The organism is Trichocoleus sp. FACHB-90 (assembly GCF_014695505.1).
Classification (GTDB): Bacteria; Cyanobacteriota; Cyanobacteriia; order Cyanobacteriales; family FACHB-T130; genus Funiculus; species Funiculus sociatus.
In genome coordinates this window covers 1-57,671 of record NZ_JACJOK010000046.1, presented here as the reverse complement: position 1 = coordinate 57,671, position 57,671 = coordinate 1, and the positions used below count along the sequence as shown (strand labels likewise).

Here is a 57,671-nt window from a genome sequence, read left to right as displayed (position 1 = left end):
CACGGGTTGTAAGGTGGTGATGAGAAATGTGCGTTTACCGTAAGCTTTCCCGACTTCACTGGCGCAAGTGTCCGAGAGTTTGGTGCTGAAACTCGCCACGTAACCCAACAGTAGTAGGGGTATCCATTGAGGTTGTGCTAAATAATTAGCCACCAGCACTCCCAAGGCACAGAGTGTCGCCGTAAAAGCCGAACCCCAGACATTTTCTGGCCCCCGTGCGCCAGAACGTTTCTCTGCAATTCCCTCAGCTTCCTTTTGCGCCATACCGATGCGCGTGACACCAGAACCAACGACAAAATAAAACATTACTACTAAATATCCCGGAAAGCCGAGGGTTCCCCAGATGATAACGCCCAGCGCCCAACTATGGAGTAATCCCGCCAGAGTAAGAAGCTTTTTCGGGGCGAAATAGGCGACAATCGCCAAAATTGTATTCAATGCGATCGCTACCAGCCACGGATTGACAGAATTAATCGTAGAGAGCATTAGCATAAATCTCAAAACATTAAACTAATTCAAAATAGTTCCGCTAAGCCAACAGCCATGAACCCAACAATATTTCATCTTGCCTTTCCCATCACCAATGTTGCTCAAGCCAAAGCCTACTACGCTGATGGACTCGGTTGCAAAGTTGGACGGGAAACGCGCGATGCTGTAATTCTAAATTTATCCGGTCATCAACTCGTTGCTCACGTCACCAAAGAACCTCTTACCCCGCAACGAGGTATTTATCCTAGACACTTTGGGCTGATTTTTACTGCTGAGTCTGACTGGGAAGCAATGCTTGAACGGGCGCAACAACGACAGCTACAATTTTATCAAGAGCCTAAGCATCGCTTTCCCGGTCAACTGACAGAGCATCGCACCTTTTTCTTAGAAGATCCGTTTTATAATCTGATGGAGTTTAAATATTACGCTCATGCTGAGGCGATTTTTGGCGTTCGGGAGTACGCTGAAGTTGGCGATTCTGCTTAGGAGACGCTTCGCGATCGCTCTTAAGTGGTTCTGAGAGTGCTTTAGCCACAGCTTTAATTGCCCTAATGTCTGTAATCATCCACGGGTGGCATAATATCGGCAGCTTCACGTCCTTACCTACAGGCATTTGCGAACTTTTCGGAGGCAAAATTATTAAATCGTAAGGTGTCCAGATAGAAGTGAAATTCAGCTGCTCCAGCATCTCGACATCCCGATTCAAATCATATAATAAACCGCTATCAGGTCGCATCTGACAGCAGCCTTCGCCATTGTGAAAGTATCCTGCCCAGGTTCCATTATTGGGTGCTGATATAGTAATAAAGCGCTGCACCCGCTTGATTCCCCCCAGTCGCTGCACGTAGTAGCGGCTGACAATGCCTCCCATGCTGAAGCCTACTAAATCTAGTGGTTGTTCTGGTGCAAAGGTTTTGGCAATGTAATCAGCAACCTGCACAGCCAGAGAGTCAAGACCTGCTTCCCCAGTGTTGGGAAGAAGACTAATATCGTATACAGTCCAGCCTCGCTGTGTCAGGTAGGGAGCCATTTTATGAAATACGGCGGCTGTGTCGTTGATGCCGTGAACCAGTAATACGGGGTTAGGCTTGTGGCTGGAGTTCATTTTGCTCATAGTTTCATTTAATTTCAGCTTAGACTGATGCGATCGCTTCTTTCGACGAGCCTGGGACACCCTGCACACTGGCTGACTTCTTTACCAAAATCTGAGATAAATGTAAAGTATTGCAACCAAACAGCAATCTGCCATCGGTAAGCATCTGGGTAAGTGTACTTGATGAAACAAACAAGGTAAACTTTTATAAAGAAGTATCGATGAATCTTGCGCTTGTCCGCCGTAAAAATTCATAATTCGATCTGGATAACAATTGTAGGGATGCCGCGTAGAGCAAATGTAAAGCAACGCCCTTTTAGAAGGAGCAGTTCTGTGTGGTATTTGTAATAACACTCTTGAATCAAAGTTAGAATTGCTTGTTCCAATTTTTTTGAATACTGAGTCAACGTCATCTAAGCGCCAGGAGTAATCATAAATGTTCGGTTTTATCAAAAAATTGTTCGGTGGAATTGCAGCTTTCTTCGGAGGGCTTTTTACCTCTGAAAAGTCTGAGGACAACAAAGCTATAGCTCCTAAAGCTGGCAAAAAGTCTGGATACTACATGGAGTTTGACGAGTCAAAAGACTCTAACGAACAGAAGAAGGCTGAACCAGTCAAGGCTCAACAATCCCAAGAGAAGAAGCCAGAACCAGCCAAGACTCAACAATCCCAAGAGAAGAAGCCAGAACCCGCAAAAGTAGCAGCGTCTACTGCTAAAAAGGATTCACCAAAGTCAGATAACAAGTCTGAAGAAAAAGCTGAAGCAGCAGCAATAGCTCAAAGACCTAAAGTTGAGCTAGTTCAGACTGCTAAAGGAGTTGAGGCAGTACCTGCTACTACTAACGGCAAGGTTCCATCCTCGAATGACACCACTTTTGCTCCCAAATATTTGAACCCAGTTACCAGTTCTAAGAGCCGTCGCCGTCCAGGCCCCAGCATGAGCAACTTCATGGATATGGCACGTCAAGTGAAAACGCCTAACTCATAAAAAGGCTTTCATTCGATTCCCTCTAAAAAAGGGCAGCAAAAGGCAAAAGATTCTTTCTTTTGCCTTTTTTTATTCTGGTTTTTTGCCTTTTATACCAGATCCGGTTCACTTAACTTTTTTTCCATTATTTTGCACTTCTGAGGAAAACCAGCCCACTGTACAACTGGAAGGCAGGGTCCCAGAGGGTTTCTTCGCGGCGAAACAAGTGAATGTGGGACTTGAGGCGTTTTAGCATTTCGGCGTAATCTAGGGCTGATTGGGCAAAAAGGTTGAAATCAGACCAAACTGGTGTCTGTTGCAGCTGCTGGTTTAAGAAAGTGAGTAAATTATTCCAGTTAGTGCGGTTGGTGGGTTGACTGGACTGGTGTGAGTTGAAGGGAACACCCTTCGGAAACTGGTAGCTGCTATCCGAGAGGCGGAGTATGCTGCGTCTGGCGGGGAGATGCAAGTCGCAAAATTGGGCGTAATCTTGGGTTTTGGTTTTCCATTGCAGCTTGTGGTGGGCATCTTGGTCTACAACTTCTTCAAATATGGGTAACTGACCCTCTACGCGATCGCGCACTTCTGACCAGCTAAAGTTGAGAGAACCAATCTGAGAACGATCGTTTTCACAAACCACGCTAACTTGCGGAGTAACAGAGACAAAATGGCTGACTTTAAAAACGTTAATTTTCTCAATGTCTGCCAAATTTGCCCAAAAACAAGGAATGTTAGCTTGCTGCAATTGCTGGCTGTAATATCGCATTTCTCCTACCAAGCCAGTACGGTACAGCCGCCAGCCGCGACTGGGCAATTGTAGCCGGGCGCTGTAGGCGTCTAGCTGCATAATCCGAGCTAAACTTTGGGCAGCTGATTGTTTTGCCTCCTGACTGAGGGCTTCCAGAACTAAGACACCAGCTTCTGTATCTTCTTTTGAGGCGGTGGCTTGTGCGATCGCTTGTTGTCGTTTTCTTTGGGCGATCGCTTCTAGACGTTGCAATCCTTGCCGTGCTTGCGACATAATCTTCGGATTGGTTGCATCCCTTAGCAGTTGCCGATAAACAGTTTCTGCCGCCTCCAGCTTGCCTGTTTCTTCGTGCAGTCGTCCCACATAAAGCTGCACTGTAGGATTTTGCGGCATTTGTTTCACCAGGTTTTTCAGTAACCAAGCAACTGTTTTATAGTCTTTGCGCTCAAAGGCTTCGGCAACTTGTTCCAGCATGGAAAGAATTAAAAATTAAAAGTTAAAAATTTAAAATTCGGGCAGTTGATAGATAATTTCCATCCTACTTTACCCAACAATTTTTTAATCTTCAAAAGCAGCAGCTACCAGAGATAAGGCGACAAGTGGGGCCGTGACGGCTCTGAGGATGCGACGACCGAGAGAAACAGGTTGGAAACCACAGGCGATCGCATTCTCGATTTCAGCAGCCGTCCAGCCGCCTTCTGGGCCTGTTGCGATCGCAATGGATGGGGATTGGGGACTGGGGACTGGGGATTGGGGACTGGGGACTGGGGATTGGGGATTGGGGGAATCTGCCCAATTTTCTAGCTTTGAATCGCCACTCCCGGCAAAATCTTTATTTTGCAAACAATCTCGTAAATGGGGGGAATCGCCGCGCGCAACGCAGATATAATTTTTTTCCTTTGCCAATGACAAAGCTGTGGCAAAGGGAACAGGATCTAAAATTGTTGGTACGATTTGACGTTCTGATTGCTCAGCTGCTTCTGTAGCAATTCGTCGCCAACGTTCGAGTTTCCCGGTGCTGGGGTTCAGGAGAGTGCGATCGCTTACTAATGGCACAATTGCTACTACCCCCACTTCGGTACTGTAGCGCACCACTTCATCAAAACCGTTGCCTTTTGGCAAAGCTGCCATCAGCGTAATTGCTACTGGCAACTCAGTGTTTGGCTGGAAAATTGGTTCTAGAATCTGCGCCTGGTTGCCCTCTAGTTTAGCCAGCCACCAGTGTCCGAGTCCATCCATAGCAATAAAGCGATCGCCCTCCCGCAACCGCAACACCCGACTCAAGTAATGCTGTTGTTCAGCGGTCAGGATAATTTGCTGGTTCTGAAATTGGGAGGGTGCGATCGCTAGTCTTTGCATCGCCAATTTATTTTCCCACTACTACCAAACTTTTAATTTTAGCTGGGAAAACTTTAGCTGACTTAATATGTCACCTGGCTAATATCTACTGCTTTAGTACCATCTACTTTGGCAGCTACCTGTTCGATATGACTCAAGATGGATCGATTAGGTACAGAGCCTTTAAGTAAGATAGTTCCGCCATCTTGGGCGATATCGAGGGTTTCAATATTCTTGATGTTCGGATCTTTATCAAAAGCAGCTGCAACCCGCTTTACTAAACCGTTGGGATCGTATTCGCCCTCAAGTCCCATATTTTCTGGAGGTGGGGGAGGCGAGTGTACCCCAGCTTTCTCTCGCAACTCCAAGTCATACTCGCCAGTGAGTCCGGGACTCATTTCCTCTTCAATAGCTTCAGCATCGTGCTTGCTCTCTACTTGGCTATTATATACTTGTCCAATTTGCTTTTCTAACCAAGTCATAATTCTTCTCTCCTAACGGAGTTTTTGTATCTTCCATTACACATCTCCCTATTTCTAATTGCATCCTCCATCGGGAATTAGCCATCCGGTATAGGAATTAATCCGAAATACGGTTGCTTTTAAAGTTAAAAATGCCAAAACAAGCGATTTGTTCGGTTAGCTCAACAATACTTCTGGCTTTTGTTCCGTAAAGCTTAGCCGCACACATCCAACCTAAAACTACAACTGAGAGTGACACCAGAAGATTAAAGGCACGCCGGGGATTGGGGATTGGGGATTGGGGAAGAGGAAAAAGTCTTACCTAGTCCCTAGTCCCTAGTCACCAGTCCCCAGTCCCCAGCCCCCAACCCCGACTACTCCGGCGACGCTTGGTTAGCCTGCAAATAGGCTTCAATAGCATCACTCGCTAACTGAGTCACTGGCTTACCCTGACGAGCTGCCTCTGCTTTCAAGCGAGTATATACCTCATCGCGAACATTGATCCGACGGCGGATTTTAGCGGCGACTTGAATTTCAGATTCTTCTGGCAGTACCACCTCATTAATTAAGCCAGCATCTGACTGGGGTGATACAGCTTCAGATTCATAATCGACGGTAAACTGGCGAATAGCATCAAAACCGACGCGATCGCAAAAATCTCCGAAACTCTCCTCAGTTTGCCGCGACTGCTTGAAGAAGGCAAAAATTGGCTCTAACTCAGCTTCCAACTCGTTGATGTGCAGCCGATCCATGTATGCTTTTGAAATTCGCGTTTGGTCGGGAGAAGCCCCCAGCCAAAGCTGATAAGACTCAGGCGCACTACCAACCAAGCCTAATTCTGCTAAGTAAGGACGCGCACAACCATTTGGACAACCTGTCATCCGCACGATAATCTTTTCGTTTGCCAATCCTACTTTTTCTAGTAGCGATCGCAACCGATCTAGAATACTAGGCATCGCCCTTTCCGACTCGGTGATTGCCAAGCCGCAAGTAGGCATTGCTGGACAAGCCATCGAATACCGCACTAACGGATCGATCTTATCTGCATCTAGCTCAACTCCGCAGTTTTGGAGAATCTGGCTAATTGCCTGTTTCTGTTCCTGTTCAATTTCGTAAATAATCAGGTTATGGTTGGGTGTCAGGCGGAAGGGTAAGGCAAACTTCTCCTGAATTTCCCGAAGTGCTGTCAAGAGTTTAAAGTCGCCTTCGTCTTTAATCCGACCATTTTCGATGGAAATTCCCAGGAAAAGCTTACCATCGCCTTGTTCGTTCCATCCCAGGTAATCTTCGTATTTAAACGGCGGTAAGTCCTTAAAAGGTGCCAGTTTTTTCCCAAAGAAACCTTCGACAGTTTCTCGGAATTTCTCGACTCCCCAATCCTCAATCAGATATTTCATCCGTGCATGACGACGGTTGACGCGATCGCCATAATCTCTTTGAGTGGAGACAATTGCCTTAATCAGGTCGTAGATATCATCTTTTTCTACATACCCAATTGGGTCTGCCATCCGGGGAAACGTTTCTTCTTTGTTGTGAGTGCGTCCCAAACCACCGCCAGCAAAGACGTTAAACCCTTCTAATTCTCCAGAAGCGCTGGTTATTACCACCAAGCTAACATCCTGGGAATACAAGTCTACCGAATTATCTCCCGGTACGGTTACGGCACACTTAAACTTCCGCGGCATATAATGCTCGCCATAAATCGGTTCTTCTTTCCCGTGTATTATGGTGCCGTTGCCGTTGCGTTGACGCGCCGCTTTTACCTCTGGATTTTCTTCAGCACTGATAGCTTTTTCGCCATCCAGCCAAATCTCGTAATAAGCACCAGTCTGAGGTGTCAGCAGCTCGGCTATATTATTGGCATACTCCCAGGCATACTCGTATTCTGGGCGATTTTTAAAAGGTGCTGGTGGTGCCATCACGTTGCGGTTGACGTCGCCGCAGGCTCCCAATGTCGATCCCATACTGTTTATTATGGATGCGATCGCGCTTTTGAGATTTTTCTTCAAAATCCCATGCATCTGAAAGCCTTGGCGAGTCGTAGCGCGTAGCGTCCCATTGCCATATTCAGAGGCCAGGCGGTCTAAGGTGAGATACAGTTCTGGTGGTGTGAAGCCCCCCGGATTGCGGGTTCGCAGCATGAACTGGTAATCTTTCTCCTGACCCTTAACCCGGTTATCCCGGTTGTCCTGCTGGTATGAGCCGTGAAACTTGAGAATTTGAGTAGCATTTTCTGTGAAGCAGTTGGTGTCTTCCAGCAGCTCACTTGCCACTGGTTCACGCAAATAGTTACTGCGTTCTTTTAGTCCTTCTACTTTAGAAAGCTTTTGGACTGGGGAAATCGGAGATTTTACCATCGGAACTATGCGGCTGAGAGGTTGAATATCACCAGTAAATCGGTCGGAATTTCGGTGTATATCTTTATGGTACTATCACCACTCTCAGTCTCTTGCGATCGCCACCAAAAACCTTGAATTTTAATAATAGTTACAGAAAGCTGGGGAGGAGGGGATTGAATGAGAAAAATTTCTCGTTCCCAGTCCCCGGCTGGCAATGGCAAAAGCCTCCTGTAAAGCGTTCCCAGGTGCCTAGAACAGGACTTACGCACCAGTAACGCAAATGAACCGCGTTGGCGGAGCCTGCGCGTTAGCGCTTAGACACGAAGGACACTAGGACTTACGCACTAGAAGGAAATCAATTTCCTAGCCCAAAGCCCAAGTGGGTTGAAACTGACTATAAAACCTCAAACCAACCCATTTCAATGGGTTTGGGCTTTGAGCCGGAACTTTAGTTCACGGCAAGTGCGTAAGTCTTGGACACAAAGGAATAAGAGTTTGAGAGAGTTTTTGAGTAAGTCCTCTGGAAGAGAAAACAGAAAAAAAGACAGGCAAGATGCCTGTCCTACTTTCAGAAGATTTTAGATTTTAGATGCTTGCCTGTTGATCTAGAAACCGTAGCCTACGCCCACATTGACGCTGACAGAAGATGCAGAGCTATCTTGGTAAGGTTTGATTCCCAGTTTGGCATCACTGAAGACGACAATATCTTTGGCAACTTCCGCTTCTACACCTGCTGTCACAACGGGAGCGCTTTTGTTACCAAAGGTGGATGGCTTGCCTTCCGCTTCATGGATGCCGTAGCCAAGACCGACGTAGAGGTTGGCGTTGTTGGTAATAGCCTGGTCGTAGGTAATTGTCGGGATAATGGTGCTAGTTTCATTTGTGAACTGCACGGAACCTCTAACAGAAACTGGCGTCTTTGGAACCGCGTAGCGACCTTGAATAACACCGCCGATAGCAGCAGCATCTCCGTCTTGTCCACCATTAAAAGGGTTAGCAGAAGCGCCTACACCTACATAGTTTGCATCTGTTCCTGTAGGCTTAGCAGAGGCGGCAAAACTAGAACCTAAAATTGGAGCGATCGCTAGTGCTGATAATACAGAAATTCTGGCAACTGATTTGAGAGCGCGTTTCATAATTACTTCCATCAATTCGGCTGGTTTACATTTGCCTTGTTATTCTCAATGTCGTTGTAAAAAACAAAAGGTTCCAGAAATTTGACAAGAAATTTTATTACATAAAGTAAGTTATTTTTTTAAGCCGTATACTGCTTTAAGTACCTACTGGCAAGCTTTCCATCTCTTGCTTACGGTTGATACATTACATCTTTATGTCTAAAGTAAGATATATTTTGACCAAAAAGCTAGGCAGCCATAGCATTTGCTAAAATTAGCCGCCTATGACGGTGGACTGTTAGAAAACTGTCACATACCGTCCGGGAATACAAAGTATCAAATGATGGAATATTCATTTCAACAAATGGATATTCAAGAGCGATGAATGGGGTAAAATAGGTTATAATATAGGCAGGATGTTTTAAAATGATTTGCAGCCTGTTTATATGAAAATGAAAGGCGGCAATTGAATGATTATCCTAGGTGGGAGAGCCGCCTTTGTGTTTTGATCGCTCTTAAGGCGTGGTGCTTGAGGTTACGACCAACGCAATATAAGCGTTTGTTGGGTAACGCTATCAACCTACAATTATTATGTGAAAAGCAGCATAGAAGGCAGGCAGAGAAATGCTAACGCGCATATACACTTGCGTCGCGTCCGGAAGCTTTTGCCTGATAAAGAGCCTCATCAGCTGCCTTTAACAGCGTTTCCGGTAAGGTATCGCGATCGGGAACCGTACAAGCGACACCCAAACTGAGGGTGACATACTCGCTGACGAGGGAAGTGGCATGAACAATCTTTAATGCTTGCACGGCGGCGCGAATTGTCTGTGCAACTTTAAAAGCACCGCTTCCGGTAGTATTTGGCAAGATCGCCGCAAATTCTTCGCCACCGTAGCGAGCAACTAAATCCGCAGGTCGCTTGAGAGCAGTGGCGATCGCATTAGCGACTGCAATTAAACACGCATCTCCAGCTTGATGACCGTAGGTATCATTGAAAGCTTTGAAACAGTCAATATCGCACATGATCAGAGACAGAGGAAAGCGATCGCGTTTAAGCCGCCGCCACTCTTGGTCTAAGTATTCATCAAACCGGCGACGGTTTGCCACCTGAGTCAGACCGTCTAAAGTAGCAAGGCGCTGTAATTGAAGATTAGCGGCTTGCAATTGTTGATAGAGTTCCGCTTGTTGAATTGCCATTCCCACTTGCGCCGAAAGCGATTTAAGCAAATCCATTTCCCAAGGTTGCCATTGTCGGGAATCGCGACACTGATGAGCAATCAGCAACCCCCACAATTTGGAGTGTGAAGATTCAGAACAACTAGAATCTCCCAAGGTTTGAACCCTTTCTTGTAGGATGGGAACGACTAAGTTAGCTCTAACCTGAAATCGCTCCAACAAATTGATGTGACACTGGCTGAGTCCGGATGTATAGATATCTGTCACTGCTTGGACGCGACCGTGCTGATAAAGATGGACGTAGTTTTCACTAAAGCAACGATCTGCGATGCAGGTTCCCAGAATAGGAGTCCATCTGGGGTCTTGTGACTCCACAGTGATAACACCAGTCCAGTCTGGCTGAAAACGGTGGACTAAAACGCGATCGCACTCCAGAAATTGCCGCACTTCTGCTACTGTAGTGTTGAGAATCTCGCCCAGATCGAGAGACTGACGGATGCGCTCTAGCATTGATCCGATCAGTCGTTCCCGGAAACATTGCAGCCGCAGCGCCTCCTCAGTGGCTTTACGCTCGGTGATATCGGTGATAGTGCCAATAAAGCCTACAATACTATTCCCTTGCCCTTTTTCTGGTACCGCCTGACCAAAAACCCAGGTTACTACTCCGTCAGAACGCCGAAACCGATACTCGTAGGCAAAGGTGCAGTTTCCTACTATTGCTTGGTGCCATTCAACGAGCATACGTGAGCGATCATCAGGGTGTATCGCTTTTACCCAGCCTTGTCCTAGTGCCTCAGCCAGCGTCAGTCCTGTGAGTTCGCGCCAGCGCTCATTGACATACAAGCAGTTCCCTTCAGCATCTGTGTGGAATATTCCCACAGGCGACATTTTAGCTAGGGTGTAATACCGATACTCACTTTCTTGGAGAGCTTCTTCTGTCCGCTTACGCTCAGTAATATCAGTAGTTGACCCCGCCATCCGATAGGGTTTGCCAGTTTCGTCTCGAAATGCCATCCCACGACAGAGAAACCACCGAACACTACCATTTTTGTGCAGCATCCGGTGTTCAATTTCAAATTGAGGTGTTAACCCTTCTATATGGATATTCGCTGAAGTCATCACCCATTCCCGGTCATCAGGATATATCAGCCGCAGCCAAGCAGCCTGGTGATTGGGAATTTCCCGATCCGTATAACCCAGCATCGCTTTCCAGCTGGGGTTGAAATACATTTCACAAGTCTGGAGATTCCAGTTCCAGAGTCCCACCTGACCAGCTGTGACTGCTAAGGCATAGTGTTCCTCTGCTTTGTGGGCGGAAGTGATATCCTTCATCTGACACCTCTGTGAAGATTCCCATTCACCCTAAAAAGTAAGTTTTTTTGCCATGATAAGCGCAGTCTAAAGTAGATGGAGGAAATGTTACAGATAGTGTTTTCTTGGGGTGTGCCATGTTGCTCCAATTGCGCTATTTTTGACGCAACGTTTGTTTTAGCTGGTGACGTTCTAGATTTAGGGATAGTTGCTGGAAGGTAAGTGGGGGGATTTCAATTTGATAAATATCATGCCTGAAAGATAAGCGATCGCAGGGCATTGTCTAGTGGTGTGTGATCGGGGTGTTTTAAAGTGTGTTTAAATCAATATGGCACTGTGCTGTTATGGCGGTTTTTCTTCCAGTCGAACATACCTCGCATTACGGAACGTGGTAACGTATCCATTGCGGCTGTTGTGGATGAATGCAGTTGCCCGTAACCGCAACCATTGTGGGCCAGAGAATTGAAAATCACAAATCAATACATCTCGGTTAACGTTGTGATGTAACCTTAACCTAAATGTATCGAGTCGCCTACAGCGATCGCTTTCGTCGCCGCTTCACCTGAAACGCACCAGCGATCGCGTCCGCGTGCTTTCGCTTGATACAATGCCTTGTCAGCTGCCTTTAGCAGAGTAGCCGATGAGACATCAGGCATAGGAATTATACAAGCGATGCCCAAACTGAGCGTGACACACGGACTAACTGTGGACTTGGCATGAGCAATTCCTAAAGCCTTGACTTGCTCTCGGATTGTTTCTGCTATGTGTAGCGCACCAAAAATCTTAGTGTTGGGCAAGATTGCCGCAAATTCTTCGCCGCCGTATCGTGCCACTAAATCTGTTGACCTCTTTACGGCTAGACGCAGGGCAGCGGCAACATTTTGTAGACACAAGTCTCCAGGCTGATGACCGTAAGTATCATTGTAAGGCTTAAAAAAGTCAATATCGCACAGGATCAGAGATAGGGGCAATTTTTCCCGTGCCATATGCCGCCACTGTTGATCGAGATATTCATCAAACCGTCGTCGGTTTGCTAATTGAGTCAGACCATCGAGGCTGGCAAGACGCTCTAACTTTTGGTTTGCCGCCTCTAGCTGTTTGAACAGAAAAGAAGTTTGCAACAGACGGCGCACGCGCTGGCGCAGTACAGGCCAGTGGATCGGTTTAGTGACGAAATCAGTGGCTCCCACCTCAAAAGCTCGGTCAACGGACTGTTTGTCCTCAAGACCTGTAATCATCAATACAGGAGTGCGATCGCCTCCGGGGAGCGCTTGCAATTGTGTGCAGCAAGTGAAGCCATCCATCACTGGCATAATGGCATCCAGCAAGACAATATGCGGCGCGAGGCTTTGGAAAGCAGCTAAGCACTCCTCGCCATTCTCAGCCTCAACGACTTTGTATCCTTCTTTCTCCATTGCTCGTCGCAGCAGACAGCGGATAATTCTGTCATCGTCCACCACCAGGACAACGGATTTGACAACAGAAAGCTCGTTCATTCTTGATGCCGCGCTCGTTCTTCTTGCAACCCCGCACTAACACGTTCATACTCAGCTTCTATCTGGGATATAAGCGCTAGTGCGGCTGGATTGAATTGACCATTTTGAGTGATCGCTTCTACTTCCTTACAAAGCTCAGATAGAGCGATCGCACCCAGCGTTGCACTGGTTGACTTCAGGGTGTGAGCCGCGTGTCCCAGCGCCAGTGTATCCAGGGCATCAGCGGAATTTCGCATTGATTGCAACAGTTTCGGGGCATCTTCCAGATAACTATCAATCACCTCCACCATAACGGATGCAGCATCGTCGCCAAACATATCAGACAACGCTTGTAGTTTTGAATGGTCAATTGCTGGCTTGTCAATAAAAACCTCGGTTGCGTCGGCGGCTTGCCTGGGAAGCGGTCTACAAAGCTCTAGTGCCTCAACCAGAGCCGATCTATGAATCGGCTTGCTAATATAATTGTCCATCCCCGCATTTAAGCATTCATCGCGATCGCTCTGCATAGCATTCGCAGTCATCGCAATAATCCAGGGACGTTCTTCATAAGGCAATTCCTGACAGATGTGACGAGTTGCCATCAAGCCGTCCATCTCTGGCATCTGGACATCCATCAGAATGACATCATACGGCTGGCGTTGCACAGCTTGCAGCACTTCCAGACCGTTGCTAGCAATATCAGCTCGATACCCCAGACGTTGCAACATATGCAGTGCCACCTTCTGGTTCACAACATTGTCTTCCGCTAACAGAATTCGTAACGGCAACCGTTCGTGCATGGGATCAATTGGCACTTGTGAAGAGTGGGAATATGGTAAAGGCGGCAACTCGCCCAGGATACCGCTCAAAACATTGTAGAGCTGAGACTGTTTAATTGGTTTATTCAGGAAAGCTGCAAAATTGACTTCGCACTTCTCAATAGCAATATCTCCTTTGCTAATAGAAGTCAACATCACCAGGGGCAAATGCTTGCCTCTAGCCAGAGTGCGAATTTCTGTTGCTAGACTCAGTCCATCCATATGCGGCATTTGCATATCCAGAATGGCGATGTCGAACACTTCCCCACTAGCAAGCCAACGCAGTGCTTCTTCCCCAGAAGTAGCAGCACGAGGAATCATTCCCCACGAAGTTGCCTGCAATGTCAATATTTGCCTGTTTGTAGCGTTGTCATCCACAATCAGCAGCTTTTTCTGGGCCATCATCTTGTGCGGATTTAGGTAGTCAACAGGCGAGGGATTGGGGACAGATGGTGCCGTCAGGGTGAAATAAAAGGTAGAACCTACCGAATTGGGGATTGGGGATTGGGGATTGGGGATTGGGGATTGGGAATTGGGGATTGGGAATTGGGAATTGGGGATTGGGGATTGGGGATTGGGAATTGGGAATTGGGAATTGGGAATTGGGTAAGAATCTTCCCCAGCCCCCAGCCCCCAGCCCCCAGTCCCCAGTCCCCAACCCGTAGGCGAATTTCCGGCAATACTGACTTCTCCAGCAGCAGCTTTACTAACAACCCACATTTTACCGCCCATCAATTCGCTCAACCGATGACTGATGGCAAGACCAAGACCAGTTCCTCCATATTGGCGACTGGTAGAAGAATCAACCTGGCTGAAGGCTTTAAACAGCCGATCCATCCGTTCTTTGGGAATGCCAATGCCAGTATCTCTGACGGCGAATTGGATTTCATAAATAGGGGATTCGGAAGAATTGTCCTCAGTCCCCAATGCAGTAACTTCAACAACGACTTCCCCCGCTTGGGTGAATTTGACAGCGTTGCTGAGCAAATTTACTAAGATTTGGCGTAACCGAGTGACATCGCCTGCGATCGCAATTGGCACAGAAGGGTCTATCAGGTACGCTAATTCCAGTTTTTTTTCTGCCGCTTTGTGCGCTAACAAGTCTAGGGATTCTTCTATACAGCAGCGCAAATTAAAAGGCTGTTCTTCCAGATCCAACTTGCCAGACTCGATTTTAGAAAAGTCGAGAATATCGTTAATGATGCAAAGTAAAGCATCCCCACTGCTGCGAATGGTTTCGGAAAAGTCTCGCTGAGTAGGGGAAAGTTCCGTGTCAAGCAACAAACCAGTCATACCAATCACCGCGTTCATGGGGGTGCGGATTTCGTGGCTCATTGTCGCTAAGAATTCACCTTTGGCGCGGCTGGCGGCTTCCGCCTCTCGTTTTGCTTTTTCTAAGGCAAAATTTTGCGTGGTTAATTGTTCGCGTTGGCGCGTTTCTTGCTCTAAAAGTCGGGCTTGCGCCAAGGCGATGCCTACTTGATCTGCTACAGCTTCTAATAATTCGATTTCATCATCTGTCCACTGGCGGAAGTCGTCGCACTGATGTAAGCCTATGGCACCGTTTGGTTCTCCTTGATAGGAGGTGCGAATCGCCAACATGGATTTGAGGTTGATTTGTTGGCATATGGAAGATGCTGCGTCTAGCAAAGGATCGATGTAGACGTTTGAAGAGACAACGGCCTGATCTTGAGCCATCATCTTTTCAGCATGAGGATTGCCGATAATTGGCACTTCTATACCCAAAATCGATTCATACCCAGGCTCTAAATACTCAGCCATAAATGGAATTTTCGGTTCCGTGGGCGTGAGAACAAATGAATGAATGACGCAACGATTGACCGCAAAGGTTTGACCGATTTGGGTAGCTGTGGTTTGGAAAATTTCCAGGGTGTCCAGCTTGGCGCGAATCTCTTGGGTAATGCTTTTGAGCAGCAAGGCTCTGGAAACTTGCCGATTCAGGGCGTTGTGAGCTTTTCGATGCTCAATTTGGCTGCCCACCCACTGCGCCATTAGTTTCAAAAGCTCTTTGTCTACAGCTTTAAATTTTTGACTTCGCGCCTTGGCACTGGCGAAGCTGAGAGTGCCGTAAATCTCCCCGTCCACCATGACTCGGACTCCCATATAAGCTTCTATTTTCACTGTCTTGTAGACAGAATGATTGCACCATTGGGAATCGCTCTTGGACTCAAAGCTAATTGGTTCGGTTGCTTGCAGCGCCGCCTGGCAATAGGTCTGCTCTACTTCAAAAATATCTCCTTTTTGCAGGCAATTGTCCTGTGTTTCGATTCCTCGAACTATCAACCGTTTCTCGTCACCACCAAAAGCCACGCTTTCAAGTTCCGTTAAAATCCCAATTTCTAAACCAAATCGCCAGCATCCCATCTTCAGCAGCTGTTGGATGCGTTGGTCAAAGTTGAGGTTTTGGGCAGCAGTTACTTCATAAAGTACCCGAATTGCTGCCTCGCTCTGTCGCAGTTCTTCCTTTGCAGCTTTTCGCTCGTTGATTATCTCGGTGAACATGATGATGCCACCAATTTCACCCCCAGTCTTACGCCAAGGATGTATCTCCCACCTCATCCAGTCTATTCTGCCGTCTGCACCCAGGAATACGTCTTCCTCGCACTTCTGGACTGAACCAGTAAGAGTGCGCTGATGAATTTTTTTCCAGCGGTCAGGAATTTCGGGGAACACCTCGTAGTGAGAGCGACCGATGATGTTTTGGTCACCTAGATTGTAATCTATCAGCCATTGGCGACTGGTGATTATGTAACGCATATCGCAATCAAGCATGGCAACGGCTGCTGGTGTGTTGTTCACGAACAGGCGCACGAGTTCTTCCCGCTGACGCAGTGCTTCTTGTGCAAGCTTTGCGCTAGTGATGTCGCTGCCAATTCCCAGAAACCCGGTTACAGCACCTTGCTCGTCGCGCAAAGCTGTTACTGATAGCAGCACTGGGAAGCGGCTGTTGTCTTTACGAATGTAAGTCCATTCGCGCTCATCTAGCTCTCCCTGACGAGCGCGGGTTACAAATACTTCAAAACCCGGTTCAATGGTGACTCCCAGTTCTTGCGATAGTTCGGCGGCACGCTGCACTACTTCGTCTTTGTCATGAAATATCGCAGGCGTGGTTTTCCCAATTACTTCTGAAGCTGCGTATCCCAAGCATTTCTCGGCGGCGGCATTAAAGGTACAGATTGTGCCGTCTGGCGTGGTGGAAATGATTGTGTAGTTGGCGCTATCCAAAATTGCCCGTTGCAACCTGGTTGTCTCTTGTAGCTTCCGCTGTGCAAGTTTAGTGACAGTGATGTCTATCGCTACACCCAATACTGCTGGAGTTTCTGAGCCAGCAGGGTTAAAGGGAATTTTAATAGATTGCATAACCCGCACATTGCCGTGGTAATCGGTGAGCGTTTCTTCGGGAATGATTTGGAGTTTTCCGTTATTTATGACTTCCAAATCAGCTTCTCGGTACCGACGGGCATCTTCAGGTAATGGCACAAAGTCAGCTTCGTTTTTGTGCAACATTTCCTCAACTGTTGTACCCAATAGCTCTGCGATCGCTTTATTGGCCATAATGTAATTGCCATTCTGGTCTTTGGCGAAAATGCAATGAGGCACCAAGTCGATTACCTGACGCAATACGCGATCGCTTTCTTTTGCCTGCTCTAGGGCCTCGAAGCGATCGCTTATATCTCTAAGGGTGCCAGAGGTGCCGATAATTTTTCCATTAGCGATGGTCAAGCGGGCGTAAATTTCTATCCAACGGTAGCCGCCGTCTTTAGTTAAATATCTAATTTCATGGCGGCAATAATCTTTTTTGCCTTCAATTAGTAGTTGAAATTTATCTATATTGTCTTGATAATCGTCGGGATGAATATATTTGTAAAACTCAGTGCCGATACTTTCGGCAATAGAAAATCCAGTGATTTCTGTCCAGGCGGGATTGAGAAATTTCAATAATCCGGCTGCATCTGTCTGAAAAATTACTTCTTTAATATTGTCAATGACGGAGCGATAGTTTTGATTGCTTTTGTGCAGCATCTGCACAGCCCGCTTCCGCCTGCTATCTGAGCGTTCCAACTTAGCAATATTAACTCTAAGCTCCATCTGCGCGATCGCTTGCCGCCCCAAAGCTTGCAACGCCTGAATCTGCTCGTTTGTTAAATTGCGCGGAATCGTGTCTAGCGCGCATAGGGTGCCAACGGGAAAGCCATCCGGTGTCACTAAGGGAACTCCCGCATAAAACTGGATACTGGGAGCTGACACTACCAGCGGATTCCCGGCAAAACGTTCATCTTCTAAAGCATTGGGTACGATCAGCGGTTCATCGGGAGAGAGAATGGCATGGGCGCAGAATGCCACTTCCCTCGGTGTTTCGGTTGCTTCTATGCCGACTTTTGACTTGAACCATTGCCGATTTGCATCCACAAGGCTGATTAAAGCAATGGGAGTGCCGCAGATATAAGAAGCCAGTGCCGTCAGGTCGTCGTAGGCAGCTTCGGCAGCAGTATCGAGAATTTGATAGCGATGTAGTGCCTGGAGCCTAGCCGCCTCATTGCTAGGGCTGCTAGGTGCTGCCCAATTCTTAGGCGACGGTTGTGGCGCTTGAGGGGAAGAATCCCGCCTCTTGCCCCTAGACTTGACTTTTGAGCTTTTATTTGAGCTTTTAAATGATGACAACTGATGCAGAAACCGCAAACAGTTGTTAGTCAAGTGTTGTAGGAGAGGACGGAGGACTTTCATAATAAAAGATCAACTACTGAAAGATCGCTGGGAAATTTTCCTTTGAGGTTCTTGACGAAAGGCTACCCCAACACGGCGTGGGTGTATAACTTTACGGAAATGCGCGAGGAGAACGGATTTGATACTTTGATTGATTTTTGTGCAAAACCCAGTAGATACACCAGTCAAAATCGCCCCTACTCAATGTAAGACCTCTTCTCTAGGAAGAGGTCTTACAATCTATGATTCCCAAACAGGAAGGTTAAATTTCATTCACGTCGATCAGCTCTTTATTTCTCCCGTCAAACTTCCTCAGACAGGGTTGAGTTCTGCTTAGGCTCAATTGTGAGACTGGGTAAGCCTTCGAGTTTTTCTTGTTGTTGGGCTTCTTCGACTTGAGGCACCAGGAGGGTTAAGCCGCCGGGAACGCACTCAATGTCAACGGGAGTTGTGCCAATAATTTCCCCATCCAGAACGACTTTCTGGGGGGGGTCGGTTCGTACCTGAATTCGTCTAGCGCGTAGATAACCGATGTCTTCTCTCTCGGAGGCATTGCCACTTAAGGCAGTTTGGAGTAGGTGATAGGAAGCTGCGATCGCTCCCGCCCTGTTTACTGGTGCCACTACTGTTAAATCTAGCAACCCATCATCCACAATTAGACCAGCTGGCCCTTGCGCCAAAACTGATGTGGGTGGTGCGGCGTTGGCAACTGTCACCGCCGCCGCTGCAAGTTTAATGATTTTGTCTTCTGTCTCAATTTCAACCTCAAACTTGTCGAAATCCCGCAGTTGTTGGACTCCGGCCAAGACATAAGCTAATATACCAAAGCGATTTTTAGTTTCCCTGTCCGCCCGTTCCACCATTTCCGCCTCGAAACCAATCCCAGCTAGTAAAACCATTGGTTTACCGTTACAGTAGGCGGCATCTACTACCCTGGTTATCCCTCCCAAAATCGTTTCGCAGGCGGCATCTATGCTGTCGGGAATTCCCATTGCAGAGGCGAAGGCGTTGGCAGTACCCCGCGAAATGATGCCCAGCGGAATATTGGTTCCCACCAAAGCTCCGGCGGTGGCTGAGAGGGTACCGTCACCGCCAGAAGCAATGATGCTACTAGCACCTCGTTCAATGGCTTCTTTTGCCAGTCGAGTCGCATCAATGTCTGGTGTCGTCAGATATATATCCAGGTCAATTTCTGGATCTAAAAGCGCTCGAATTTGTGCCAAATCTCGGTCAGGGTCGCTTTGACCTGCAACTGGATTAAAGATGAGACAGGCAGAACGTTTCATAATCTTAGTTTTTAGTTCTTAGTTATTAGCCATTAGTCATTAGTTATTAGTTGTTAGTCATCAGTCCTTAGTCATTAGTTATTAACGGGATGGGCAATTCTTGAATTACCATAGGACGGGTATCCCGCCTGCCATCATCAAACAGGCGGGACGCAGATATTCAAGAAAAGTTACAGATTGGGTTTGTTAGTCATCAGTTATTGACAACTGACAACTGACTAATCACATCCCTGTCCCAGGCGACGCATATTGAGAACATCGCTGATTTGGCGAATTTGGGTAAAGCAGCGCTCAAGTTGGTCGCAGCCGCGAACATCGATGCACAGGTCAATTACCGCTGGTCGTCCTTCGGATGTTTTCACTGTTGCACCGCGTACATTAATCTGGTCATCGCTCAAACGCGACAGGATATCGTTAAATATTCCCACGCGGTCAAGCACTTCTATTTGAATGTTGACAGAGTATGTTTCGGGACGACCTGCTGCTGTGTTTATGGGGTTCCAGCTGACGGGGACTACGCGATCGCCCGCTACGTTAACCACATTGTTGCACCCTTGTCGATGAATGGAAATGCCGCGATCGCGTGTAACTACACCGATAATCGCTTCACCAGGCAGAGGCGCGCAGCACCCAGCGCGGTGATAAAGTAATCCTTCCACACCAGCAATCGGGGATTTATTGGTATTAGTAGGAACAGAGCGTGTCGGTGTCGGCATTTGTACAGATGCGAGATCCCGCATTTCTACCGGGGCAGCCAATTGTGGCTGAGTTGCTTTGACGGCTTCGCGGATGCGATTTACCACCAAACTCAGGGTGACTTCGCCGTAACCCAATGCAGCAAGTAAATCATCGACGCTGTGGTAGTTACATCGCTCAGCTACTGCTTGCATTGGTGTAGATTTCAGCAATGCTTCAAAGCCACTTTTACCCATTTCTTTTTCTAGCAGTTCCCGGCCGCGGGCGATGTTTTCGTCACGATGCGATCGCTTATACCATTGCCGAATCCGATTTTTTGCCCCAGTTGTCACCACAAACTTCAGCCAGTCCAAACTAGGACGGCTGTTTTCTCTGGTGATAATCTCCACAATATCCCCATTCTTCAGCGGCGTATCTAGCGTCACCATCCGCCCATTTACCCGCGCACCAGTGCAGTGATTTCCTACTTCTGTGTGAATTCGGTAAGCAAAATCAACCGGAGTGCTGCCCCCAGTCAAAGGCACTACATCCCCTTGGGGTGTAAACACATAAACATCGTCGTCAAATAAATTGTCTTTAACGTTTTCCAGGTATTCCTGGGCATCTTTCAGGTCGCTTTGCCATTCCAGTAACTGCCGCAACCAGGTGAACTTCTCATCTACCGCCGTCATCTTAGTCCGGCTAGAACTCCCGGTTTCCTTATATTTCCAGTGGGCTGCAATGCCATACTCTGCCACATGGTGCATTTCCAAAGTACGGATTTGCACCTCTAGGGGACGACCTGTTATTCCCACAACAACCGTATGCAGTGACTGGTAGCGGTTCGGTTTGGGTAAACCAATGTAGTCTTTAAAGCGACCGGGAATCGGTCGAAAGGCATCGTGAATTACTGCCAAAGCCCGATAGCATTCTTCATTCGTCTCGACAATTAGGCGAATCGCTGCTAAATCGTAAATTTCATGAAATTCTTTCTGCTGCCGCCGCATCTTCTGGTAAATCCCATATAAATGCTTGGGTCGTCCGCTGATATCAAAGTAGTTGATGCCAGAGGAGGCGAGTCCCTGACGCAGAATTTCTACCACGTTTGCCAATCTGATTTCTCTGTCTACCCGTTTTTCCGCCACTAAATCTTGCATTTGGCGGTAGGCTTCGGGTTCGAGATACTTGAAAGTTAAATCTTCCAGTTCCCACTTAAAGCGCCCGATACCGAGGCGATTTGCCAGGGGTGCAAAGATTTCTCGCGTTTCTAAGGCAATTCGCCGCCGTTTATGATCCGGTAGGTGTTCTAGCGTCCGCATATTGTGCAGTCGGTCTGCTAGTTTGACTACAATTACCCGAATGTCCTGCGCCATTGCCAGAAACATTCGGCGGAAGTTCTCGGCTTGGCGTTCTGTCTTGCTGGAGAAGGTTTCGGAAAATTTAGAAAGCTTGGTAACACCTTCTACCAGATGACTCACTTCTGCGCCAAAGCGCTGTTCTATTTCTTCGATTGTGATTTCTGTATCTTCGACTACATCGTGCAGGAAGCCGGCAGCAATCATAGCACTGCCGCCGCCAAGGTCGCGCAAAAGTCCGGCAACGGCGACGGGGTGGCAAATGTAGGGTTCTCCAGATTTGCGAGTCTGTCCTTCGTGCAGGGAATAAGCAAATTCAAATGCGCGACAAATCAAATCTGCATCGGCTAATGTAGGAGAGGGTTTGCCACCCGCACCTTCGGAGGTTGCCAATGAGGTGTTTTTTTGACTGTCGTTCTGTCCGGAGAGCAAACATTCCTGTAGCCAGTCAGGAATAACGCAGTTAATGGTAGTAGGAGTCTGAGTTTTGGTGTTCATACTGTCAAGGATCATAAAGAGTAAAAATAGCGAGTCAGTAGCGGATGGGTGACAAAAATCCTAGGGGCTGCGTTAAAAAGTCCCTAGTATATTGGAATTTTGGATTTTTATTCAGCAAGGCTCGATGGTAAGAATATTGTCAGAACAAGAGAGATGCTATGGGAAAGCCGGAGGAAGCGATCGCATTTTGTCACCACTTCTACGCTTTTTGCTTATTGCTCTTGCGCCGATATCAAACTTGCTTGAAGGTCACAAGCCTACACCAGTTACCTGATGTTCACCTCTCGCCTTTCAGGAATAGACAAAATTCTTTACATTGATTCTAGCGGAACTAAGTGACAATGTTGCCCCAATCTTACCGCCAAGGCTATGAGAAATTTGCAATAGCTTTAGAGCTGCTGCTGCAAGCAGTGAGGGCTGATAATCAAGAGCCAAGACTGGTAAATGAGAGATTTCAAGCATTAAAACAAGTTTATGCCCAAAATGTCGCCATTTTTCGCGGCGATGAGTTAACGTCCGAAACGTTTCCTCGGTGGCAGTCTTTCCAGACAGAAATAGTGCGATCGCAACGACTTCTAGAGATGGATGCGATGTTTTTGCAGACTTCTGGCAACTCAGCAACTGTCCTTAAGAGGAAAAATGCGATGAGCGATCGCGTCTCTACTCTGATAAGCTACTGCGAAGCACTCCTGCAAGCAAAAAGCGAATAGCTGCCCTGATCTCCGTGTGAGAGAAGAGAAGCAAGAATTAAGATAGACGATTTGGCAGTTTTTTTTCAATGGGACAAGAAAAATAGCTGCCTTGTGGAAGTGCAAGATGTCACCACAAACCAGTAAATTAATAAAAAAATTGAACTGGGAGGGGAAAAGAACTGGTGAACTGTCCCAAATGTAAGAATGTACAACTACTCGACGGTACGCTGGAGGGAAATTTACCTGTAAAGCAGTGCCACGAGTGCAAGGGAACCTGGATTCCCTCTGTAGAATATGAGGCATGGCAGAGTAAGCAATCGCAAGTGACACCCGTAGATCCTGAATTGCTCTGGCAAACCCTGGATGTGAATTTTGTGCAGTCTCCCTACGATATGAAAGCGGCGCTGTGTCCGGAGTGCAGCCGCTATCTTTCCCGCGCCAAGGTGAATCTGAAGACAGCGTTTTATCTGGAACGCTGTTTAAATTGTTCTGGGATTTGGTGCGACAAGGGTGAGTGGGATGTGCTATCTAAACTAGGGCTGCATACTACAATTGAGCAGCTATTTTCCAGCGAATGGCAAACGCGGGTGCGGGAACGGCAGCAGGTTGATAAAGAACGCGAAGCCACAATCGAGAAACTAGGCCCGGACTTGGCATCGCGGATCTTTGAACTAGCTGAAGCTCTAGCAAAACATCCTAACGGAGATTTTGGTGTAGCCTATCTAATGCGGCAAGTAGGAGTTAGTAAATAATGGGAAGGGGGATTGGGGATTAGGGATTGGGAACCCTTGAAGATTTTTCACCCAGTCCCCAGTCCCCAGTCCCCAGCCCCCAATCCCCAGTCCCCAGTCCCCAGTCCCCAGCCCCCAATGAGTGAATCCCTGTTTTGTGTAGAAAATTTGCGAGTCGCCTATCCCAGCCGCCGATCTGATTCAATGCCTAGTTGGGCTGTGGATGATGTTTCTTTCACCCTGGAACCAGGAGAAAGACTCGGTTTGGTGGGAGAATCGGGTTGCGGTAAATCAACACTGGGACGAGCTGCAATGCGCTTGTTACCAGCCTCGACTCGGATTGAGGGACGGGTGACGTTTGCTGGACAGTCGGTTTTTGATCTAACTCCACCTCAGTTGCGGCGGTTTCGAGGGGAAGCGGTGGCGCTGATATTTCAAGATCCGATGACGCGCCTTGATCCCCTAATGACGATTGGGAAACACTGTGTAGAAACTCTCAAAGCGCATCAACCGCAACTGTCGCAGCGACAGGCGAAGGAAAAGGCGCTGTCTACTTTAGAGGCGGTGAAGATACCAGCCAGCCGATGGTCGCAGTATCCCCATGAGTTTAGCGGCGGAATGCGGCAACGGGTAGCGATCGCTCTGGCTTTGCTTCTCAATCCTAAGTTAATTGTGGCAGACGAACCCACGACCAGCTTAGATGTCACCGTAGCAGCGCAGATTCTACAGGAACTGACGCGCCTGTGCAACGAGCGGGAAATGGCGTTATTGCTGATTTCTCACGATTTGGCAATGGTGGGCGAATATTGCGATCGCATTGCCGTAATGTATGGTGGCAAAATGGTAGAAAGTGGTGCTGCTAAGTCTATTTTTAGCAGACCACAACATGAATATACGCGATCGCTCCTAGCCGCAGCTCTGCACCTCAGGGCAAAAGAGGGAGAGAGTGGGACGGTAGGATTGGGAGAAAAAGCCTTATCCCCCCAATCCCCAGTCCCTCTTCCCCAGTCCCAAGTCCCGATTTTGCAACTTACAGATTTGCAGCAGCACTACACTTTAGAAAGCAATTTTTTTACCCAGATGTTTTCTAAGGAAGTCCCGGTTATCAAAGCGGTGGATGGGATCAACTTAGCGCTTTATCCTGGGGAAATTCTCGGCTTGGTGGGGGAATCTGGATGCGGGAAAAGTACGTTGTCCCGGACTATTTTGCAGCTAATTCGCCCTACTGGAGGAAAAGTTGAGTTTTTGGGGAAAAATTTAACCCAGATGTCTCAAGAGAGTGTAAGGGCAACGCGGCGGGAAATGCAAATGGTGTTTCAAGACCCCCATGCTTGCTTGAATCCGTTGATGACGGTGGGACAAAGTATTGCCGATCCCCTGTTTATCCACAAGCTGGCTACCCCTGATGAGGCAAAAGCGCAGGTGATGCAGATGCTTGAGAGGGTGGGATTGACTCCTACAACTGAGTATTATCAGCGTTATCCATCGGATTTGTCTGGCGGACAGCAGCAACGGGTAGCGATCGCTCGGGCTTTGATTACCCGCCCGAAACTGCTAATTTGTGATGAGCCTGTGAGTATGCTAGATGCCAGCGTTCAGTCGCAGGTGCTTGCCCTAATGTTGGAGTTAAAGCGCGACTTCGATCTCACGTATTTATTTATCACTCACGACCTCTCGGTAGCAAGATTTTTGTGCGATCGCATCGCCGTTATGAATAGCGGTTGCATTGTCGAACTTGGTTCCACCGAAGACATTTTTACTAACCCCCAGCACCCCTATACTCAGACCTTACTGCAAGCAGCTCCTTTGTTGGTATCCCAGCAAATATAAAAAGTTATGAACTTTGGTAAAAACTCAGAGTTATGCCCGTGTCTATGAACGAAATTTTGTGCTAAAATTTTCCAGAAGACTTAAATTCGGCTGTATGTTTGTTATTTCTATTGACAGGCGTTTCTCCGGATTAACTTTCTACACATCTGATTCTGGAGATATCCAATGTCTATCTATGTAGGCAACTTATCCTACCAAGTTACGCAAGAAGACCTCAGCAACGTATTTGCTGAGTACGGCACTGTTAAGCGGGTTCAGCTACCAACCGATCGCGAAACTGGTCGGATGCGTGGTTTTGGTTTTGTAGAAATGTCAACCGAAGCTGAAGAGAACGCTGCTATTGAAGCTCTTGATGGAGCTGAGTGGATGGGACGGGATCTGAAAGTAAACAAAGCCAAGCCCCGCGAGGATAATAAAGGTGGTGGCGGTGGTGGTGGTCGTTCTGGCGGCGGTGGCTGGGGCGGCAACAGCAGAGGCGGCGGCGGCGGTGGCGGCGGCTACCGACGCTAATAAAGCTATTCCGCTAAGGCAATCAAGTTACTCATAATTGCTGGATATTAAAGCTTATTGCTCCTTACTATCCAGCAATTAAGCCAATTTTAGGAGAAGACAGGATGACCCAAGTAGTTGTAGGCGAAAATGAAAACATTGAGTCAGCCCTGCGCCGATTTAAGCGTCAAGTCTCTAAAGCTGGAATTTTTCCAGATATAAAACGCCAGCGTCACTTTGAGACTCCCCTGGAAAAACGCAAGCGCAAAGCGATCGCCAGAAGACGTAAAAAGCATTTTCGTTATTAAGTCTGAAAAAAGACTCTCATGCAAAAGGCAAAGAATTCTTTGCCTTTTGTCTTTTTTAATGGGGATTTTCCTGCACAAATCCATATAGCTATAACAATTTTATTTGAGTTATGAAAGCTACCTTTTAAACCTTCCGCCCAAGGCGCGACCGGAGGAGGAAAGGGGGAAGTTTATATAACAACAATTCAAGGGTTAGGTGCGATACATCTGTAGGGACATGGCATTGCCATGTCCCTAGCCAGGTGGACTGGATGTTAGCTAGTAGAGTGGTAACGAAACCCAACGTTTCGTGCTGGTTTTCCCACCCTCAAAAGACTTTACTTGCAAGAAAATAAACATTTTATTTTCTTAAAACTCCCACTGTGGGCGGGTTTTGGGCTAATTATTCGCCCTAATTATAGAAACGAAACGGCTAGAATGGCGTGAACAGTTTTCAAAAAAGGCTGCTATGACAACCTTCCCGCCTCAAAAAAGTACAGCCCACAATCAGCATCGGTGCTACTGCCTGAATTCTAATTGTAAGCAGCCAGAAAATTCTGGTGATGCAATTATCTGCTCTAGTTGCGGTGCAAAGCTAGTGCTACAAGATCGTTATCGAGCTATAAAACCAATTGGACAAGGTGGCTTTGGCAGAACTTTTCTGGCTACCGATGAGTCTAAATCATCCAAAGCACGTTGCGTAATTAAGCAATTTTTTCCTCAACAACAAGGTACTAACAATCGGAAAAAAGCAGCAGAGTTATTTCGCGAAGAAGCAACTCGTCTAGAGTTATTAGGTAAACATCAGCAAATTCCCCAGTTACTGGAATATTTTGAGCAAGATGACCATCAATATCTAGTACAAGAATTTATTGATGGGCAAAACTTAGCTCAAGAACTTGCCCAAAAAGGAGCTTTTAACGAAACAGAAATTCGGCAATTACTGCAAAGTTTATTACCCGTCTTGCAGTTCGTCCACAGCCATCAGATGATTCACCGGGACATTAAACCGGAAAACATTATTCGCCGCCGTAAAGATAACCATCTCGTATTAGTGGATTTTGGTGCTGCAAAATACGCCACTGAGACGATGTTAGGCAGAACAGGAACAGTAATTGGATCGGCGGCGTACACGGCTCCCGAACAAACTAAAGGTAAAGCCGTTTTTGGTAGCGATTTGTATAGTTTGGGCGTTACCTGTATCCATTTGCTGACTCAAATTCCGCCTTTTGATCTGAGCGATACCAGTGAAGATACCTGGGTTTGGCGGCATTTTTTACCCAAGCCAGTTAGTAAACAGTTGGGTAGTATTCTCGACAGAATGCTGAAAACTGGGACAAAGCACCGCTATCAATCAGCAGCGGAAGTTTTGCAAGATTTGAATTTGAGGCGGCTTCCAGTTGTTAACAAGTCTAAGAAAAAATGGCTGGTGGCGGGTGCAATTTTGCTGTTTGGATTTGTGGGAGTGAGGTATCTAGTATCTCCTGTGGCGCAGCAGGTTTCTATCCCAGAAAATCCAGTGGCAATTAAGCCTCCAGATGGCGGTTTATTTGGCATGGTAAATGGGCAGCAGCAGGCTTTTCCCCTAACACATACGGAAGTGATGGCGAAAGTTTCCGGGAATGTGTCGCGGGTGTCGGTGACGCAGACGTTTACAAATCCCTTTAATAATCCTTTAGAGGCGGTTTATGTGTTTCCACTTCCGGATGAAGCGGCGGTGGATGATATGGAAATAAAAGTAGGCGATCGCATCATCCGAGGCAAGATCAAAAAACGCGCTGAAGCTAAACAAATTTACGAGCAAGCTAAGCAGCAAGGGAAAACTGCTGGCTTATTAGAGCAAGAGCGAGATAATGTATTTACTCAGTCTCTTGCTAACATCAAACCAGGGGAAAAAATTGATGTCACCATTCGCTATACAGAAAGCCTGAAGTTTGAAAAAGGCAATTATGAATTTGTCTTTCCGATGGTAGTGGGGCCGCGTTATGTCCCCGGAAATCAGGTTGCTGATGCCGCAAAAATTAACCCGCCAACCTTGTCAGCAGGAACCCGTTCTGGACAAGATATAGGCGTGACCGTGGAAATTGAGGCGGGAGTACCAATTAGTAACTTGCGATCGCCTTCTCATCAAATGCTGGCCACCAAAGACGGTCGGATAATGCGGCTTGAGTTGAACAAACAAAACGCAATTCCCAACAAAGATTTGATTTTGCGCTATCAAGTCGCCGGGAATGAAACTCAGTCCACAGTATTAACTGATGCAGATGAACGAGGCGGACACTTCGCCAGTTATTTAATCCCAGCAGTGCAGTATCAAAGCAATGAGATTGTACCAAAAGATGTGGTATTTCTCATGGATACCTCTGGGTCGCAATCGGGCGAACCAATTCAGCAATCTAAAGAACTGATGCGGCGGTTTATCAATGGGTTAAATCCTAACGATACATTTACGATTATTGACTTTGCCAGTTCCACAACTCAGCTTTCTTCCACGCCCTTACAAAATACGCCGAAAAATCGACAAAAAGCGCTAGATTATATCAATCGCTTGGATGCAAATGGCGGTAGTGAGTTATTGAACGGGATTCAAACTGTATTGAATTTCCCAGAGGCTCCAGAAGGGCGGCTGCGGAGTGTTGTGATGATTTCTGATGGTTTGATCGGTGACGACGAGCAGGTAATTGCAGAAGTCAAAAAGCGTTTGAAGCCGGGAAATCGGCTTTATAGTTTTGGTGTTGGCAGTTCAATTAATCGCTTTTTAATCGACCGCATTGCTGAGGAAGGACGGGGAACTTCGGAAGTTGTACCGCCCCAGGAACCAGCGCAGAAAGTAGTTGAGAAGTTCTTTCAAGATATTAATAATCCCGTGCTGACGAATATTGAAGTTAGCTGGGAAGGTTCTGGAAAAGCACCAGAAATTTATCCTTTGAAAACACCGGATTTGTATGCTAATCAGCCGTTGGTGTTGTTTGGACGCAAAGGCGATCGCGCTCGTGGTACTTTGAAAATTACTGGCATTGCTGCTGGTGGTAAGCGCTATGAGAAGAAGTTGCCGATTGATTTTGAGGGCGGTGGGAATGATGCGATCGCGCAACTTTGGGGACGCGCCCGAATCAAAGACTTGATGAATGAAATCTATGGCAATGAAAACCCAATAAAGGTCAAAGCTGTTACAGATACAGCGCTGAATTATCGGTTGTTATCTAAATACACCGCTTTTGTCGCTGTCACTGAACAAGTGCGAGTTGATCCTAAAAAGACTCAGAAGGTGCAAGTACCAGTAGAAACACCGGAAGGGATGGATGCCGAATCAACTTATACCGGCAGCGATCCAGTACCAGAACCAAGCCAAATTTTAGGCAACATTCTAGCAGTTATCTTACTGGGGATGTACTTTACCTGGAAGCGATCGCAGAAATTGGAAAGTAAGCAATAATTCCAGGTTTTGGTAAAGAGGAATAAACCACGTTGGCGAACGCCAACGTGGTTTATTTAAAATTGATTTTCTCTTGAACAATTATCAATCCTTCAAAAAAACCGCGGACTCCATAATTTATACCAGGAAATCCAAGTTTTTTCTAAAACTTGATAAGCCTTTTCAGGAGAAGAACTATTTAAAGGAACCGACAAATGCGCCCAAAGACAACGCACATCCCGCAAATCTGCCTCACCTAGCAACCAGGGAAGAAAACGGCTCAACCGCACATCGTAGATATATCTGTTGCGCCTAAACTGATAATCTGTCACCGTACTACCGCCACGCGGATTAATGCAAGCACTCAGATAAGCTCGTTTTTGATGAACAAAAAGGCTATAAAAACCTATCCCATCCTGTTGACGTAAAATTGGTAGAGGTCGATCGGGAGACGATGGTATATTTGTATATTTATTGATATAAAGCCTGACATTTCCATCAGTCTTAACTAAATATCGCATTTCTATATCCAGGGGAAAACCATTCTGGATGTAGCGATAATGCCTTCCAGAAATGTATTCAGACGACTCAGCAATTTGAGCGACTAGGGGGCTGCTTGGTAAAGGCTGCCATTCCGGTAAGGAAACTGCTGCGGGAAAAACCAAAGAGGGTTGAATGCGATCGCTTACACTAGGAAACAAAATCGACTTTCCCAGCACAAACAAGACACCGCCAAAGGTTGTAGCTAAAAAGGAAATCCGAATTTTTTTCCAGCAGTTCATGATTGTAACCTTACAGTTTTTAGTACCATAAAATGGCAGAATAATCCGAAAATTAATACAGCACTCGTAGAAAATATTAGCGAGCCATCTCCTGTATGCCAGTATTCAAAAGCTTGTTGATGAGATAATGCTACTAAAACAGCCATAAGGGCAACTCGCACCCCATTAACCGCAAATCCCAGCACAATAGCCACAACGGGCAGCAATATTTTTTTGTTTAAATTAGTAGGAATCATTACTAAAATAATAAATGCTAGTCCCAGAAGCTGGAGTATTAAACCTATACCAGAACAACCAGAGTAAACCTCTATAGAACCTTTGGGTAGAATAATAAAGACTCCCTGACGAGATACTTCAAACCCCAAAAGCCAAAGAACAAAAGCTGCAAACTTAGCTGTGAATATAGATATATCACCAATTAATAATATCCATCCTTGAGCTATGGCTAGAAAAGCCAGCAATAACAGTTCCTGCCAATATTGTTTCAATCCCTTCAAACCAGAAGCAAGAAGGCATAAACCTAGTAGAGAAATGAAAGGTGAGATGCGAAGAAAAGAAACAGAATTAGACAGATGCAGACTCTTAATTAGCACTAAAATAATCAAAGATGCACCAAAAAAGCTAGAAAGAACTCCACTTTCTAGATTTAAAGCGTCGCGTTTTTTCCAAAGCAGGGACGATACAGCCAACCAAAATAGGAAACTTGTACTCAGCAGTTCAGTATTGTCACTTCTCCAAGTCAAATGAAGATGAAGAGTAATTAAAGCTGCTGCGATCGCTAATACCCAGAATTTTAACTCTTTGAGAACTTTCAGGTTGCTCATGATTAAATTAAAAGTTTAATCTGTAGCTATAGCAATTTTAATCCATTGATGAAATTCTCTTGTTCTACGCCCGGTCGCATCTGGGCGGTTCATTGAAGAATTGCTATATCAGAAAACACTGACGTTGTAACGCTTCCTGCAACAAAATTTGGTAATCTGTATCGTCAATTATATAAGCACCAAAACGTTCCAAGTGGGGATTCATCATTTGAGCATCGAAAAAAACAAACTGGCGCGATCGCAATCTTTCTTGCAACTTGACCATCGCCACTTTCGACCCCTCCGGAATTCGGAAAAACATCGACTCGCCAATAAAAGCACCACCGATGACAATTCCTAAAATTCCCCCCGCCAACTCATCTCCCTGCCAAGTTTCAAAACTATAAGCCCAACCAGCTTGATATAATTTCCAGTAAATCTTCTTTAACTCAGGCGAAATCCAGGTAGTTTCCCTGTCCGCACACCCAGCAACAACGGCTTCAAAATCCCGGTTGACAGCGACAGTGAAGCGTTCCTGGTTGAGGACGCGCCTAAGTGACGTTGGGTAGCGGAATCGGTCATCTAGGGGTATCATCGTCCGCTGACGGCTAGAGTACCACCCCAAGTTATCATCGTCATCCGCCATCAGAAAGTAGCCTTGAGCATACCCCTGGATAATGTTGGAAATATCAAATTCCATGCACTTAGCCCGACAGGGTTGTAGATATCCCGAAACAGCAGCGTGCAACCTTAATATTTAAAATACTGCCTTCACTTTTAAAATCGTGAAATCGGCAGATGAAATTTAAAAGCTGATACGCAAAAATTGATAGATAAAATGCCTGAACCAATTCCACCCATCACACTACCACCAGCCGAAAATGCCCAACAGGAAGGCGAATGGCTGCAAAAATCTTTACATACTTGGCTTGACCAAGAATTTATTCCAGAGCCTGTCAATCAGGAAATAGCCCGCCGAGCGTCCCAAATCTATGTCCGTCAACGGATGGAAGGCGAAAACGATCTGGGTTCGTTAGTTATTGCTATCCTGACAGAAATGCAGGCGTTTGACTTTTCTAAGAGTTTCTACAGCGAGTTTGCGATCGCTAATGCCGTCAGCGACTTACTTTTAGACAGCCTTGGCATTGACCGCTGTTGTGGTCAATAGTTAATAGTCATTAGTCCTTGGTCAAACACAATCAACTAAGGACTAAGGACTAAGGACTACCAGCTAGACTTAACCACACCAGGTAACAGGCCTTGGTGCGCCCATTCCCGCATCACGTTCCGAGACAGACCGAAATCCCGATACACACCTCTAGGACGACCAGTTACCCAGCAGCGGTTCCGCAGTCTGGTGGGCGCACTGTTGCGAGGTAATTGCTGGATTTCGCGATGAATTGCCAGCTTTTGTTGTTGGGTGGTTGCATTATCAAATTCTTCCTGCAACGCTGCACGCTTATCGGCATACTTTTCTACCAGCCGCTCGCGTTTTTTCTCCCGCTCAATCATGCTTTTTTTAGCCATGAATCAATTCTTCCGCAGATTTAGACACCATTCTCCATTATATTCTAAACATCAATAATTTGTTCACTCCCCGTTAACGGGGAGGGTTAGGCAGGGGTTCTTCAGAGATGGCAAGAGGAACCGTGACGATGCTCACCTGCTCAGAATTTGACTGGGACACATTGGCAGAAGGACACAAATCGGCAAGAACGCAAGCATCGCATTCAGGATTCCGAGCCTTACAAATTGCCCGACCGTGGTAAACCAAACGAATTGACCAGTTTTCCCATTCTTCAGAGTGGGGTAATATTCTCATCAAATCCCGCTCTATGCGAATTGGGTCTGTGTGTTCTGTCAAACCCAAGCGGTGCGAGAGACGCTTTACATGAGTATCCACCGTCACGCCCTGATTAATACCGTAGGCATGAGCGAGAACCACATTAGCCGTTTTACGCGCCACCCCTGGCAATTCCAGCAACAATTCCATTCGTTTTGGAACCTGTCCGCCAAATTTTTCCACAATCAGGCGGCTTGCCCCTTGAATATTTTTCGCCTTGTTGCGATAAAAACCAGTAGAACGGATCAAATTTTCCAACTCGATAATATCAGCGTTTGCCAAAGCGATCGCATCAGGGAACCGAGCAAATAACGCTGGTGTTACCTGATTTACTCGCTCATCCGTACACTGAGCCGAGAGAATAGTTGCCACCAACAGCTGCACTGGCGTTTCGTAGTTCAGCGTACAGGGGGCAACTGGATACAGTCGCTTCAGGCGAATTAGAATCTCCAAAGCCCGCTGCTGCTGGCTTGACGATTTATGAGTAATGCTCACTGAAATAATCTTTGTACCGACTCCAAGTTAAAAGTGTCTCGCACAATCAAGAAAATGCCTAAACCCAATAGCAGCATCAATCCGGTTTGCATAATGCCGTCTTGGATTTTTGTAGGCAAAGGCTTACCCCTTAAGCCTTCAATCAACAGAAAAGCCAGCTGACCGCCATCCAGGGCGGGTAAAGGCAAAATGTTGATTATAGCCAGGTTAATGCTGATTAGTGCAGCAAACTGAAACAGATTTGCGGCATCTGACTTGGCAATATTTGCCCCAAGTTCCACAATCTTAACCGGGCCTGCGACCTGATTAGCTGTTTCGCCAAAGTTACTGATTAGCAGCCCAAAACCCTGAACTGTTAAAGTCACGATTCGTTGAAATTCTGTGGCAGCTGTAGTGAAAATTTCCACAGGATTATCCAAGTGCCGACGGAGTGGTGTACCGTTAGGAGCCAGTTTCACACCAATGCGACCTTTTCCATCTGCGCCTGGTTCTGGTGTCACAGTCAAAGATATATTTTGACCCTGACGCTCGATACTCAGCGGAATGGGCTGGTTGGGATGGTCTTGAATCACTTTCATCAGCGTCGGGATGGCTTCCCTAGATGCTTTGAGTGGTTGACCATCTGCCAACAGAACCACATCTCCGGCTTTGATGCCAGCCTGGAGTGCAGCCAAAGTAACATCTGAGGCGACTGGAGTAACCACAACACCAGGCTTGTAGTTAAAGTCTGGAATGCCCACAAAGCCGAGTTGAGTCACAAGGAGCAAGTAGGCAAAAACTAAGTTGGCGATAACACCAGCACTGATGACAATCGCTCTATCGAGGATGGGGCGGTTGCGTAGCAGATTGGGGTCTTCGGGGGGAATATTGCTGTCGGGGTCATCATCCGGGAAACCAACAAAACCGCCTAAAGGAAAAGCGCGGACGGCATACTCGGTTTCCGTTCCCTGGTATTTCCACAAAATCGGCCCAAAACCCAGAGAGAAGCGATTAACGTGAATCCCCTGAAGACGAGCTGCCATAAAATGACCCAGCTCGTGTACCACTATCAAAAGCGCTAAGACTGCGATCGCCGCGAAAACTGGCATACTTATATTTATTCAACTTAACTACATACTTCTTCATTCTACGGTGCTGCAAAAGCTAGGAGTCAGGAGTAAGAAATTAATAACTCATAACTCCTGGCTCTCTTCACAGAACCTCACGTCCCAGATAAGGTTGCAGCACTTCCGGTATCCTGACAGTGCCATCTGGTTGTTGATAGTTCTCCAGAATGGCCGCCATTGTCCGCCCTATCGCCAAACCTGAACCATTTAAGGTGTGGACAAACTGGGTTCCCTTCTTCCCAGTTTCTCTAAAGCGGATACTGCCGCGTCGCGCCTGAAAATCCCCAAAATTCGAGCAGCTGGAAATCTCGCGGTATTTTCCAGCAGAAGGCAACCACACCTCCAAGTCGTAGCACTTCGCCGCACTAAAACTCAGGTCGCCAGTGCATAACTCTATCACCCGATAAGGCAACTGCAACGCCTGCAAGATAGCCTCCGCGTCCCTTACGAGCGATTCATGCTCTGCTGGTGAAGTATCAGGATGGACGAATTTCACCAACTCGACTTTATTAAACTGGTGCAGTCGAATTAACCCCCGCGTGTCTCTCCCATAGCTACCAGCTTCCCGACGAAAACAGGGAGTATAAGCACAGTGATAAATGGGTAGCTGGGACGCTTCCAAGATTTCATCCCGATAGAGATTCGTCACTGGCACTTCCGCTGTGGGTGCCAGCCACAAATCATCCTGGTCGCATTTGAAGCTTTCTTCAGCAAATTTGGGTAGTTGACCTGTAGCTTTGAGGGATTCGCTGTTGATGAGAAACGGTGGAATAACTTCCACATAGCCTGCTGCGATTTGTCGGTCGAGCATGAAGCTAATCAAAGCTCTTTCCAGTGCCGCCCCAGCACCGATTAAAGTTACAAATCGGCTTTTAGCGACTTTGACAGCACGCTCAAAGTTGAGAATCCCCAGTTTCTCGCCAATTTCCTCATGAGGCAGAATATTAGAGTTTTGGGGCAGGTATTCATCACCCCAGCGGCGTACTTCTACATTCTCTTCTTCACTTTTACCAATAGGTGTGGACTGACTGGGTAAGTTAGGGAGAGCTAACAAAAGTTCTTCTATTATGGCTTTCAGCTCTCTTTCTTGCGGCTCTAGTTCGGCAATCTGAGCTTTGACAGAGTTGCCTTCTTCCCGCAGCGCTTGAATTTCTGCGCCGTTGGGGTCACTGCCAGATTTAATTTTTTGCCCGACTAATTTACCAATTTCGTTACCCCGCGCTTGCAGCTGACTTCGCTTCGCTTCGAGTTCCCGTTGCTGCTGGTCTAGCTGCAAAATCGGCTTTATGTCATGATGAGCGCCTTTATGATTCAGTCGCTCTTGAACGTCTTGTGGATTTTCCCGTATCTGCTTAAGGTCTAGCACTGCTTCTTCCCTAGCTGTTGGTGCCAATACATCAGGATATCCTGTTTGCAGAACAGCTTATATCGATTTTAGATTTTGCGGCGGCGAAAAAATTTCTGATGGAGTTAGTCTAGCGGCTGCTCTGTTGCGCTAATTCGCCTATGTCGCTCTTGTTCTAGCATATGCCCTTTCTTCGCTATAGCTGGGATAGTAATTTTGGATTTTGCAAACCAACCGAGTTCTCCACGCCTCAAAATGAGGTAGGCGATTTGATGGTTGATTTGGGAACTATATAAACGAAGCAACTTAAAACTAAAGCAATGACCAATAATTACACACCGGAATCTTTGTCCGCACCCTTCCCAAAATCAGTTCTCACAGTCAGCCGGGAAGAGTTGAGTTACCTGGAACTGACAATTGAAGGAGAACTACCACAACTGTACGGCTACGCCTTCATTATTGGGCCAGCGGGTTCTGTTAACAGCACTGTTCCCGGCACTTTTCAAATCCACCCATCCAGCGACGGTACGCCACTGTTCAATGGCGATGCTATGATTTACCGCCTCGACTTTGACAAAGTTCAAGACGAGAGAAAAGTGCGGTTGACCACAAGAATTGCTAAAACCCCATGCTTTTATGCTGACAAAGCCAGCGTACCTGGAACGGAATATGAGGAGCTTAAGTTTAATAATCACGGTCTGGCTCGGTTGTCAACATCACTTGGCTTTCGCAATGAGGTAAATACAGCATTCTTACCCATGCAATTTCCCGGTCAAAATGAGCGTTTGTTAATTACTTGGGATGCTGGAAGACCCTATGAGATTGATCCAAAAACTCTGGAAGTTGTTACGCCTGTAGGCAAAAATTCAGAGTGGCGCGAACAAATTGAACTACCGCTTCCCTTTGGAATTGTTACAACCGCCGCTCACCCTTTCTTCGACACCAACACGCAAAAGCTATTCGCGGTTAATTATGGTAAGTCAATTGCTACTGCCTTATCTCCCCTACTCTTTAACGATATAGAAGAACCTTTGCAAGAATTTGAAGATTTTTTAAAAGCTGTAGAAGACCGACTGACGAAAGTTTCCCAACCTACTCAACTGCTTGTGGAGATGAAGTCAAAGCTGCCGTTGGGAGAAGAAATTTTTCATGATTTTGGTAAAGAAGTGCTGAAAGTCTTTTTAAACCAACAATTAGAGAAAGAGATAGAAGAGTTTTCTGAGATTTTTCGAGAGCTGCTGCAACTTCTGTTACTCGAAAAAGATGTTCCCAAAAGATTTGAGGAAATCTGGAATGAATTAATTCAAGTTCTCAAATATGAACTAGAGAAAGGAATTGAGAATTTTCACGAACTTTGTCTGGAAATACTCAACCTTGTAAAGGTAGCACAAATCTTGCTGCCAGCAGCAAGAAAGATGGAGGATTTTGTCTACTTAATTTGCTGGGATGGTGAAAGTGAATTGCAGAAATGGGAAGTTGTGCTAGATGAGGGAAAAAGCACTACTCCGGTAAAAATTAAGCAAAGTATGCACCAAATAGCAGTCACTCAAGATTATGTAGTGCTGATGGACACAGTTTTCAAACTAGGCCCAGAGCAACTGCTGACAAGTCCTTTGCCAAAGCATCCGCAAATAGAAAATCTGCTGAGAAAATATCTTGACTATGCAGAAACGCCTGACACCACTATATATATTGTGCGCCGTTCTGACCTCGATACCCAAAACTCAACTGTTAAGGCAAAGAAAGTGGTAATTCCGCGAGGTGCAGCACACTTTTTGGCAGATTATGAAAATCCTAACAACCAAATTACGCTGCACTTAGCGCATAATACCGCTTGGGACCCGTCGGAATGGATTCGCAAATATGACCAATCTGTTGTCAGCGGCACTGATAATCTGCCTTATGGAATGTCAATTGGCGGTATGGATGTTAACCATCTCGGACGTTATGTAATTGATGGAGAAAGTGGCAAGCTAGTTGAGTCATCTCTGCTCACAAATTTTGATTACACTTGGGCAACAGCGATTTATGCTTACAGCGGTACTGTGCCGACAGCGCAGTTTGAAAATATTTACTGGAACTCTTGGGGATGCTGGAAAGAACTGCTATCACAGTATGCCTTCGACACGTATAAAGACTATCAATATCGGGAGGTGTCGATAGAGAAGGTGCGGGAAGTTACTCAACAAGGCATACCTGTTAATTTATGCCGTGTAGATACTAAGCAGATGAAAATATGCGACACTTACAAATTTCCTCCAGGCTACTTTGGAAACTCGGCTCAGTTTGTACCCCGCCGTAATGGTGACGGTGGTTCAACGGACGGTTATATTGTGTGCGTTGTTAATTCCGGCGATGCCAAAAGCGAAATTTGGATTTTCGATGCTGCTGACTTAAATCGTGGAGGCCAAGGCCCCTTGTGTAAATTGAGCCATCCCCAATTAAACATCGGCATGACTGTACACACAACTTGGTTGCAAAATATTGGCAACCGCTCATCTAGCTACAACATTTCGGTGTGTGAAGATTATCATCAGCGGGTGCAGGATACGAAATCTCCCCTTATTGAGAAGCTGTTTCAGGAGAAAATTTACCCTGAATTTGAAAATAATTCCGCATCTGTCTAAAGTGGGAATGTAGAGTTAGTACAATTGGGATGCCGATCCGCCGTCTGGTAAATTTGATGGTTGATTGGGAATTCTATAAATAGCGAGTTTTGGCGCGATATGAACGAACCCAATCAAAACCAGGCTGAAGCAATTAACCTAGGCGGTTTGCCTCCCTTCCCAGAGGGGATGATGACGGCAAGTGCTAGCGAACTCACGGATGTGGCGTTGCAGGTGGTTGAGGGAAAATTACCGCACGATCTCCACGGTCATGTATTTATCGTGGCACCCGTCGGTTCTGTCAATTCCGGGGGTTTGCCAAATCCAGACGGCACCCATGTTTGGAATGGCAATGGCATGATTTATCGCCTAGATTTTCACAAGCCTGGTGAAGTGTGGTTGAAGACACGGATTGCTAAGTCACCTTGCTATTACGCTGATAAAGCAACTCGGCCTGGAAGCCGCTATGACAAGTATCAGTTTCGCGATTATGGCATGGCGCGGTTTTCTCTGCATCTGGGAATGCGGGATCAGTTAAATACCGCATTTCTGCCGATGAAATTGTCTGGTGAGGAAAATGAGCGTTTGCTGGTGACTTTTGATGGGGGTCGTCCGTATGAGATTGACTTGGAGACGCTTGAGGTAGTAACGGCAGTTGGGACAAATAAAGAGTGGTGTCCGGGGATGCAGCTGAATATTCCCTTCCAACCTGTTTTGAGTACGGCGCATCCTTGTTTTGATGCCCGCACTGAAGAGATGTTTACTGTTAATTATGGTAGGTCGTTAGCGAATTTTTTAGAAACTATTGGGTTGGTTTACGAATTGGAAAAACTTCCGCAAGAAGTGGAGGAACTGCTGGAAGCGATCGCTTCCTTTTTTGACAAACAAGATTTTGTCAAAAAAATCTTCGATTCATTCTCCCAATTTTCTCAGGGCATATGGCAATTTTTGCAAGGCTGGCTGGAGAAACTATTCGGAATTGCGGATTTTGTGTATTTAATTCGCTGGAATGGGGTTGGTGAGTTTGAACGATGGAAGCTGGTTTTGCCGGATGGTAAACCTGTCCGAATTGAGCAAACTATGCACCAGATAGCGGTGAGTCGCGATTATGTGGTGCTGATGGATACTTGCCTGAAATTTGGCATGGAACAAATTTTGAATAACCCGATTTCAGGGAGTAAGCAAGCAGAAAGACTGTTGAGAAAGTTGCTGACGCGATCGCAACTTCCGGACACGAGTATATATATTGTGCGACGCGATCGCCTGAAAGCCGGACAACGTCCAGCATATAATAATGACAAAGAAGTTGAAGTTGTTGCTCAAAAGGTGGTACTTCCCCTCGAAGCTGCCCATTTTCTAGTAGACTACGACAACCCCAATGGGCAAATTACCCTTCATGTCGCCCACGAATGCGCTACTGATGTCTCAGAATGGGTGCGGCGTTATGATTCTGCCTACGATGGCAAGCCTGCATCGCCTCATCTGGAAGGAATGCTATCAGTTGGGGCAATGGATATCGGTCGTCTAGGACGCTATGTAATTGATGCTGAAAAAGCAGAAATTCTGGAGTCAAAGGTTATCTTTGATACTAAACGTACTTGGGGGCTATCACTCTACACGTACCGCGACACCCAATCTTCCGGAACGTCAACCGAGAAGATTGAAAACATCTATTGGCAGTCTTTTGGATTTTGGCAGGAATTACTGACTGAGTTCATCTTTGATTTGTACAAAAACTATAAGTATCGGGTAATACCCCTGGAGCAACTTCTGGATATTCCAGACTCTGGCAAAGGCAGACCCTCTTGCTTGTTTAGGCTGGATACAAAAAAGATGGCGATCGCGGACTCCTATGAATTTCCTCTTGTCACCAAAGACCAAAAACATTGGGACAGCCATATCATAAATTCACCGCAATTTGTGCCAACTGCTAATAGCAACAATGATTCAACGGACGGTTACATCGTGTGTACCGTTGTCTCCCAACACGGTAAAGAGATTTGGATTTTCAATGCTCAAAGCTTGGCACAGGGGCCTTTGTGCAAACTGAGTCATCCTTCACTAAACTTTGGTTATACAATACATACAACATGGTTGCCGAAAATTACACCCCGCACTGCAAATTACAAAGTCCCTGTACGTCAAGATTATGAGGAGCTGGTGAACCATAAATCTCCAGAAATTCAGGGAATATTTAGTCAAGAAGTATATCCATACTTTGATAGAGAGTCAAGAAATACATGAGATTTTTTTAGATTAAATTGTTATATAGTGGAAAATAGCTTTTATTCAAGAAGTGAACCTACTAGCACAAACGATGCTTGAAAAGCTGTCTTAACAGATGATTAAAGTAGTGACACAGCTATAAATCAAGGTTCAAGGCATCACTACCTTAGCATCATTCAAGTCATCATCAACGACAGAAGGTTTATCATTAGGGAGCATTGATTTATAGATTGACTAGGTGAGGAATTTAAAATGCTAAAAATACCAGGCTATAAAATTATTGAAATCCTTCATGAAGGTACAAAATCATTAGTTTATCGTGCTTTTAGACAACTCGATAGACAAAAGGTTGTTATTAAAATTCTTAATCAAGAATATCCAAACCTTAACGATATTGCCAAATTTAAACATCAATATGAAATCGTAAAGAATTTAGATTTATCAGGGATTGTTAAACCTTACAACCTGGAAAACTATAACAACACTTGCGTATTAGTGCTAGAAGATTTCGGCGGTGAATCGCTCGACAAAGCGGTGAATTCCTCAAAAATGAACTTACTAGAACTTCTAAAAATAGCTATTCAAATTTCTGAATGGCTTGGAAAACTTCATCAAAATCACATTATACACAAAGATATAAAGCCTCAAAATATATTGGTAAATCCTCATACGGGACAAGTAAAAATAATAGACTTTGGTATCTCTTCGCTTCTTTCCAGAGAAACCCAAGAAATTAGAAATCCTAATGTTCTGGAAGGGAGTTTACCCTATATGTCGCCAGAGCAGACTGGCCGGATGAACCGAGCAATCGATTATCGGACTGACTTCTATTCATTAGGCGTAACTTTTTATCAAATTTTAATTGGGGCGTTGCCTTTTCAATCAACAGACCCGATGGAATTAGTTCATTGTCATATTGCTAAACAACCAGTTCCACCGAGCCATCTAAATCCAGAGATTCCCCTGGCTATTTCTAATATAGTCATGAAATTGTTATCAAAAACAGCAGAAGCCAGATATCAAAGTTCCTACGGTCTAAAGTTCGATTTAGAAGTTTGTCTGACGCAACTGCAAACCACTGGGAAAATTGAAAACTTCATTCCTGGTAAGCAGGATTTTTCTAATAAATTTGAGATTCCACAAAAACTCTATGGTCGGGAACAAGAAATAACCACCCTGATGACCGCTTTTGAGCGGGTAAGCCAAGGCTTAACCGAGATGATGCTAGTTTCAGGATTTTCAGGTATTGGTAAATCAGCTTTAATCAATGAAATTCACAAACCCATTGTCGAACAAAGAGGGTATTTTATTTCTGGGAAATTTGACCAATTTCAACGTAATATTCCTTATGCTTCCTTAATTCAAGCTTTTCAGTCATTAATTAGTCAAATTTTAACTGAAAGTCAAGAAAAAATAGCAGCTTGGCGAGAAAAACTTTTAAATGACCTTGGTTCCAACAGTCAAGTGATTGTTGATGTGATTCCGGAAGTAGAACTAATTGTTGGACAACAGCCGCCTGTCGCCCAACTAGGGCCAACAGAATCGCAAAATCGCTTCAACATAGTTTTTCAACAATTTATTGGGGTATTCGCCAAAAAAGAACATCCCCTAGTTGTATTTCTTGATGATTTACAATGGGCTGATTCGGCATCCCTCAATCTAATTCAATTGCTAATGACGGCGAGAGATAGCCGATACTTATTTTTAATTGGGGCATACCGAGATAATGAAGTGAATGCCTCTCATCCTTTAATGATGACATTAGATGAGATTAATTCTGCCAATGCTATTGTCAATCATATCAACCTAAAACCTTTGGATTTAGGTCATACCAACCAATTAATTAGCGAGACTCTTAGCTGTGATGAAGTCGAGTCAAAACCTCTAGCGGAGTTAGTAATTCGTAAAACTAATGGCAATCCCTTCTTTGTCAACCAGTTTTTAAAATCTCTCTACGAAGAAAAGCTATTGAATGTCCCCTCTCAATCCGTCCTTAATAAGGGGCATCAAGCTGTGTGGCATTGGAATTTAGAGGAAATTAAACAAGTTGGCATAACAGATAATGTCGTCGAATTGATGGCTGGGAAAATTCAAAAGCTTTCCGATAACGCACAGCAAATACTTAAGTTAGCGGCTTGTATTGGTAATAAGTTTGATTTAAAAGTTTTATCATTTGTTTATGAGAACTCTCCAGCAGCAACAGCTATTGACCTCTGGGAAGCAATTCGGGAAGAGTTAATTTTACCTCTCGATAATAATTACAAAATATTCCTAGATTTTGATGCACAGGAAGCCAATAATTACTTAGTTTCCACTGATACATTAGTTTCTTATAAATTTTTACACGATCGCGTTCAGCAAGCTGCCTATTCCCTGATTCCTGAAGAAAATAAAAAAGACTTTCACTTAAAAATCGGTCAACTGCTTTTAGGTAATACCAGTTTAGAGGAACGGGAATCAAAAATATTCGATATTGTCAATCAGCTAAACTTTGGAAGCGAGCTAATTGTTGACCAAGAAGCCAGAAATAAACTTGCTGAATTAAATTTAACGGCTGGAAAAAAAGCCAAGGCTTCGATTGCATACGAACCAGCGTTAAAATATTTAACAACTGGTATGAAACTTTTAGCAACAGATAGCTGGGAAAGCGATTATCAGCTAACTTTCGATTTGTACAAGGAGCGTTCTGAATGCGAATACCTTTGTAAAAACTTTGAGCAAGCTGATAATCTATTTAACATTTTGTTGGAAAAGGCCAAGACAAATCTAGAAAAAGCAGAAATTTACGGCATTCAAATTATTTCATATACAACTTTAGGCAAGTTTTCTGAAGTCGTTGAATTAGGTAAGCAAGCTTTAAAGTTGGTGGGTTGGGATGTACCAGAGAAAACCAGGGAAATTAAGAAAGCATTAAAACTAGAAATTCAAGATATTCGGTCAAGTATCGGCGATACTAGCATTAAAAATTTAATTCATAGACCGGATATGACTGACCTGAATATGTTGGCAACTATTAATTTGATTTCGCACGTAATACCTGCTTTATATTATACAAACATGGATTTATCTGACCTGTTTTATTTAAAGCAGGCTTCTTTATCATTGAGGTATGGAAATGCAGCAAATTCTGCTATGGGTTATTTGGGTTTAAGTAGGTTTTTAGGTGAAAGATTAGGAGATTTTCAATCTCGTTATGACTTTGGTAAACTTTCCTTGAATATTATTGAAAAATTTAATAGCAGCGAATTGAAATGTAAAGTAAATTTCTTGTTTGGTGGCTTTGTTAATCATTGGACTAAGCATTCAAAAATAGACATTATTCATTTAAAAACTGCTTATCAAGCAGGGATTGAATCAGGGGACATAGTTTGGGCTTGTTATGCCAACAATGTTCTCAGCATGAGAAGTTTTATTACGGGAGATTATCTAGATAATCTTTATATCGAAAATCAAAAGTATCTCGATTATGCGAATCGAGTTGGAGAAATATATACACCCAACTTTTTTTTAGTGACGCAACAGTTAACCTTATGTTTGAAAGGGTTAACCAAAGATAAATGTAGTTTCAGCAATGAATTTTATGATGAAGAAAAACATTTGGAGCAACTAAGGGCTTATGCTGGATTGGCAATTGCTCTCAATTGGTATTATTTTGTAAAGCTCGCAGCATTGTATATCTTTGAGGATTACTCCAATGCTTTGAAGATGGCATTAGAGTCAGAAAAAACTCTGGCAGCTGTATCAGGTTTAATGCAAGTTGCGGAGCATCACTTCTATTATTCTCTAACTCTGGCTGCTCTTTATAATACGGCTAATGACGAGAAAAAAAAGGAGTATTGGAAAACGCTAAAGAAAAATCAAAAACAAATGAAACTTTGGGCTGATAATTGTCCAGAGAATTTTTCACATAAATACTTGCTCATTGCTGCTGAAATGGCTCGTATTTCCGACAAAACCCAAGAGGCGATGGAGTTATACGAGCAAGCTATCAAGTCTGCTAAAGAAAATGAGTATATTCAAAATCAAGCGATCGCTAATGAATTAGCTGCTAAATTTTACCTTGATAAAGGGTTTGATATTATTGCCAAAGCCTATCTAATGGAGGCTCGTTATGGTTATACTAAATGGGGGGCAATAGGCAAGGTAAAAGAGTTAAATACTAATTATCCTTATTTACTTCATAGAGCAACAGGAATTAAAGATTCCTCGACAACTTATTCTATTTCTACCTCTAGTGAGGATGCAGGAGGTCTAGACTTAAATACAGTCGTAAAAGCTTCGCAAGCGCTTTCTGGTGAAATCATTCTGGATAAGTTGCTGGCTAAGTTAATGAAAATTGTAATTGAAAACGCCGGAGCTGAAAAAGGTTTTTTAATTCTAAAAAATAAAAATCAACTTCTGATTAAAGCAGAAGGTGCAGTCAATAAAGATGAGGTGATACTGCTGCAATCACTTCCAATCGAAAGCAGTGGCAAACTTTCAGTAGGAATTGTTAATTATGTAGCTAGAACTCAGGATAATTTGGTTTTAAAGGATGCAGTTCGGGAAGGAAAATTTATTAACGAGCGATACATTATTGAAAATAAACCAAAATCTATTCTTTGTACGCCCTTGATCAATCAGGGAAAACTAATTGGTATTCTTTACTTAGAGAATAATTTAACAGAGGGAGCTTTTACTTCAGAGCGGTTAGAAGTATTAAACCTCCTATCTTCCCAAGCCGCTATTTCTATTGAAAATGCTAGTCTTTATACAAACTTATCAGCCTTAAATACTGCCTACGAGCGCTTTGTTCCTCATGAGTTCCTGCGTTTTTTAGAAAAAGAAAGCATCTTAGATGTGCAGTTAGGCGATCAGGTGTTTAAAGAAATGACAATTTTGTTTTCTGACATTCGCTCATTTACAACTCTCTCCGAGGGGATGTCGCCCAAGGAAAACTTTAATTTTATCAACTCTTACTTGAGCCGAGTTGGCCCAGTCATCCGTCAGCACAATGGTTTTATTGATAAGTATATTGGTGATGCCGTAATGGCACTATTTCCCCAGACATCTGAGGATGCAGTTCTAGCAGCGATCGCTATGCAAAAAAAGGTTGCACTCTGGAATGAAGAACGGCAACAAAAAGCCGAAGTCCCAATCTCCATTGGCATTGGGCTGCATACTGGTAGTTTGATGCTGGGTACTGTTGGTGAGTCGGAACGGATGGAAAGCACCGTAATTTCCGATGCAGTGAATCTCGCCTCTCGGATGGAAGGTTTAACGAAACTGTATGGCGTGGGTATCGCAATTAGCGAACAAGCTCTGTATCAACTGGATGAACTTTCAAAGTACAGCTATCGTTTTCTTGACCGCGTTCGAGTCAAAGGAAAACAGGCTCCGGTTGCTGTATTTGAAGTTTTCTCTGGCGAACCAGAATCTATCCGCAACCTCAAGACGGAAACTCGAACCGATTTTGAACAAGGCATTATTCTCTATTACCAACAAAAGTTTGCACAAGCCGAGCAAATCTTCAAGGAAGTTCTACAAAAAAATCACCAAGACAAAGCGGCGAAGCTATACGTGAAACGCTGCCAGAAATATCAGACATCTGGCGTTCCGGCGGGGTGGGATGGGAGTGAAGCTTTGGATGAGAAGTAAGCGGCTATTGTTGCGGTAGGCGTATTTTCTATATTAATATGGTAAGACTTTTTGGCCCGCTCCTAACGACAGCACTGCTTCTGGTCGCCCCAAGAAAAACAAAAAACCAGTTCAAGTTTTGATGAGTGCAATGCCGCAAATGGGATTTTCAGAGCAAATAAGTTTAAAGCTAAACGAAAGCAAATTAGAGTATCGCCTACAATATCCATCGCAAATTTATCGGGCGGTCAGGACGCGATCGCTCGGATTCGTTATCGACAGTTTGGGCAAAGTGAGCAAGTTGTTCAATCAAATCCTGAAGCTGTTGCTTTTATGATTCCATAAGTTACTCGATTGAGTGTTTTTTAGTTTAATCCGAGTGCGGAAAAGTAAGTTTTATTTCTGCTTATCGCATAGCATCCTTCTTCCCTAGCCCCACCGACGGGCGCGATCGCATCCAGCCATTAGACATATGTTAGACGATTTTTGTCTCTGGATTTAACCCATACAGCAAAGGGGGATCTTCCTTTTTGCCAATTTGGTGTGGGTTATCGATATTTTTACAGTTTACTGTAAAGATTTTATGAACTTTAAAGAAAACCCTTGTTTTAATGGCTTTTTGTGAGTAATTTAAAATATATCCCCTGTAGATATACCGACGTTCAGCTTCAATAGCTGACATTTGTGTAAATTACAGCAAGAAACGAGTAAAGCGTCTCTGGGTCAGATGCAAGTTATCAGGGAAGATACTTCAGTAGCTCTTATGTATAATTAAGCTCAATAAGCTACACTTCTGCCAAAGGTATCTAATTTTGCGCTGTCCGGGAAAATTGCCCAATAAATTTGCATCTACTTTGTCGATATTGATTTTTATCTTCACCTCATGGTAGGGAGGATATCTTATGATGTCTAAGTTTTAAATAACTGTAAAAATCACTGACTTTGTAGTTCAAATTTAGAATAAGCAAGAAAATGTTCAGACAAAGAAAACTGCTAGAAAACGGTAGCTTACTAAGGGAAACCTTAGCTGGGTATGACGCTTTACAAGTAAATCTTTCTTCAGAGTTATTGTCAGCAACATCATCAGGACTATTTAACCTAGCTGGAAAGAACATTCAATTTTCTAGCAGTAGTTCTTCTAGTGCAGCCAGTGTTGTACCCGAACCTGGTAATACTTTGAGGACAGCTTTTAGAGTGGGGTCGCTGAGCGATCGCGCTTTTAACGATTTTGTGGGTGACAGCGACCCGGAAGATTTCTATCGCTTCAGATTAACTACTCCCCAGGATCTCAACTTGGCACTTGATGGACTGAGTGCCAATGTCGATGTGTATCTGATTCGGGATGCCAACTCTAATCGTGCGCTCGATCCTGGTGAGATTATAGCAAGTTCAGAAAATGGTGGCACCTTAGCAGAATCGATTAACCTCTCCAACTTAGCGACGGGTGTTTACTACGTCCAAGTCAAGCAATCTTCTGGCGATACCAACTATAACCTGAGTTTGTCTACTAAGAGCCTGCCACAGTTGGCTGACCTATCAGGCGGGAACTTCAACGTGATGCAGAGTTCCCTAACGCCAGGTAACAGCTTCAATGTTGAGTATGAAATTCAAAATACTACAAGTGGGAATGCCGAGGGATTCTGGGTAGACTTCTACCTGTCACAGGATAGCAACATTACAATAAGCGATCGCCGCCTCGGTTCTCAATGGATTAGCGCTCTCTCCGGTAACAGCAGCACAGACACCTTAACGAACAACCTGAATTTACCGGGAGCCAGCGATGCCTTCTGGAGCAGTACGGGGACGTACTACCTCGGCATGATTGTGGATGCGGAGGGTAATATCACCGAGGCAAACGAGGCAAATAACGCCAACCAAGGTGAGTTTTACGACTCTCACAGTTTTCAGCTTGCAATAGCCCCTTCTAATTCTCTTACTGCTAGAACTTATTCTCCAACAGATAATAACGCCATTAATGCGCTCTTGAATGAGGCTGATAGCTATTGGGACACTAGCTCGACTGAGGGAGCCATTACCTACAGCTTCCTTAGTAGTGCTGCTGCTAATTCTTATTACGGAGATGAAAGTGTCTTTGAACTGAGCGAAACGGTCAAAGCCAATGTCCGCTCAGTTTTGGAATCACTTGAGTCATTTATTAACGTTGATTTTGTCGAAGTTGCAGATAGCGCCACTAGCTATGGAACTATCCGCTATATGTTCTCTAATGGGCCAGCCTACGCCTATGCTTATTATCCAGGTAATTATGAAATAGCAGGCGACGTACATCTGAGCCGAAACTATGAGAACAGTGCTGTCAACAGCTTTTCTAGCGAACCTGGCACTTACGGATACGAAACACTAATTCACGAAACATTGCACGCTTTGGGACTGAAACATCCAGGTAACTACGACGGTTCGGGGTCAGGAAATGGGCCGTTTTTGTCACCAGGGGAAGATAACAATACCAACACAATAATGAGTTATAACAATGTTGGTAGTAATGCAGTGACACCAATGGCTTATGACATTCGAGCGCTGCAATATCTCTATGGTGCAAAAAATTACAATTCAGGCAACAATCTTTATTCTTTTAATACTGTTTATGGTTACAGCAACGGCAGTCTGTCGTCGGGTAGCTCCACTAACCAATTGAAGCAGACTTTGTGGGACAGTGGCGGTATAGACACTTTGGACTTCTCGGATTTGGCATCTCTTAATTCTGGCTACCGCTTCGATATGCGGGAGAATGGGATGCTGACAACACAAGCAGCCTACAACAGCACAACGTATGAGGATCGGAGTACGGGAGAAAACTATACTACCTCTAGCTTTGGGAGCGCGATCGCATACGGCGCAACTATTGAAAATTTGATCAACTCAACCAGTAACGATTACATCATCGCTAACAGTGCGGCAAACTCCTTCTTGGGCTATGTCTTTGGCATTAACACTGGAGACGATATCTTTGAATCTACAGATTCTCTAGATGTCCTCAACTTATCTAGTTACAACTTCTCAAATCTAACTTCTTCAATCATCAATACCGATTTAAATATACAACTAGATTCTTTCGGTTCGATAACTATCAAAGATTACTTTGGATCTAGTGGTTCTATGAAGTTTGCGATTGCAGATAGTTATTACACTTACACTTCTTCCGGAACTTGGGAAGTAGCAGCAGCTCCAGCAATTCCTGATACTATCGGTAGCAATACAGGGGGAACAGCACTCGGATCAACCCCGGCTGTTTCCTCAGCAACATCTACTTCCGTATCATCAGACATATTAGCTGCTACTTTACGTTGTACTTGTCAAACCTGCTCAGCTACTGCTATAGCACTTCAAACACTTGACTCTTCAAATTTGAGTGAATTAATAGCAGTTAGTTAAGTGATTTTTCAAAATTATGGCAAGAATACACAGAATCGAAACAAGGCTTAATGGTAGGGAGTTGGCGCTTTGGAAAGACTTTGCTTCTCAACGACTTAAGTGGAGATGCCGACGTGCAGCTATTTGATAGCGATCGCGTTAAAATTCAAAGTTCGTACAATTTTGGCAGCACGACAGAAGCGATTAACACCAATCTAAATGCAGGTACTTACAAACGTCTTATAGCAATCCTATTTGAGTTGTGAGGTGCCAGCCCTTCAGATACCCGACTTCTTAAAGAAGTCGGGTATCTCGCCTTCACGAATCATTTAGGGCTGCTATAGAAGCCAAGGAACTTTATTAGCAATTAATTTAACCGCTTTAAGAAACGCTTTATCTCCTAGCTGGAGTCAATTTGCTACCCGTGTGATCAACTGGCGATCGCGCTTTTTGCTTGCCGAAGTGCAATCTTAGCTAGTTCATAACCAAACAGCGCGATCCCCTCACCTTATTGCTGTTATAAAGTTTGTATAAATTTTATATAAAGTTTTTGTAAAATTACGCAAAATGTCCGGATGGTTTCTGGAATCATTACCACCCCTGCTGTGGAGCAATTACGTAAGTACACGTAGTACAGGGTGAACATATGCCAGCAGTAGATTTAGCGGGAAACACACTAGGTACAGCTAGAGGTTTAAATATCACTTCGAATAGCCAAACATTTACAGACCATGTTAGTCCTCTAGACCCGAATGATTACTATCGCTTCAGCCTTACGGGTCGTAGTAGCTTCAGTCTCTCTATTAACGGATTGAGTGCAGATGCAGATGTACAGCTGCTCAACAGCAGCGGTCAGACTATACAGAGTTCTGCTAATGTGGGCGCAACCGCTGAAGCAATCAACGCTACCTTAAATTCAGGCACCTACTACATTCGGGTTTTTCCCTTCAATAGTGCTAGCACTAACTACAACCTGAATGTATCCGCCGCACTGGTGGATTATGCCGGCAACGCGATCGCTACCGCCCGTGATATTGGTACTATCAGTAATACTCAACAAGTATTACGAGATTCAGTTACAACATTTGATACCAACGACTACTACCGTTTCACAGTTGACCCGACTAGCAGCCTCAGCATCAGACTAGATGGTTTGAGCGCAGATGCCGACGTGGAACTGCTCAGAAGTAACGGTAAATTGGTAGCGTTTTCCAACCAGGAAGGCACTGGTATTGAACAAATCAATACAAGTAATTTAGCGCCCGGTACATACTACATTCGAGTCTCCCAGTTCAGCGGCAACACCAACTACAACCTAACCGTAGCCGCCACCCCACCCGACTTTGCTGGCAACACTTTAACTACAGCTCGCAACTTGGGCGCACTCAACGGCACCCGGACTGTCCAAGATGCCATAAATACTTCTGACGCCAACGATTACTACAGATTCAACGTTGGCCCGAACAGCAACCTAAGTTTAAGACTAGATGGTTTGAGTGCTGATGCTAATTTGCAACTACTCAACATCAATGGTCAAGTAGTGGCAAACTCCTTCCTGGCAGGAACCGCTGCCGAAACAATTAACTTTAATAATTTAACCGCTGGTGCTTACTACGTAAGAGTTTACCAAGGCAGCGGCAACAGTTTTTATAACTTAAGCCTGTCAGCTACAGTACCCGACTTTGTGGGCAACACTTTTACGACAGCTCGAAACATGGGTTCACTCAATGGAAGTAGAACTTTCAGCGACTTTGTGAACAGTGCTGACCCCAACGACTACTACCGCTTCAACTTGAATGCTGGCGGCAATTTTAGTTTGTCGCTAAATGGCTTGAGTGCCGATGCAGATGTGCAACTCTACAACAGTATTGGGCAAGTTATTGCTACTTCTGCTCAGGTCGGGACTACTGCTGAATCAATTAATACATTCTTGGGATTCGGAACCTACTACGTGCGGGTTAATTCCTTCAACAACGCCAGCACTTACTACAACTTGAGTTTGTCTTCTACACAATTTACAACTCTAGATAATGCTGGTAACACGCTAGCGACTGCACGCGACATTGGCACCCTCAGCAATACTCAACAAGTCTTCCGAGATGCTGTTAATAGCCTTGATACAAATGACTACTATCGTTTTACAGTTGACCCAAGTAGCAATCTCAACATCACATTAAATGGCTTGAGTGCAGACGCTGATGTGCAGCTAATCAATAGCGCTAATCAAGTATTACTATCTTCAGTTAATGACGGCGCCCTGGCGGAAAGTATCAATACAAGTAATTTAGCGCCTGGTACATACTACATTCGGGTTTACCAGTTTAGCGGCAACACTAACTACAACCTGAGTGTATCCGCGACCCCACCGGACTTTGCTGGCAACGCCTTAACTACAGCTCGTGACATGGGCCCTCTCAACGGTACTCGTACTTTCCAAGATGCCATAAATACTTCTGACACCAACGACTACTACAGATTCAACGTTGGCCCTAACAGCAACCTGAGTTTGAGACTAGATGGTTTGAGTGCTGATGCTAATTTGCAACTACTCAACATCAATGGTCAAGTAGTGGCAAACTCCTTCTTGACAGGAACCAGTGCGGAAACAATTAACTTTAATAATTTAACTCCTGGTGCTTACTACGTGCGAGTTTATCAAGGCAGCGGCGGCGGCTTCTATAACCTAACTGCGTCTGCAACAATTCCCGATTTTGCTGGTAGCACTTTTGCTACTGCTCGCAACATCGGTCAGCTAAATGGAAGTCGCACTTTGGGCGAGTGGGTGAGCGGTGCAGATGTTAACGATTACTTCCGCTTTGACTTAGCAGAAGGTCGCAGTTTTGGTTTGTCGTTAAATGGCTTGAGTGCTGATGCTAATTTGCAACTTTACAATATCAATGGGCTACTGATTTCCAGTTCAAGTCAGGTCGGTACTGTGGCAGATTCAATTAACACATTCTTGGGAGCAGGAACCTATTACGTGCGGGTGAATTCTTTCAACAATGCTAGTAGTTTCTACAACTTGAGTTTGTTGGCTTAAATTCTGTCCTTACGAGAACAGCCCCTCTTTGCCTGCAAAGAGGGGAGCAAGAGGAAATTTTGTTTTTATTCGTTACTAGGCGAGAGCCTAGTAACGAAATGAACATAAATTAGTATAATTACCTGACCGAAAATGCTTCGGTGAATCGACGAGTTACTGGCTCCATTATGAAGGTGAGAATGGATTTTTTCCGAGTTACGATTTCTCCCGTTGCTGCCATACCTGGAGTAAATTCTACTTTTTGACCCCGCACCATAACTGTGTGTTTTTGCAGTTTAATTCTGGTGGGAAAAACTAAGCCTAACTCTTTATCAACAATTGCATTAGGACTAATTTGAACTACCTCACCATTAATCGTGCCAAATTCTTGAAATGGGAAAGTTGCTAGTTTTACTTTTGCTTTCATATCCTTACGGATAAAGCCGATATCGCGGTTGAGAACTTTGACTTCTACCAAAAGTTCTTCCTCTGCTGGTAGTAGAGATAATAACTCTTCTCCTGGTTGCACTGGCCCTTTGGTTGCTTTGACGCTGTAAACGGTAGCTTCAAAAGGAGCGAGGATATTTTCTACTTCTCGTTGCTTTTTCGCCTGCTCCAGTTGACCTGCAACTGTTGTTAGTTCTTCACGTCGCCTGTTGAATTGAGTGAGGATTTCACTCTGGCGTTCTGACCCCAAACGTTCAGCTTGATTGCGAGCGCTTTGATAGGCTTGTTCGGCTTGGCGAATTTGTTGACCTTGAGCGTCGATATCTTTTTCTATTGAGCTTACTTTGTCTTGAGCTTCAGTTACTTTGTCTTCAGCGTTGGTAATCGCATCTTTTGTCCTAGTGACATCAGCTTGCGCTCTAATTACTCGGTCTTGTGCATCAATGTAATCGAGTCGAGGTACAGCACCCGGAGTTAACAGACTTTTAAAAGCCTCTTCTCGTTTTTGAGCGATCGCTAAGTTTGCTTCTGTTTTCGGAAGCAGGCTTTTGGCGTTGACTAGGTTAGTTTCTGCGTTGGCGAGGTTGGTTCTGGCGTTGATCAGGTTTTCTTGCAGACGGGTGAGGCGAACTTTGGCTTCATTCATCACCGCAATTTGTCGATTCGCTTCGGCTTGCGCCGCCGCTTTTTGCGATTCAAAGTCTTTTAAACGAGAGGTTAAAAGCTGATCTTGCAGAGAATTTCCACCACTTCCGGCTCCTGATCGTTCGGCTTCCAGACGCTGCAAGTCTTGCTGAATTAACTCGGAAGATTTGGCTAGGCGGTCAACTTCGGCTTGCGGTAAGCCTGGATCGCGTTCCACCAAGACATCACCTTTTTTAACGCGATCGCCTTCTTTTACTTTGACAGATTTAATAATGCCACCACCAAGCGATCGCACTGGCCTTACCTGTGTCGATGCTATCAATTCACCGGGAGCCACAGCTACTTCATCCACTTCGCTAAAATGCGCCCAAGCAATTGAACCCAACACTAATAAGCTAATAGTTCCTGCCAACAATCGCGTATACAGTGGCGGTAATTCTTGCACCGCCTTACCCAATTCGTAAGATAAAGAATCCTCTGGTGAGGCAAGTTGCCCTCTTGTTTGACGAGCTTGCGCTGGGGAAGAAGTGAGGCGTGTTTGCATAATAATTTGATATTTTAGTTGCTATATCAAGCCTTTTATCGTAAGCACTGAGTGTGTTACTTACTTGAATCTAGTGATACGTTCATTATTCCTATAGTTAGCATAGCATCCCGGTTTTGTAAAAAGGGCGAATATAATTTGCATATTCAGTTAGCCCTTATTCTGGATAGGCAGAGTGACTGCAAACTCCGTTCCCTGCCCAATCGCTGAAATCACATCTATCTTACCTCTATGCTTTTCAATAATTTGGTAGGAAATAGACAGTCCTAAGCCTGTGCCTTTACCTACTGGCTTTGTTGTGAAGAATGGATCAAACAGCTTATCTCTAATTTCTGGTGGAATCCCCATACCATTGTCTTTAATTCCTACCTGAATGTGAGAAAAATCTATTCTTTGCGTCTGAATTATAATTTGCTTGCTAGGTTGGGTAGACTCTTCTAACAGTGCATCGATTGCATTGCTAATAATGTTCATAAATACTTGATTTAGCTGTGCTGGATAGCATTCAATTAGGGGCAAATCTCCATATTCATTTATTACTTGAATCTCGTGCTTAAGCCGATTATTTAATATCAATAATGTACTATTAATTCCTTCATGAATATCGACTGATTTCATCTCAGATTCATCAAGGCGAGAGAAGTTACGCAAAGACACCACAATTTGCCGAATCCGGTCAACTCCCATCCTCATTGAGGACAGTAGTTTTGGCAAATCTTCAGCAAGGAAGTTCAACTCAATCATTTCAACTTTGTCTTGAATTTCAGGAGTTGGATCGGGGTAATGTTGCTGATAGAGTTCTACTAATTCAAGCAATTGTTGAGTGTAATCGTTAGCGTAACCCAGGTTGCCATAAATGAAGTTGATGGGGTTGTTAATTTCGTGAGCCACCCCCGCTACCATCTGCCCCAAACTGGACATTTTTTCGGCTTGAATTAGATGTGTTTGGGTGCTTTTGAGGTATTGGAGTGCTTGTGTAAGTTCCTGAGTCCGTTCCTCTACTCGCTGCTCTAGCGTCTGACGAGCTAACTCTAGTTCATGGGTATACTCTCCGACCCATTGAACCAACTGATTGAGAGAAATTGCTAACGACCCCACTTCATCCTCAGTTTTAACAGTCGCTTGCAGCTCAAAATTTGCTTCCTGGGTGACTCGCTTGGCAACTTGAGTCAAACTTTCGATGGGACGAGCGATCGCACGACTGGTAATGAGCGCTAGAGCCACTGCCATTGCCACTGACAACAGCATACTTACAGCAATAATTTGCAGTCTTAATGTTTCTGCTTCTTCAACCCTTTGATTTGCTTGTGCCCGTTGAAATTCAGCACCTACTTTGAATTGGGATAAACTTTCTGAAAGGCGGTCAAACTTAACAGTGATATCAGTTGCTGATTTTCCTCTAATAAAAGTTAACAACCGTTGCTGTGCTGCTGGAATATTTTCTGGTGTTAAGTTAGGGGGATCGATTTGCTGCCACAGAGACTGCATCAGCCCAGCATAAGCCTCTGTGTTCGTTTCATAACCCTGTAATAAATCCTTTAGATTTGTGGTGTTTCTGACTAAGTTACGAGGATGAGTTTCTATGAAAAATTTAAAATTAGAGATGAGTTTCTTAACCCGATTAACATCACCCAAAAATTTAGCCGTTTCATAGTCAAACCAGATTGACTCTCCAAGAATGATGACCAGCCGTTGAGGATGTGACTGTACCGCATTAACAGCATTTTCTAAATCACTCAGGAGATGTTGTTGCCTATTGGCAATCTTCATCTGTGTCTGAGCCTGTTTTTGGTAATAGTCTCCAGTGACTAGCCCAATAGCTGTCCCAAAAACTGCTATCCCAATAGCCAAGGAATAGCCGTAACCAATTTTTTTGGCTATACTCAACCGTTGGATCTTGGCTGTTATCCCGTTTAAGGACAATTTTGAAATGTTGCTTTTGTTATGTAAATTTAGATGCAACAGCGAAAACATAGCCTTCCAAATTTCCCTATGAAAGTGTATGATGTTAAAAAACATCGATATTTACGCTATAACTATCGTTCATTTAGTTATAATTTACTGAACAAAACTACCTTGTCCAACAAGTTTGTATACCTCACGAAATTGGTTGTAATCAACATCATTAGCTGAAACTAGCTTCGACCCTTGAAACTTTCCTTCTTCAACGGATAAAAGACTTTGGAGCAGTTTATCTTGATTTTTCATCATGCGATCGCCTATTTTTTTGACAACCCGTGAATCTAGCTTACTACTAGCAACAAATAAATCATTGGGGAAAAACGCTCCTTTCTCTATCAGTGGCAACGCACTTTCAGATAAGCCTTCATCCTTCAGAAATTTCTCATACTTGACAGAGGAACCCCCCCAAGCATCAACTTCACCCTTTTGTAAGGCGGGTAATCCCTTACTGCCTAACATGAGGATTTCTAGGTCAGATTTAGGGTTTAGTCCAGCATCAATTAGCAGTTTTGTCGGGCCAAGATGACCACTCGTTGAGCCAACCTTCCACATCGCAATTTTTTTCTCTTTCAGCTGTGCTACCGATTTTATCTTGTTGTTAGCAGAAACACAGATGACTGGGTAATAGTTCAGTCTCGTAATCCCAATGATGGGAACTGCATTCGTCCTGGCACTCATTACCACATATTCTGAGGGGCCTGTGAAAACAAAGTCTACCTGATCTGACTGCAAAGCGGCAGCAGCAGCTATATAGCTTTCAAAAGGGACAAACTCAATTTTCTTTTCCAATACCTCCTCTAGCGCAGTACGCAGTCCTCCATAATCGCGCTGCAACTGTTCGAGACCCTGAGTATCTGTCACTGTAAATCGGAGTGTATCAGGGATGTCTGCATCTAAATTGGAAGATATACTCTTGGAATTACTTGTTGCCGATGCACAGCCTGCAATTAGTAACAGGAAGTAAGAAAGGAAGTTGCGTCGTTTCATCTTTTTGTGCAACTGTGGAAACAGTTTATCTATTTAGCAGTATAACAATATGAATTTGGCTTATATTCTAATTAATAATAGATTATGTTAAGTTTAAGGTTAAAAAATAACTTAAGGTATTGTTACTTACACGACGTATAGAAATCCTATTTGAGTTGTGAGCCAGCTCTTCAGCTCCTTGACTTCTTTAAGAAGCCGGAAAGCTTGCCTTCATGAATCATTTAGAAATGCTATATACTATCAACTTTTGGATTGCCAAATATTTTTACAAATTGTCAAACTATTAACGATGCAGGTGAATGGCTTTAGCATGATGTTGATAAGCTGTTGCGCTTTTAAATTACGTTAATAGAATTACCTTTGTTTTTAAGCTTACGCTCCTACTTAATAATCAACTCGCCTTCATTTAAAAGTCGATGTAATAAATACTCAAGTTCTTCAATAGAGGTGAAAAGACGATTAGCTACATATTCTTTTGCCGAATGCCACACTAATTCAATTAAGTTATAATCTGGACTATATTCTGGGAGGAATTCCAAATGAATATTGGGCATTTCTTCTTC

42 protein-coding genes (1 of these 42 running past the window's edge) are annotated in these 57,671 nt (G+C 44.7%); 16 read left to right on the top strand and 26 right to left on the bottom strand.

Features of this window, described 5'->3' with window-relative positions:
* A protein-coding gene (locus H6F74_RS13260) for a TIGR00297 family protein (protein WP_190441747.1) crosses the window boundary here: on the bottom strand, positions 1-486 show its 5' portion. Its footprint begins 288 nt before the window's first position; only the first 486 of its 774 coding nucleotides appear in the window; its start codon is at positions 484-486; its stop codon lies off the left edge, out of view.
* Between the two features lie 57 nt (positions 487-543).
* Between H6F74_RS13260 and H6F74_RS13255 the strand changes: the two genes are divergently transcribed.
* On the top strand, positions 544-975 hold the full coding sequence (locus H6F74_RS13255; protein ID WP_190441745.1) for a VOC family protein: 432 nt from the start codon (positions 544-546) through the stop codon (positions 973-975).
* Here the strand turns inward: H6F74_RS13255 and H6F74_RS13250 are convergent.
* Together H6F74_RS13250 and H6F74_RS13245 are read right to left on the bottom strand one after the other, a co-directional pair.
* Complete coding sequence (locus H6F74_RS13250) at positions 905-1,603, bottom strand: alpha/beta fold hydrolase (protein WP_190441743.1); 699 nt, start codon at positions 1,601-1,603, stop codon at positions 905-907. The genes H6F74_RS13255 and H6F74_RS13250 overlap by 71 nt on opposite strands.
* A gap of 19 nt (positions 1,604-1,622) precedes the next feature.
* Entirely contained in the window at positions 1,623-1,778 is a 156-nt protein-coding gene (locus tag H6F74_RS13245; protein ID WP_190441742.1) for a hypothetical protein, read from the bottom strand.
* Positions 1,779-2,018: 240 nt separating this feature from the next.
* On the opposite strand from H6F74_RS13245, the gene H6F74_RS13240 reads away from it, so the two are divergent.
* On the top strand, positions 2,019-2,570 hold the full coding sequence (locus H6F74_RS13240) for a hypothetical protein (RefSeq protein ID WP_190441740.1): 552 nt from the start codon (positions 2,019-2,021) through the stop codon (positions 2,568-2,570).
* Positions 2,571-2,694: 124 nt separating this feature from the next.
* Here H6F74_RS13240 and H6F74_RS13235 read toward each other — a convergent pair whose 3' ends face one another.
* The 11 genes from H6F74_RS13235 to H6F74_RS13185 all read right to left on the bottom strand — a co-directional run bounded on the left by H6F74_RS13235 (position 2,695) and on the right by H6F74_RS13185 (position 21,869).
* Positions 2,695-3,771, bottom strand: coding sequence for a tetratricopeptide repeat protein (locus tag H6F74_RS13235; protein WP_190441739.1), 1,077 nt, complete (start codon positions 3,769-3,771; stop codon positions 2,695-2,697).
* 84 nt (positions 3,772-3,855) lie between these two features.
* On the bottom strand, positions 3,856-4,656 hold the full coding sequence (locus H6F74_RS13230; protein ID WP_190441799.1) for an RsmE family RNA methyltransferase: 801 nt from the start codon (positions 4,654-4,656) through the stop codon (positions 3,856-3,858).
* Positions 4,657-4,718: 62 nt separating this feature from the next.
* Positions 4,719-5,117: a BON domain-containing protein gene (locus tag H6F74_RS13225; RefSeq protein WP_190441737.1), complete on the bottom strand. Its 399-nt coding sequence runs from the start codon at positions 5,115-5,117 to the stop codon at positions 4,719-4,721.
* 353 nt (positions 5,118-5,470) lie between these two features.
* On the bottom strand, positions 5,471-7,453 hold the full coding sequence (sir, locus tag H6F74_RS13220; RefSeq protein WP_190441735.1) for a sulfite reductase, ferredoxin dependent: 1,983 nt from the start codon (positions 7,451-7,453) through the stop codon (positions 5,471-5,473).
* A gap of 5 nt (positions 7,454-7,458) precedes the next feature.
* Positions 7,459-7,650 carry a hypothetical protein gene (locus H6F74_RS13215; RefSeq protein WP_190441726.1) on the bottom strand — a complete coding sequence of 64 codons (192 nt, stop codon included), beginning with the start codon at positions 7,648-7,650 and terminating at the stop codon, positions 7,459-7,461.
* Positions 7,651-8,040: 390 nt separating this feature from the next.
* On the bottom strand, positions 8,041-8,571 hold the full coding sequence (locus H6F74_RS13210; RefSeq protein WP_190441724.1) for an outer membrane beta-barrel protein: 531 nt from the start codon (positions 8,569-8,571) through the stop codon (positions 8,041-8,043).
* Between the two features lie 606 nt (positions 8,572-9,177).
* A complete protein-coding gene (locus H6F74_RS13205) occupies positions 9,178-11,058 on the bottom strand; it encodes a diguanylate cyclase (protein WP_190441722.1) in 1,881 nt (626 codons plus the stop codon).
* A 488-nt stretch (positions 11,059-11,546) separates the two neighbouring features.
* Complete coding sequence (locus tag H6F74_RS13200; RefSeq protein ID WP_190441713.1) at positions 11,547-12,533, bottom strand: PleD family two-component system response regulator; 987 nt, start codon at positions 12,531-12,533, stop codon at positions 11,547-11,549.
* Positions 12,530-18,076, bottom strand: a complete 5,547-nt coding sequence (locus H6F74_RS13195; protein WP_190441712.1) for a PAS domain S-box protein — start codon at positions 18,074-18,076, stop codon at positions 12,530-12,532. The genes H6F74_RS13200 and H6F74_RS13195 overlap by 4 nt, the downstream gene beginning before the upstream one ends.
* A gap of 281 nt (positions 18,077-18,357) precedes the next feature.
* The gene (locus tag H6F74_RS13190; protein ID WP_190441710.1) at positions 18,358-19,341 is read right to left on the bottom strand and encodes a YegS/Rv2252/BmrU family lipid kinase; all 984 of its coding nucleotides are present in this window, start codon (positions 19,339-19,341) and stop codon (positions 18,358-18,360) included.
* A 218-nt stretch (positions 19,342-19,559) separates the two neighbouring features.
* Entirely contained in the window at positions 19,560-21,869 is a 2,310-nt protein-coding gene (locus tag H6F74_RS13185) for a bifunctional (p)ppGpp synthetase/guanosine-3',5'-bis(diphosphate) 3'-pyrophosphohydrolase (protein WP_190441701.1), read from the bottom strand.
* Positions 21,870-21,993: 124 nt separating this feature from the next.
* Here H6F74_RS13185 and H6F74_RS13180 point away from each other — a divergent pair, with 124 nt between their 5' ends.
* From H6F74_RS13180 to H6F74_RS13150, 7 genes are all read left to right on the top strand, one after another.
* Entirely contained in the window at positions 21,994-22,143 is a 150-nt protein-coding gene (locus tag H6F74_RS13180; RefSeq protein WP_190441700.1) for a hypothetical protein, read from the top strand.
* A 67-nt stretch (positions 22,144-22,210) separates the two neighbouring features.
* Positions 22,211-22,579, top strand: a complete 369-nt coding sequence (gene patD / locus H6F74_RS13175) for a heterocyst frequency control protein PatD (RefSeq protein ID WP_190441698.1) — start codon at positions 22,211-22,213, stop codon at positions 22,577-22,579.
* 164 nt (positions 22,580-22,743) lie between these two features.
* A complete protein-coding gene (locus H6F74_RS13170; protein WP_190441697.1) occupies positions 22,744-23,313 on the top strand; it encodes a zf-TFIIB domain-containing protein in 570 nt (189 codons plus the stop codon).
* A gap of 117 nt (positions 23,314-23,430) precedes the next feature.
* Positions 23,431-25,122, top strand: coding sequence for an ABC transporter ATP-binding protein (locus H6F74_RS13165; protein WP_190441797.1), 1,692 nt, complete (start codon positions 23,431-23,433; stop codon positions 25,120-25,122).
* 165 nt (positions 25,123-25,287) lie between these two features.
* On the top strand, positions 25,288-25,632 hold the full coding sequence (locus H6F74_RS13160) for an RNA-binding protein (protein WP_190441695.1): 345 nt from the start codon (positions 25,288-25,290) through the stop codon (positions 25,630-25,632).
* A gap of 104 nt (positions 25,633-25,736) precedes the next feature.
* The gene (gene rpsU / locus H6F74_RS13155) at positions 25,737-25,919 is read left to right on the top strand and encodes a 30S ribosomal protein S21 (protein ID WP_190422635.1); all 183 of its coding nucleotides are present in this window, start codon (positions 25,737-25,739) and stop codon (positions 25,917-25,919) included.
* Between the two features lie 448 nt (positions 25,920-26,367).
* A complete protein-coding gene (locus H6F74_RS13150; RefSeq protein WP_190441693.1) occupies positions 26,368-29,334 on the top strand; it encodes a VIT domain-containing protein in 2,967 nt (988 codons plus the stop codon).
* A 92-nt stretch (positions 29,335-29,426) separates the two neighbouring features.
* Here H6F74_RS13150 and H6F74_RS13145 read toward each other — a convergent pair whose 3' ends face one another.
* The 3 genes from H6F74_RS13145 to aat form a co-directional block, all read right to left on the bottom strand.
* Positions 29,427-30,095 (bottom strand): cyanoexosortase A system-associated protein, encoded by a 669-nt coding sequence (locus H6F74_RS13145; protein ID WP_190441691.1) that lies wholly within the window; start codon positions 30,093-30,095, stop codon positions 29,427-29,429.
* The gene (gene crtA, locus H6F74_RS13140) at positions 30,092-30,919 is read right to left on the bottom strand and encodes a cyanoexosortase A (protein WP_190441689.1); all 828 of its coding nucleotides are present in this window, start codon (positions 30,917-30,919) and stop codon (positions 30,092-30,094) included. Before crtA ends, H6F74_RS13145 begins: the two co-directional genes overlap by 4 nt.
* A gap of 103 nt (positions 30,920-31,022) precedes the next feature.
* Entirely contained in the window at positions 31,023-31,598 is a 576-nt protein-coding gene (gene aat, locus H6F74_RS13135) for a leucyl/phenylalanyl-tRNA--protein transferase (RefSeq protein ID WP_190441686.1), read from the bottom strand.
* A 138-nt stretch (positions 31,599-31,736) separates the two neighbouring features.
* Here aat and H6F74_RS13130 point away from each other — a divergent pair, with 138 nt between their 5' ends.
* Positions 31,737-32,066 (top strand): hypothetical protein, encoded by a 330-nt coding sequence (locus tag H6F74_RS13130; protein WP_190422645.1) that lies wholly within the window; start codon positions 31,737-31,739, stop codon positions 32,064-32,066.
* 56 nt (positions 32,067-32,122) lie between these two features.
* On the opposite strand, the gene rpsN is transcribed toward H6F74_RS13130, so the two are convergent.
* The 4 genes from rpsN to serS form a co-directional block, all read right to left on the bottom strand.
* The gene (gene rpsN, locus H6F74_RS13125) at positions 32,123-32,425 is read right to left on the bottom strand and encodes a 30S ribosomal protein S14 (protein WP_190441684.1); all 303 of its coding nucleotides are present in this window, start codon (positions 32,423-32,425) and stop codon (positions 32,123-32,125) included.
* Between the two features lie 73 nt (positions 32,426-32,498).
* Positions 32,499-33,236 (bottom strand): endonuclease III, encoded by a 738-nt coding sequence (gene nth, locus H6F74_RS13120; protein WP_190441675.1) that lies wholly within the window; start codon positions 33,234-33,236, stop codon positions 32,499-32,501.
* Positions 33,233-34,324, bottom strand: a complete 1,092-nt coding sequence (gene rseP / locus H6F74_RS13115) for an RIP metalloprotease RseP (RefSeq protein ID WP_190441674.1) — start codon at positions 34,322-34,324, stop codon at positions 33,233-33,235. The genes nth and rseP overlap by 4 nt, the downstream gene beginning before the upstream one ends.
* Positions 34,325-34,427: 103 nt before the next feature.
* Complete coding sequence (serS, locus tag H6F74_RS13110; protein WP_190441795.1) at positions 34,428-35,708, bottom strand: serine--tRNA ligase; 1,281 nt, start codon at positions 35,706-35,708, stop codon at positions 34,428-34,430.
* Between the two features lie 299 nt (positions 35,709-36,007).
* On the opposite strand from serS, the gene H6F74_RS13105 reads away from it, so the two are divergent.
* From H6F74_RS13105 to H6F74_RS13095, 3 genes are all read left to right on the top strand, one after another.
* Positions 36,008-38,314 carry a carotenoid oxygenase family protein gene (locus tag H6F74_RS13105; protein ID WP_190441672.1) on the top strand — a complete coding sequence of 769 codons (2,307 nt, stop codon included), beginning with the start codon at positions 36,008-36,010 and terminating at the stop codon, positions 38,312-38,314.
* A gap of 99 nt (positions 38,315-38,413) precedes the next feature.
* A complete protein-coding gene (locus H6F74_RS13100; protein WP_190441670.1) occupies positions 38,414-40,537 on the top strand; it encodes a carotenoid oxygenase family protein in 2,124 nt (707 codons plus the stop codon).
* A gap of 234 nt (positions 40,538-40,771) precedes the next feature.
* The gene (locus H6F74_RS13095; RefSeq protein WP_190441668.1) at positions 40,772-46,156 is read left to right on the top strand and encodes an AAA family ATPase; all 5,385 of its coding nucleotides are present in this window, start codon (positions 40,772-40,774) and stop codon (positions 46,154-46,156) included.
* 454 nt (positions 46,157-46,610) lie between these two features.
* Here the strand turns inward: H6F74_RS13095 and H6F74_RS29650 are convergent, their stop codons facing one another.
* On the bottom strand, positions 46,611-46,817 hold the full coding sequence (locus tag H6F74_RS29650) for a hypothetical protein (RefSeq protein WP_206756316.1): 207 nt from the start codon (positions 46,815-46,817) through the stop codon (positions 46,611-46,613).
* A 290-nt stretch (positions 46,818-47,107) separates the two neighbouring features.
* On the opposite strand from H6F74_RS29650, the gene H6F74_RS13090 reads away from it, so the two are divergent.
* The 3 genes from H6F74_RS13090 to H6F74_RS13080 all read left to right on the top strand — a co-directional run bounded on the left by H6F74_RS13090 (position 47,108) and on the right by H6F74_RS13080 (position 52,544).
* Positions 47,108-49,525, top strand: coding sequence for a pre-peptidase C-terminal domain-containing protein (locus H6F74_RS13090; RefSeq protein WP_190441666.1), 2,418 nt, complete (start codon positions 47,108-47,110; stop codon positions 49,523-49,525).
* Positions 49,526-49,575: 50 nt separating this feature from the next.
* Entirely contained in the window at positions 49,576-49,770 is a 195-nt protein-coding gene (locus H6F74_RS13085) for a hypothetical protein (RefSeq protein ID WP_190441664.1), read from the top strand.
* Between the two features lie 380 nt (positions 49,771-50,150).
* Positions 50,151-52,544, top strand: coding sequence for a PPC domain-containing protein (locus tag H6F74_RS13080; protein WP_190441662.1), 2,394 nt, complete (start codon positions 50,151-50,153; stop codon positions 52,542-52,544).
* A 118-nt stretch (positions 52,545-52,662) separates the two neighbouring features.
* Here the strand turns inward: H6F74_RS13080 and H6F74_RS13075 are convergent, their stop codons facing one another.
* The 4 genes from H6F74_RS13075 to H6F74_RS13060 form a co-directional block, all read right to left on the bottom strand.
* The gene (locus H6F74_RS13075; protein WP_190441660.1) at positions 52,663-54,159 is read right to left on the bottom strand and encodes an HlyD family efflux transporter periplasmic adaptor subunit; all 1,497 of its coding nucleotides are present in this window, start codon (positions 54,157-54,159) and stop codon (positions 52,663-52,665) included.
* A gap of 150 nt (positions 54,160-54,309) precedes the next feature.
* Entirely contained in the window at positions 54,310-56,046 is a 1,737-nt protein-coding gene (locus H6F74_RS29645; protein ID WP_206756315.1) for an ATP-binding protein, read from the bottom strand.
* A gap of 171 nt (positions 56,047-56,217) precedes the next feature.
* A complete protein-coding gene (locus H6F74_RS13065) occupies positions 56,218-57,108 on the bottom strand; it encodes a PhnD/SsuA/transferrin family substrate-binding protein (protein ID WP_190441656.1) in 891 nt (296 codons plus the stop codon).
* Between the two features lie 380 nt (positions 57,109-57,488).
* Positions 57,489-57,671: transposase (locus H6F74_RS13060; RefSeq protein WP_190441655.1), on the bottom strand; the 183-nt coding region annotated here is incomplete at its 5' end.

What these genes read in the sequence shown, in the direction of transcription:
- H6F74_RS13095 (WP_190441668.1), top strand. Translation starts at nt 40,772, where the DNA reads ATGCTAAAAATACCAGGCTATAAAATTATTGAAATCCTTCATGAAGGT.
- sir (WP_190441735.1), bottom strand. Translation starts at nt 7,453, where the DNA reads ATGGTAAAATCTCCGATTTCCCCAGTCCAAAAGCTTTCTAAAGTAGAA.
- H6F74_RS29650 (WP_206756316.1), bottom strand. Translation starts at nt 46,817, where the DNA reads ATGTCAGCTATTGAAGCTGAACGTCGGTATATCTACAGGGGATATATT.
- aat (WP_190441686.1), bottom strand. Translation starts at nt 31,598, where the DNA reads ATGGAATTTGATATTTCCAACATTATCCAGGGGTATGCTCAAGGCTAC.
- H6F74_RS13240 (WP_190441740.1), top strand. Translation starts at nt 2,019, where the DNA reads ATGTTCGGTTTTATCAAAAAATTGTTCGGTGGAATTGCAGCTTTCTTC.
- H6F74_RS13200 (WP_190441713.1), bottom strand. Translation starts at nt 12,533, where the DNA reads ATGAACGAGCTTTCTGTTGTCAAATCCGTTGTCCTGGTGGTGGACGAT.
- rpsN (WP_190441684.1), bottom strand. Translation starts at nt 32,425, where the DNA reads ATGGCTAAAAAAAGCATGATTGAGCGGGAGAAAAAACGCGAGCGGCTG.
- H6F74_RS13065 (WP_190441656.1), bottom strand. Translation starts at nt 57,108, where the DNA reads ATGAAACGACGCAACTTCCTTTCTTACTTCCTGTTACTAATTGCAGGC.
- H6F74_RS13225 (WP_190441737.1), bottom strand. Translation starts at nt 5,117, where the DNA reads ATGACTTGGTTAGAAAAGCAAATTGGACAAGTATATAATAGCCAAGTA.
- H6F74_RS13255 (WP_190441745.1), top strand. Translation starts at nt 544, where the DNA reads ATGAACCCAACAATATTTCATCTTGCCTTTCCCATCACCAATGTTGCT.
- H6F74_RS13105 (WP_190441672.1), top strand. Translation starts at nt 36,008, where the DNA reads ATGACCAATAATTACACACCGGAATCTTTGTCCGCACCCTTCCCAAAA.
- H6F74_RS13195 (WP_190441712.1), bottom strand. Translation starts at nt 18,076, where the DNA reads ATGAAAGTCCTCCGTCCTCTCCTACAACACTTGACTAACAACTGTTTG.
- H6F74_RS13190 (WP_190441710.1), bottom strand. Translation starts at nt 19,341, where the DNA reads ATGAAACGTTCTGCCTGTCTCATCTTTAATCCAGTTGCAGGTCAAAGC.
- H6F74_RS13130 (WP_190422645.1), top strand. Translation starts at nt 31,737, where the DNA reads ATGCCTGAACCAATTCCACCCATCACACTACCACCAGCCGAAAATGCC.
- H6F74_RS13090 (WP_190441666.1), top strand. Translation starts at nt 47,108, where the DNA reads ATGTTCAGACAAAGAAAACTGCTAGAAAACGGTAGCTTACTAAGGGAA.
- H6F74_RS13080 (WP_190441662.1), top strand. Translation starts at nt 50,151, where the DNA reads ATGCCAGCAGTAGATTTAGCGGGAAACACACTAGGTACAGCTAGAGGT.
- H6F74_RS13230 (WP_190441799.1), bottom strand. Translation starts at nt 4,656, where the DNA reads ATGCAAAGACTAGCGATCGCACCCTCCCAATTTCAGAACCAGCAAATT.
- crtA (WP_190441689.1), bottom strand. Translation starts at nt 30,919, where the DNA reads ATGAGCAACCTGAAAGTTCTCAAAGAGTTAAAATTCTGGGTATTAGCG.
- H6F74_RS13180 (WP_190441700.1), top strand. Translation starts at nt 21,994, where the DNA reads ATGGTAAGAATATTGTCAGAACAAGAGAGATGCTATGGGAAAGCCGGA.
- H6F74_RS13205 (WP_190441722.1), bottom strand. Translation starts at nt 11,058, where the DNA reads ATGAAGGATATCACTTCCGCCCACAAAGCAGAGGAACACTATGCCTTA.
- H6F74_RS13235 (WP_190441739.1), bottom strand. Translation starts at nt 3,771, where the DNA reads ATGCTGGAACAAGTTGCCGAAGCCTTTGAGCGCAAAGACTATAAAACA.
- H6F74_RS13145 (WP_190441691.1), bottom strand. Translation starts at nt 30,095, where the DNA reads ATGAACTGCTGGAAAAAAATTCGGATTTCCTTTTTAGCTACAACCTTT.
- rpsU (WP_190422635.1), top strand. Translation starts at nt 25,737, where the DNA reads ATGACCCAAGTAGTTGTAGGCGAAAATGAAAACATTGAGTCAGCCCTG.
- H6F74_RS13085 (WP_190441664.1), top strand. Translation starts at nt 49,576, where the DNA reads ATGGTAGGGAGTTGGCGCTTTGGAAAGACTTTGCTTCTCAACGACTTA.
- H6F74_RS13075 (WP_190441660.1), bottom strand. Translation starts at nt 54,159, where the DNA reads ATGCAAACACGCCTCACTTCTTCCCCAGCGCAAGCTCGTCAAACAAGA.
- H6F74_RS13250 (WP_190441743.1), bottom strand. Translation starts at nt 1,603, where the DNA reads ATGAGCAAAATGAACTCCAGCCACAAGCCTAACCCCGTATTACTGGTT.
- H6F74_RS13100 (WP_190441670.1), top strand. Translation starts at nt 38,414, where the DNA reads ATGAACGAACCCAATCAAAACCAGGCTGAAGCAATTAACCTAGGCGGT.
- H6F74_RS13165 (WP_190441797.1), top strand. Translation starts at nt 23,431, where the DNA reads ATGAGTGAATCCCTGTTTTGTGTAGAAAATTTGCGAGTCGCCTATCCC.
- rseP (WP_190441674.1), bottom strand. Translation starts at nt 34,324, where the DNA reads ATGCCAGTTTTCGCGGCGATCGCAGTCTTAGCGCTTTTGATAGTGGTA.
- H6F74_RS13160 (WP_190441695.1), top strand. Translation starts at nt 25,288, where the DNA reads ATGTCTATCTATGTAGGCAACTTATCCTACCAAGTTACGCAAGAAGAC.
- H6F74_RS13150 (WP_190441693.1), top strand. Translation starts at nt 26,368, where the DNA reads ATGACAACCTTCCCGCCTCAAAAAAGTACAGCCCACAATCAGCATCGG.
- H6F74_RS13210 (WP_190441724.1), bottom strand. Translation starts at nt 8,571, where the DNA reads ATGAAACGCGCTCTCAAATCAGTTGCCAGAATTTCTGTATTATCAGCA.
- patD (WP_190441698.1), top strand. Translation starts at nt 22,211, where the DNA reads ATGTTGCCCCAATCTTACCGCCAAGGCTATGAGAAATTTGCAATAGCT.
- H6F74_RS13185 (WP_190441701.1), bottom strand. Translation starts at nt 21,869, where the DNA reads ATGAACACCAAAACTCAGACTCCTACTACCATTAACTGCGTTATTCCT.